We start from the raw sequence: 57671 nt of genomic DNA, 5'->3' as shown, positions 1-57671 counted from the left end.
TGAGTTCACGCACACACAAGCTTACGATTTTATGAGATTGGCGGAATGAAATCCCTTCAGAGCGTACTAAAGTATCTGCTAGCTCTGTTACGTTAGCAAAACTATTTTGTGCGCGCTTTAATAAGCTTTCTTTATTAACATCCATCGTCACGATTAAGCTTCCAAACAGCTTATAAATCCCGACTAAACGGTCAATGGCACGCCATAAATAAGGCTGCATATCGTCCTCTGTATCTACAATGTCCCCAAAAGGTGTATTGTGAACCATTTGTAGCACCGTGCCGGCATCGCCAACTACTGATGATAATAATGATCTTGTATGTTCAATCGATACAGGATTCCTTTTTTGGGGCATGATGGAACTAACTTGCACATATGGATTCGCGAGCTTGAATGCATTAAATTCCTGTGTTGCCCATAATAAAAAGTCTTGAGATGTACGTCCTAAGTTTAGCGCAGCAAGTTGGACGATGCTCGCAGTTTCTGCTATATAATCTGCACCAGCAACCGCATCCCATGCATTTTCAATAATGTCGTCGAATGCTAAAAGCTCTTGCATTCGTTCACGGTTAATTGGGAAGCCAGTTGTCGTTAAAGCAGCTGCACCCATACTACTTCGATTTATTGTCATATAAGCGGCTTGCATACGTTTGTAATCGCGAGTTAATTGATCAATGACGGCTTTCAAATAATGGGCAAAAGTTGTTGGTTGTGCTTGTTGTGTATGGGTATAGCCAATCATAATTGTTTCAACATGCTCTTCTGCAAATGCAATGAGTGAATTCCGTAAAGAAAGCAATTCTTGCATAAGGGTGAGCATTTTTTTACGTAAAGTCATACGATAAATCGCAATCCCCATATCATTTCTACTACGTCCAATATGTAAATTGCCTGAAATATCACCACCTATTTCAATTAACTTATTTTCAATACGGAAAAATAAATCTTCGAATTGAGGGTTATAATCACGCGTCTTATAATATTCTAAATCTAATTTATTGATGGCTACTCCAATTTGACGTGCTTCATTTGCAGTCACTAAATTTTGCTCCTCTAGCATTTTTAAATGAGCAATATGAATTTGGACCATTGCATCTAAAAAATGTTTACGTGCCTCATCATAGGCGGGCTGTAATACCATTTGACGATAGCTATTTGAAGGGAACTGAATGCCTTCTACCTCATTAACACGATTGCGAAAATCTTGAAAGTACATAGAAAATCTGCCTCCAGTCTATGCTAGTAAACGTTCATATTCTTTAATCTTACAATTGTTAGAAAATTATATCAATTCTAATAATAAATGCTTACTGAATAATTATTATGAGGAACAAAATAAAAAAGTAAATAAATTGCGTGGGACAAAGCATATTTTATAAGAAGGACTATTTAATACAAAGTAAATAAAAAGGAACAATTTTACAAATTGAACGTTGTAATTATAAATAACTTGAATGAAAGTGGGGCCGGCCATTGAACATTAGAGAACACTTCTTAAAAAGGGTTGATTGGACATTAATTTCTATTTTATTCATTTTCTTTTGTATTAGTTTGCTAGCCATTTCTTCTGCTCAAACGACTAGCTATACAGGTATTAATTTTATTCCCCGGCAAATAATTTATTACGGTCTTTTGGCATTCATTATTCTATGTGTCATGTATTTTGATATTGAGCAGTATAAAAAAATCACGTGGTTTCTATATGGTTTAGGTATTTTACTACTTGTTGTATTAATATTTATGCCAGAAGGAAAAGGGCAAATTGGAGAGGTCATTAATGGGGCGAAAAGTTGGTATCATACACCACTAGGCAATATTCAACCTTCCGAATTCATGAAAACTTTTTACATACTTGCTTGTGCAAGAGCAATTAGCCTGCATAATGAAAAATATTATATGCGTACTTTGAAAACCGACTTCTATTTATTAATCAAAATATTTGGTTTATTAATTGCACCATTCTATCTTATTTTTGATCAACCTGATTTAGGTTCTGCACTTGTATTTATTGCTATTACAATTGCACTTATACTCGTTTCGGGAATATCCTGGCTCATTATTACCCCATTATTTGCACTAGGGACAGCAGCTGGTGGACTTATTATTTGGATGGTATTTAACATGCAAGATTTTTTGAAAAATAAGTTTGGTATTGAGCCTTATAAATTGGGACGTATTTTTTCGTGGTTTGACCCTTACACATACGCATCAGATGAAGGCTTTCAATTAATTTCTTCAATGAATTCAATCGGTTCTGGAGAAATATTTGGCAAAGGCTATTTTAATCGTGAAGTATATGTAGTCGAAAATCACACAGATTTTATCTTTACAGTTATTGGTGAAGAATGGGGTTTCATTGGTGCGAGTTTTGTTATTTGTATGTATTTTATATTAATGTATCATTTAATCAATATTGCAATGAAGGTAAAGGATCCATATAGTGCATACGTTTGCACCGGTATTATCGCAATGATTACATTCCATGTGTTCGAAAACATTGGCATGACGATTCAGCTATTACCGATTACGGGCATTCCATTACCGTTTATTAGCTATGGCGGTAGTTCACTAATGGGCAATGCACTGGCACTCGGCTTTATTTTCAGTATGCATTTTCATCACCAGTACTATATGTTTGCTGACTATGATGAAGATTGAAATCATAAACAGAAGACCACCACTCCAAGATTTTATAGGGAGTGGTGGTCTTTTATTAATTAGATAATTTCAATTGATGTTTTATGAGCACATTTTTTATAAAAGCAGCACCTAAAGCTACCGTAGTTGTAACTAAAAGTATGCCGAATCCCATTACGGCAACTATTGGAGGGAACGCATTTGCAGCATCAAGCATAAATATCCCTATAACATATAAGCCAATAATGACAAATGCACAATATTTAATATGATTTAAGCCTTGAATGATGCGACATGAAAATATAGATTTATTTCGAGTGATGCGGATTATGCTTACTGTTTCATAGATAGCATACAAAAAAGGTATTGCTGTTGCATACATGCCTAGTAAAATTGGATATTTTAAATACGCAACTTCAGGGTGTATGAGCGCGGTTTCATCCGCCACCTTCGGTAAAACAAACACACACAATAACAAAATGATTATACCTATTAAAACAATGGCTAAGCTTAAAAGAGTAGCATTGACTTTTTGCATATTCGACCTCCCGGATTTTATCATTATCAATAAGACGGAAGTTAATTCCAAATGTTCCTAAAATACAAATGGAAAAGAGGATAAATGTTCATTTGTAACTTGTTGAACATTTAACCTCGGAGTAGTTTATTCTATTTAATCATAGCTTCCTCGTTGCGTTGCTTTACCGTATATTTTTTAGACGAAAAATAGGACGGCAAAATCATGCCGATTAAGACGAGAATGATGCCCCCAACCTGTAAAAGGGTCAAGCTTTCATGTAATACAATGACTGAAACAATAATGGCTACCGGTAATTCCATTGCACTTAAAATAGATACGAGTGCGCCCCCAACTTTTGGAGCAGCAATTGAAAACAAAAGGATAGGTAAAATAATGCCGAATAGTCCAAGCACTATACCAAACTTCCATAAGCCATTTGCAATTTGTCCATTCCATATAATTTCTGGCGATAAAAAGACCGAAATAACAACTAATGAAATGATAGATAAAATAAATGTTCGACCAATCGTTGTCACACCTTCTACTGGTCGAGAGTTTACTTGTAAAAAGGCAGCAAAACTAAAGGCAGCAGCTAAACCAAGTGCCCAGCCTTGCCATGCAATTTGTGATAAATCGACATCAAGTATACCCGCCGCAAAAATTGTACCAGCGATTAAAAAGGCTAAAGAAATTAACTCGATTCGGCTAGGGAATCGTTTTTTTATGCCACAATCTATGAATAGTCCGATCCAAGTGAATTGGAACAGCATTACAACTGCGAGTGATGCTGGTAAATAGTTAAGAGATTCTCCATAAACAATCCCAGTAATCGCCGTTAATATACCAGCAAGGACTAATGTAATTACGCCGGATTTTGTTAATTTTGGTAGTGTACGTTGTGTTGTAATAAATAAAATTAGGGCCAGCAAAAAGCCAAAAACATACTGGCTTGTAATCGCTTCTGAAGATGTAAAGCCATGCTGCATTGCAACCTTTACAATTGTTGATAAAATCCCATAGCTACTTGAAGCGATGACAATAAGTAAAGGGTATATCCAAGTATATTTCATAATATTTTTCTTCCTATTCTAATGAAGCAATTTCACCATATGATGAAACGGTTCTTCTATAATTGTCCAAGGTTCTGTCACAACATAGCCCATCCGTTCATATAAACGGCGTGCATCAACTTTTTCAAGCTCAACATTAAGCGAAATTTTGTCGTAGCCTAGCTCTTTTCCTTGCTGTTCTGCAAATTGGAGAAGCTTTGTCCCGATACCTCGTCCACGAGCCTTTTCTGATACACAAACTGTATCAATGTAATACTCATCATCATGTGCCTCTACGTCTAATGAGACATGGATCATTTTAGTTGCTAGCTGTGCCTCAAGCTGACGATCAAGTACTTTTCCTTGTTTCCCATCATATAAAACGACGATACCAAGAACGTATTCTTCTTGTACAGCTACATACGTATTTAAATAACTGTGTCGATTTGTTGTTTGCTTTATTAACTGCTCTAAAGAAGCCAAAATTTTTTGTAATTCGTGCTCTCCAGTCAAATTATTTGCAATGTCACCAATCGCATCATAAATTAGAGGAGCAATTGCACTTGCTTCAGTTATTTGAGCTTGTCTTATTAAAATGGACATTTCAAATCCTCTCCTTATCGAACAAAGTATAACAGAATAATGAACGAGAAGGAAAAATCAATCGATTCAGAATAGTATAAAGCTTTATAAATATATATTATTTGTGGTAAATTTAAATGATAATAAAGTCGGAGGTTAGACAACTCATGAGTCAGTCAGACAAAGAATTCATCTTAGTATACGGAGATGCATTCGTTGATTATATTGCTAATGACAAAACGAATACGACATTTACAAAATATTTAGGTGGTGCAACGATTAATGTCGCGGCAGGAATTAGTCGAATTGGCGCACCGTCAGCTTTAATTACGATTACTGGAGATGACGAAACATCGGAATTTTGTCGTCAAGAAATCGCAAAAGAAGGCGTTAATTTAGATTATGCCGTATATGATCCTTCAAAGCGTGTTAGCGGTGTGTATGTCCATTTAACAGAAAACTGTGAGCGCGTATTTAAAGACTATGTCGATGAGACACCAAATTTACAAGTGACACCGGAGCAATTGCAGGAAGAGGCTTTCAAGCGTGCATCGCTCTTAAATGTATGCTCAGGTACGATGTTTGAGCCAACTGCATTAGCTACAACACGTGCAGCTGTAGATATGGCAAAGGAAAAGGGTGCCATTATTGCGATTGATGCCAATATTCGACCGTTACGCTGGGACTCAGAAAAGCAATGTAGGGAAACAATTTCTGCATTTTTTGAAGATGCGGATATATTAAAGCTTACGGATGAAGAATTATTTTTCTTAACGGAGACAGAAACGATTGAAGAAGGCTTAGCAAAATTAGACGAGCTATTAGTGCCAATAATTTTAGTAACGGTTGGTGCAGATGGTGCATTTGCGGTATTAAATGGAGAAATAACGCATGTGCCAGTAGAGAAGGTTGTACCAGTTGATACAACTGGTGCTGGAGATGCTTTCATGGCTGGCATTTTACGCTATGTTCACTATAATGGTTTACCAACTGTGAAGGAAGATTTAGTAAAGTGTGTGTCGTTTAGTAATAAGCTTGGCGCAATGGCTGCAACAAAGCCAGGTGCCTTAACTGCCTTACCAAGCTATGAAGAAATTAAGCATTTAATAGAAGAATAATCGATGAAGACAAACTTGAGAGAACTTTGAGTTTGTCTTCTTTTTTATATATGCGTAACTTGTAGTTGACAAAAGTCGAGAATTGTAACGACGATTCGCTATAATGAGTGAGAATTTTTTCATATAATGAAATTATAGAGGTGAGTACAATGAATAGCTTTCAATTTGCCACAATCTTTACGACGAGACGTAAGGCATTAAATGTTACACAAGAGGAAATCGCACGCTATGTTGGGGTGTCAAGAGCAGCCGTTTCAAAATGGGAAAAGGGACTAAGTTATCCGGATATTTTACTGCTCCCAAAGCTCGCTGCCTATTTTAATGTATCGATTGATGAATTACTTGGTTATGAGCCACAAATGACCGAACAACGCATTTTAGAAACGTATGCAACACTTGCACAAGCATTTGCTACCAAACCTTTTGAAGAAGTAGATAAAGAAATTGATACGCTTTTAACAGAATATTATTCCTGCTTTCCACTTATTTTAAAAATGGCGCAACTGTATGTGAATTATTCTGACGTAGCAACGAATAAAGCGGTATTACTTGAGAAGGTGTTAGCATTATGTATCCGCGTGAAGCTTCATAGCGGGGATTACAAACTTGCAAATGAGGCACTTATGTTAGAAGCGCTTGTCTATATTATGAAAGGTGATGCAAAGCAAGTACTTGAGCTATTAGGTGAGGATGTATCAATAAAATTGGGTGTCGAAGAGCTTGTAGCAACAGCGCAAAAAATGCTCGGTAACACGGACAAAGCGAAGGAAATTTTGCAAGTCAATATGTATCAGCAACTATTATCGGTCGTATCGAATGCTTCTGAAACGATTTTGCTTGAAATTGATCATCCTGCTTATTTTGATGAAACAGTTCGCCGGATTAATGTATTGTTAGAAACATTTGAATTGAATAAGCTAAATGCAAATACAGCGCTTGTGTTTTACATTAAGGCAGCTAGTGGCTATGCGATGCAACAACGATTGGATGATGCGTTTGTTTGCATCGAAAACTATGTTAAAACATGTATGAGTATTACATTTCCTATTCGTCTTCAAGGAGATAACTTTTTTTACTTATTAGAAAATTGGATTGAGCGTGAAGTACTATTAAGCTCACAGGCACCACGCGATGATCAAACGATTAAAAAGGCATTGTATGAAAGTGTGGCGAAAAATCCATTGTTTGCAGCGCTACAAATGGATACGCGCTACCAATTGGTACTAAGGAATTTAAAACATTATTTACGATTACGGGAGGAATAACAAATGGAAGAAATCCTAAATATTCCGTGGGCATTGATTGCCCCATTACTTATTTTACAATTTGTTTTAGCGGCAGTTGCGATTATTGATATTGTGCGTGCCCATGAAACGCGCGGTCCAAAATGGGTGTGGATTGTTGTTTCATTAGTTGTTAATACAATTGGACCAATTCTTTACTTTTTAATCGGGCGTAAAAATACATGAGTTGCATTGAAGTAAAGCAACTGACGAAGCGATATGGAGAGAATGTGGTTGTCGATAATATTTCGTTTACTTTAGAAGCACGTACAGCTACGGCACTTATTGGTCCAAACGGTGCCGGAAAGACGACGACGTTATCGATGTTAGCAGGCTTACTTCCACAATCAGCAGGAGCTATTTACATGCCAGGGGTAACAGACGTGCGAACAGCAATTGGCTTTTTACCGCAATATCCTCAATATTATTCTTGGTTAACTGCAATAGAATATTTACAAATGGTAGCTAGTTTAAGTGGATTAGAGAAGCGAACAATTAAGAAGGAAAGTCAAAGAATGCTTGAGTTCGTAGGGCTTGGGGATGCAATGAAAAAAAAGACAGCAACTTTTTCTGGGGGAATGAAGCAACGTTTAGGCATTGCACAAGCATTAATTCATAAGCCGAAGCTACTTTTGTTAGATGAACCAGTGTCAGCGCTTGATCCAGTCGGGCGTAGGGAAATTATGAATTTATTAAAGGAAATTCAACAGCACACGACAATTTTATATTCCACACACATTTTAAATGACGCAGAAGAGATGACCGACCAATTGTTGTTTATGCGAAATGGTCAATTAGTGGAACAAGGCTCACTCGAGCAAGTAAAGGCAAAGTTTGAGCTACCACGCTATAAAGTACAGTTTAAGAACGAAGCACAGGCCCATCAATTTGCGAGCCAATCTCAGCTTCATGCAACAGCTGTGCAAAATATTGTTTATGTCGACATTTTAAATGATGCGCCAACGATGCAGCAATTGCTTCAACGACTAGTAGCCTCGCCTTACGAAGTCGAGAAAGTTGAACGTGAAGTAGCAAGTCTGGAGGAAATCTTTATGAAGGTGGCGGGAATAAATGCAACAATTTAGGACGTTACTATTAAAAGAATGGCGGGACAGTGTAAGAAGCTTTAAAATACTTTGGATACCGCTCGTGTTTATATTACTTGGTGTTAGTGATCCATTAGTAAATTATTTTATGGATGATATTATGAAGTCCGTTGGCAATATGCCAGAAGGTTTTTCGATGACTTTACCGGAATTCCAACCTGCAGATTTATTAGCTGCTTCAACTGGTCAATTTCAATCCATCGGGCTAATTGTATTAATTGCAGCTTATATTGGCATCTTTAGTCGGGAACGTCAAAATGGTACAGCGACGTTGTTATATGTAAGACCGATTTCATTTACGTCACTATTTTTTAGTAAATGGGTAGTGGCAAGTGCTATAGCTGTAATCAGTGCAATAGCCGGTTATATGGGCAGCATATATTATACAGTGCTCTTATACGGAACTGTCGATTGGATGAAATTTTTGGCAATGCTCACAACATACTGTGTTTGGCTCCTCTTTGTAATGGCAATAACCGTCGCAATGAGTGCTGCCTTTTCAACAGCAGTTGCTGCCACGATTACACTGTTACTCATTCCATTTGGACTTATAGTGGATGCATTAATCGGTAGCTTTTGGACGGTGACGCCTTGGAAGCTATCAAATTATGGCTTAGCACTGTTAACAGATAGTGTGTTAATGAAAAATTATTGGTGGACGTTTAGTGCGGTAGTAGTACTAATAATTATTACTATAATTAGTGGAATTATGATAAGTAAAAAACGGATGAATATGTTAAAAATATAAATAGAAAACACAAAGAATTTCTCGCTTAGGGAAGTCCTTTGTGTTTTTTTGTTAACTTTTTAGAAAATTGAGACTATAATAAGAGGCGTTATTGCTTTGCTATCTAAAATATAACCAATGCTCTGTTATTATGAAGGTGGACTAGCATTTTTAATACTAATATATAGTGAACCATTTTCTAAAACTTGGGCATAATAAACATCCTCAACGGAATGAATATTTTTTTTGGACAATTTTTTTAATAGCCATTCCTCCGTAAGCTCGAGTTCAGCTAAGTTTTCTAAAATAATTTTCCCATCAGAAATGAGCTCTGTTGGTAAATATTGAGGTGAAGGTGCTGAGACATTTACATTTTCCGCTGTAGCAGTACGCATAAGTGGTTTTTTCAAGACACTTAACTGACCATTTGTTTCAAAAACAGCATAAAGTACTTCGTCTAAAGAAAATATGCTTTGTTCCCGTAACATCATTGTTAATTCATCGGTATGAAGCCTTGATTTTTTTAAGTTGTCATTTAGTATGACACCATTTTGAATTACAATCATCGGTTTATCGTCAAAAAGGACACGGGCTTTTTTTGATTTAAGTGATAAAAAACTGACAAAAATCGTTAAAACAGTCCACCAAGTTAATGAGACAAGTCCATCTAAAAATGGTGTTTCTACCTGTGCCGAAATTTCAGCGGCAATCGAGCCAAATGTAATACCTGTTACATAGTGGAAAAAAGTGAGCTGACTGAGTTGTTTTTTGCCTATTATGCGCGCAAGCAGTAAAATAGCAAAAAATGCAACACTCGTCCGGATAAGCATTTCACCTAAATTTAGTTCCATTTTATCACTCCCTTAACGGATAGAGTGGTCGAATGATGGTGAAATTATACGAATTTAACGTAATCAGAAAGAATGTGAAAATATGTCAACTATTACACAACAACATCGATCGAATCCAATCTATCCAGTCATGGTTGCAATTGGTGTGTGTCATTTAATAAATGATACGATGCAGGCCGTAATTCCTGCGATGTTCCCATTGTTAGAGCGTGATTTAGGCTTAACTTTTACACAACTAGGGATGATTTCATTTGTATTAAATATATTTGCGAGTTTGTTGCAACCAGCTGTTGGATTTATGACTGATAAAAAGCCGTTTCCGTATGCATTACCATTAGGAATGACAAGTTCTTTTATCGGCTTAACATTACTAATTGTCGTTGATCAATATTGGATGATTTTATTGTCTGTCGTCTTTTTAGGGATAGGCTCGGCAATTTTCCATCCCGAAGGTTCCCGTGTATCATTTATGGCTGCAGGGAATAAGCGCGGATTGGCACAGTCCATTTATCAAGTAGGCGGAAATTCGGGACAAGCATTAGCGCCATTATTGAGTGCATTTTTAATTTTGCCCTTTGGTATGAATGGGGTAGCGCTTGTTTTAGTACTGACATCGATTGGTATTTTTTTATTAACTAAAATTGCGGCATGGTATAAGCGTCAGCTTGAAGAAGAGAAATTATCTAATGTTAAAAAAGTGCTCGTTTCTTCACTACCACCATTGACGAAAAGGCAAGTAGGGAAGGCGCTTGTGCTATTATTAGTCATTATTTTCGCTCGTTCATTTTATGTGACGAATATGACAAGTTTCTACGTGTTTTATTTGATCGAAGTGTACAAAATAAAAATTGAATTTGGACAATTACTAATTTTTATTTTCATGGGTTTAGGGGTTGTAGGAACATTTTTTGGTGGGCCGTTATCCGATCGAATTGGGAGAAAAAATGCAATTTTGATTTCTGTCATAGGGCCCATCCCACTTTGTTTAGCATTACCCTTTTTACCGTTACCACTCGTTATGATCTTTTTAAGCATTATCGGAATGCTTATTATGATTAGTTTTACTGTGACAGTAGTATACGCGCAAGAACTTGTCCCAACAAAAATTGGGACAATGGCAGGGTTAACGGTTGGAGTTGCATTTGGTATGGGTGCAATAGGTTCTGTAGTAATTGGGATGTTTATGGATCAATTTGGCATTGAGCCAACAATGATTGTTGTTTCTTGCTTAACCATACTTTTACTCGTTGCCTTTTTCCTACCGAAAGACAAAGTCGCAATTTAAAAAATATCGCGTGCACGAGGGCAGTCCACGTGTACGCGATTTTTGTGTAGAGATATTGGCTATATTAATATAATGTATTGTCCCTTTTTTCAATGTCTATCTGTGCTAGTATGGTTTTGCGATTTTCAGTTATAAGCTGCTTTAATTAAGCACGTTTAACGCGTTTTCAATTTGACGCTCCGCGATTTTACGTTGTACTTAAAATCACACATTTGCACTTTTGATGTAGCATATTGATTTGTTCTAATTCTATTATTAAGTTGCATGTTAGAGAAGTTATGTTCATATAATTTAAATGCAAAAACTGCACTTCAATTGTTCTGTTTTTAACAATTGAAGTGCAGTTAACGAACATATTATTTTAAAGAATTATCCTTGTGCAGTCCGTACTGCAGCAGGAATACGGTCTGGATCTGTAACGATGCCTTCAGTAATGTTTACTTCATACATTTTGTTGTCATACGTAAATTTGAAAATACCATTATCAAAATCTGTTCCAATCTCCTTGAAGAATATCCCCTCGATTGAAATGATTTTCGGGCATGTAAATGCAACCTTATAATGCTCGTTTTCTTCTACTAGGTAGGCACGTACACCTTTTTCAAAAATATCAATTAACTCATCGTCATTCGGACGTTTCACTGATACGATATGGAAATCGACGAATGGAATTTCTTTCAGTAAAACATTTAAGAAAGAGCCTTTCGTAATTTCTTCCCATCGACTTTGTGCACTTTGTCCTACAATGATTTGTGTAATATTATAATCCATTGCAATTTCTGTAATGACTTTATGAATTGGGCGACGTTCATTGTCTTTTACGATGAATTTTTCCACTTCTAATTCATTAGTAAGCTGTTCCCACTGTTCAATATAACCGGACTTTTCTGCATCAAATGCATCAAGTGGCTTAGAATCGACTGTTAGCACGTATAGTGGGCAGTCTAGTAAAGTAGCTAGTTTGTGTCCACGACGAATTAAGCGTTCGCCGTTTTGTCCGTAATACACACAAACTAAAATACTTTCATCCATTCGACCTTTTACATGTTTCATTTTAGTTCGCACCTCTTTTTCTTATCCTATGATAATGAATTAAAAACTTTGGCAGATGTCATAGTTTTGGAATGGAATCTTTGTGAAAGCACAAAGTCTAATCCAGACACAATTACGTCGAGACGTAATTGATATTGAGAAATTTAGCATAAATGAGAGAAAACTAATGCTATTACAGTGCATTAAGCACATTATTATTGTATACTTATACCTGTACTGTTTCTTTAATGTTTAGTAAATTTTCCATAATAATTTATTATTGGATATATTTTATCGGATAAATTTTTCGTATTGGAAGATAGATTCTCCATATGCCACATTATTATGAATTGAGTTAATTGGATAGTCAAGTGTGATTGTCTTTTTCATCCTTACTATACATCATATAAATCATATACATTGACTTTACTCTAGGAGGTTTTTGCTTTTGATTGTTGCATCTTCAATTTTACTTCCCTTTATCGCTGCGGCATTGATTCCGCTAATATACAGGCGATTCAAAAACATTCACTTAGGATGGTTTGTTTTAGTAGTACCCGTTGTTTTATTTTCGTTATTAGCTACATATATCCCTCGAATCGCAAGTGGCGAAACATTTGTTAAAACATTCGAGTGGATCCCCTCATTCGGTATTAATATAACAACTTACTTAGACGGCTTGAGTATGATTTTTGGTTTACTCATCACGGGCGTAGGTAGTTTAGTTATATTATATTCTATTTTTTATTTATCAACGAAAGAATCGCTACATCATTTCTATTGTTATTTATTACTTTTCATGGGCGCTATGCTAGGCGTTGTCTTTTCAGATAATTTAATGGTGTTATATGTGTTTTGGGAGTTGACAAGTGTTTCGTCATTCCTGTTAATCGCATTTTGGCATCATCGTAAAGCTTCACGTGCAGGTGCACGGAAGGCTATGCTCATCACTGTAAGTGGTGGCGTTGCCATGCTTGCTGGTTTTTTAATGTTATATGTAATGACGGGTACATTTAGTATTCGCGAAATTATAGCGAATTTAGATGTTGTTCAGTCAAGTGCAATGTTTGTTCCCGCAATGTTATTAGTGCTACTTGGTGCTTTTACTAAGTCCGCGCAATTCCCATTCCATATTTGGTTACCAGATGCGATGGAGGCACCAACACCGGTTTCTGCCTATTTACACTCCGCAACGATGGTAAAGGCCGGGATTTATTTAGTAGCCCGTACGACGCCGATTTTTGGAGGGCATGAAGTATGGTTCTGGATGGTAAGTGGTGTCGGTATTTTAACGTTATTCTGGGGCTCACTTAATGCGGTCCGTCAGTATGACTTAAAGGCATTACTAGCTTACTCTACAATTAGTCAGCTCGGATTAATTATGAGCTTATTTGGCCTCGGTTCTGCTGCATTACATTTAGGTTATTCAACAGGTTCTATTATTTATACGCAGGCGACGTTTGCTGCACTATTCCATTTGATCAATCACTCAACTTTTAAAGGCGCATTATTCATGATGGTTGGTATTGTCGACCATGAAGTTGGAACACGAGATATTCGTCGTTTAGGTGGTTTAATGTCACTCATGCCTTTTACCTTTACAATTGCCGTCATTGGTAGCTTCTCAATGGCAGGGTTACCACCATTTAACGGCTTCTTAAGTAAAGAAATGTTCTTTATGGCCACAGTAAAAATTACGCAGCTTGATATTTTCTCACTAAATAGTGTTGGATTATTATTTCCTATCGTTGCATGGATAGCGAGTGTATTTACGTTTATTTACTGTGTCATTATCGTGATGCGAACATTCTTCGGCAAAATTCAACCAGATCGTTTGGAGAAGCCACCGCATGAGGCCCCAATCGGCATGTTAATTTCACCGTATATTTTAATTGGGCTTGTTATTGGTATTTTTATTTTCCCGAACGTCCTCGGTCATTATATTTTAAGACCAGCGATGGCAAGTATTTATCCAATGTTCCCATCAACAGAAGATATGACGCCTCATATTTCAGCATGGCATGGTTATATCAGTACGGAATTAATAATGACATTTGGTGTTATTGTAGCTGGTATTTTCTTATACCGGACACTAAAGAAGTGGCGCCCAGTGTATCAGCTTATTCCACCAAACTATACGCTTAATGGCTTATATGAGCGTGTAATTGGATTTAGTGAAAACTATTCAGAGCGCGTAACAAAGCGTTATATGAATGGCAATTTAACTTATTACTTCACCTATATTTATGTATTCTTCGTGGCTATTTTGGCAGGCTATATGATTTATGCAGATGTATTTAGCTGGGATCCATCAAAGGATTCTGTTATCGAACCATATGAGTTAATTTTAGTGTTCGTGATGATATTTGCAGCAATGGCCATTTTATTTGCTAAGCAACGTATTACCGTCGTGTTATTAAATGGAGTTCTTGGATATTCAGTGGCGTTCTTCTTCGTTGTCTTCCGAGCACCAGATTTAGCTTTAACACAATTGGTTGTAGAATCAGTTACGACAGCGCTGTTTTTATTGTCCTTCAAGTTTTTACCTAAGCTTTCAAAGGAAAAGGTATCAAAGGGCTGGAGGGCAACAAAAGCAACGATTTCGATTGCTGTTGGTGCAACTGTTACATTGATTGGCTTAACAGTTATGAATTATGAAAAATTCGAACCAATTTCTGCTTATTTTGAGGACTCCTACAACTTGGCTGGTGGAAAAAATATCGTGAATACGATTTTAGGCGATTTCCGTGCATTCGATACAATGCTTGAAGTAGTCGTGCTATTTATTGCAGGGCTTGGCGTCTACACACTCATTAAGCTAAAGGCGAAAAAGGGGGATGCAGACGTTGAAAATTAATGATGTAATTTTGAAGACGGTCGTACGAGGCGTTGTCTTTATCGTCTTTACGCTCGGAATGTATTTATTTTTTGCAGGACATAATGCACCAGGAGGCGGCTTCATCGGGGGGCTTGTTCTTGGTTCAGGTATTGTGTTGCTGTATTTAACCTATGACATTGAAACAGTGCATAAAGGAATGCCTTTCGATTTTAAAAAGGTCGCAGCTATTGGGGTGTTGCTCGCTACAGGTACTGCGATTGGCTCGATATTTGTTGATGCTCCATTTTTAACGCAAACAGATGGCTATTTTGACATTCCGTTACTTGGAGAAAAGCATTTATCTACTGTGACATTGTTTGAGGCAGGTGTGGCGCTAACGGTTATCGGTACACTTGTTACAATTATTTTAAATATAAGTGAGGATGAATAGTATGGAGTCGTTAATGATCGTGCTTGTCGGCATACTCGTAGCAGTCGCTACTTATTTAATCCTCTCGCGTAGTGTATTACGTGTAATTGTCGGGACAGCTATTTTATCGCATGCTGTGCATTTACTAATTTTGACAGTAGGCGGTTTGAAAAAAGGAAGTGTGCCGTTGTTAGGTCAAGCGGCAGCACCATTTACAGATGCGCTTCCACAAGCATTAATTTTGACAGCAATCGTAATTAGTTTTGCGGTAACTGCCTTTTTACTTGTGCTAGCATATCGTATGTATTTAACGAATGGTTCGGATGATTTCCAACAGCTTGGAGGGTCATCAGATGAGTAACATTCTTGTATTACCGTTAATTGTGCCGATTATTACGGCGGCTTTATTAGTTTTTTTACATGATTATATTAAACTACAGCGAATTGTGAGTTTAGTGACAATGGTTTTTGTAGCAATCACTTCAGTAGTATTACTCCAATTGATACAAACGGAAGGGATTTTACGATTAGACTTCAGTGGCTGGGCACCACCGTTTGGAATATTATTTGTGGGGGATTCATTCTCAGTACTACTCGTATTAACAGCAAGCATTGTCACAGCAATTTGTTTAATATATGCCTTTTCTACAATTGGGGAGGAACGTGAGAAACATTATTTCTACCCGTTTGTGTTGTTTTTAATTGCTGGAGTTAATGGATCATTTTTGACAGGCGATATTTTTAACTTATTCGTCTGCTTCGAAGTGATGTTGCTTGCATCCTATGTATTAATTGCGCTTGGCGGAGAAAAGGTTCAATTACGCGAATCGTTAAAATATGTGCTCATTAATGTAGTGGCATCTTGGATGTTTTTAGTGGCGCTAGCGTACTTATATGGCACAGTCAAAACACTCAATATGGCACATATTGCGCAGCGTGTGGCTGAGGCAGGGCAAGATCCGGTTCTTACACTTGTGTCCATCATCTTTTTAATTGTCTTTGCACTAAAAGCCGGATTACTTTTATTTTTCTGGCTTCCAGGTTCATATAGTGTTCCACCTACTGCAGTACAAGCGCTTTTCGCCGCATTACTTACAAAGGTCGGAATTTATGCATTATTTCGTACGTTTACATTAATGTTCCCATTGCAACCAGACATAACTCATACGATTATTGGTGTCATGGCTGGTTTAACGATTATTGCAGGTTGTCTGGGTGCATTATCAGGACGAGATGTGCGAACAATTGCCACCTATAATGTCATTATTGGAGTCGGTTTTATTTTGTTAGCATTAGCGATTGGTACAGAGGAAGCGGTGGCTGGTGCGGTTTACTATTTAATTCACGATATGATCGCAAAAGCTATGTTGTTTTTACTCATTGGTACGATGGTTATGCTAACAGGTGAAATTGTCGTAAAAAAAATGAACGGTTTAATTCGTAATTACCCATTATTCGGTTGGTTATTCTTCTTAACGATGTGTGCACTTGTTGGTATACCTCCATTAAGTGGCTTTATTGGGAAGGTATTAATCGGGCAAGGGGCAATTGAAACTGGCTCGTATGTATTATTAGCATTGGGCTTTGGCTCAAGTATCATCGTTCTCTACTCTCTTCTACGTATTTTCCTTGCGTCATTCTTCGGTGAAACTACGATTAGTGAAGAGGACAAAATGCCAATTCCACGAGGTGCAATGGTATCGTTCGTATTGTTAGCGATTTGTATGATTGGCCTAGGTGTTGGTGCAGAAGGCATCGCGATTTATGTGGAAGATGCAGCCTATACATTAGTGAATCCGTCCGTTTATATTGATGCGATTTTAAATACGAATAAATAAAGGAGGGGTGAGCACATGTCAGGACAATTTATTGTTAACTTATTTATTGCGGCGTTATGGTTTCTATTGAAAGACGATCCCAATGCAGATTTCACAACATTTATGTCGGGCTTTTTGGGCGGGACGCTAATTTTATATGCAATGCACCGCTTTTTCGGGACGCAGTTTTATTTACGCCGTGTGTTAAAAATTATTAAGCTCATCCTGCTATTTATTCGAGAGCTACTTTTATCAAGTTTTGAAGTGTTAAAGCAAGTACTAGATCCGCAATTAAAGATTACACCAGGCATTTTCACATACGAAACGCGTCTAGAAGGAGATTGGCAAGTGACAACGCTGGCCTTACTTTTAACGTTAACACCAGGTTCAGTTGTAATGGAAGTTTCAGAAGACGGGAAAATGTTCTATATTCATGCGATGGATATAGAGGAATCAAAGGAAACAGTAATTCGTTCGATTGGGAAATTTGAGGCAGCTATTTTGGAGGTGACACAATGATCGATACGATTTTAAAAGCGTCCCTTGTCCTATTTATGGTGGCAATAGCACTCTCGCTTTTTCGTGTAATAAAAGGACCTTCCTTGCCAGATCGTGCAATTGCACTCGATACGATTGGTGTTAATTTAATATCAGCTATTGCGATTGTGTCGATTGTTTTAAAAACGAAGGCCTTTTTAGAAGCGATTTTAATATTAGGGATTTTAGCATTTATCGGGACAATTGCGTTCTCGAAATATATTGAAAGAGGTGTCATCGTTGAACGTAAATCAGCTGATTGAGTTAATGGCGGCACTACTCATTTTATTTGGTTCGATTGTAAGTGTCATAAGTGCATTCGGAATGATTCGCTTACCAGACGTATACACACGCTCGCATGCAGCAACAAAATCTGCAACGCTTTCCGTATTATGTGTGTTGTTTGGGGCGTTCGTATATTTTTGGATTCACGATGGCTACGTCAGCATTCGTTTAATTTTAGGAATTATTTTTGTCTTCATTACCGCACCAGTTGCAGGGCATTTAGTATGTCGCGCGGCTTATCGATCACGCGTTCCTTTAGCAGAAGGCTCAGGTAACGATGCATTAAAGTCAGTGCTGTTTGATGACGAAGAACTACGAGTAAAATCAGAGATCGAACAATTAAAATAGTAAAAATTAAAACATACATCCGGTAAGTAAATAGCTTACTGGATGTTTTTTGTTGGGAATAAAAATGGGGAAAAGTTATGTTGAAAAAGAAATACAACAAAAATTGTGGGTAACTTTTTAATAACCTGTTGAAAAAGCGTGTGTAAATTGTGAATAACTGAATGAAAAGTGGATAACTTTGTGGATAAGTATGAATTGTGGATAGTTTTTTCTGAATTTATTGACAAAAAGGTGTTTTTAAAATATAGTACATTACAACACTAATGTACTAATGAAGTCCGTCTGAAGGGAGGCTTTATTTTGGATTTACATACAAAAAATACAACGCCAATTTATTTACAAATTACAGAATGGCTGGAGAATGAAATACTTGCTGATCGATTACTTCCCGATGGTAAAGTTTATTCCCAATATCAGCTTGCTGAAATATTCAACATTAACCCTGCCACAGCGGGGAAAGGCTTAACTATCTTAGTTGAAAAAGAAATCTTATATAAAAAGAGGGGACTTGGTATGTTTGTTGTTACGGATGCAAAGCAAAAGATTTTAGCAACACGACGCAATGAAACATTAACGAAAATGGCGCAGGAAATTGTGCTAGAAGCAAAACGGTTAGCTGTATCAGATGAAGATTTACTTGAATTGATTAAACACATTCAAAAGGAGGTGTAGGTAATGATTCTATGTAAGGGCTTAGAAAAAAAATATGGTAAAAAGGCGATTTTAACGGATATTTCCTTTGAAATAGGTGAGCCAAAAATTGTGGGGTTAATTGGACGGAATGGTGTGGGGAAATCGACATTGCTACGTTTATTAGCAGGGTATATGAAGCTTTCTAGTGGGCAGTTAGAAGTCATTAATCAAAACCCTTACCAAAATTTAACTGTTGCAGCGAATACGATTTTTATTGAAGAAACGATGACTTTTCCGAATGTATTAACAATAGGAGAGCTAATCAATGCCGCACCGAAATTTTATCTAAACTTTGAAAAAGAATTAGCACTGAAGCTTCTCCGTTATGTTGGTATTTCTGAAAGAGGCTACCATTATCAGCTTTCTAAAGGACAGAAGGCAGCCTTTAACTTAATTTATGGATTAGCATCACGCAGTGCGATAACGTTGTTAGATGAACCAATGAACGGGTTAGATGAAGCCATTCGAGATGATATGTACCGTGTCATTTTAAAGGAATATATCGAATATCCGCGATTGATTATTTTATCTAGTCATTATTTGAATGAGCTAGAGCATTTAATCGAAGATATTTTACTCCTTCACAATGGAAGCGTAGCCTTATTTGCACCCGTGGAGGAAGTAGAACAACTTGCAGTAAAGCTTATTGGGCAAAAGGACGTAATGGTACCGCTTGTAGATCAGCTAGGTGTACTCGCAATCAATGATAATCCCCCGTTTTATGAAGTAGTTGTTCAACAAGCACCAAAAGAGCTTCCTCACGGGATTCAACAGCAAGCTTTATCAGCTAGTGAGGTATGCAAATATATAACGAATGAACGGGAGGGAACAGTCGATGACATCTATCGTTAAAATAAGTACAAAGGAACACGTTATTGAACAAGTAAAATGGAAGTGCAAAGTGTATAACTCAATGTTTAGTACGGTCATTATTGTACACTTTATATTTGGCTTGTTAACTTTTTATAACGGATCAGCTAATCGTTGGGGAGGGAGTAGTTCTTTAGAGATCCAAGAAAGCATTTATGGTCTAGAATTTGTTTTTATAGTAAGTATTTTTATGCTGTTCTTATTAGGTTGGTCATTAGCTGCAAAGCCATTTCTCAACCAAAGCTACTCAATCCCAAATACAAATGTACAAGAAACGGTTTCTAGCTTTATCCTTTTAATACTGCTAGCATTATATACGATTGTTTCTGCACTATGTACGACTGTTATTTTATTTTTTATAAAGATTCTATTAGATGATAAAGGAATTAAGCTATTTCAATTAGGCATAGATCCATCCATACTGTTTCTATTTTTTATCGTTATCTTATTAGCAAGTACAGTTGGTTATTTCTTAAAATCCCTTTATGATGTTTCGAAAGTCGGTTTTATTGCAGTACTTGGCGTATTTGCTTTACTAGCCATACAGGTAGAGGACTTCTTTGTTTTTTTATTTACTACAGATGTTGGTACGATTAACATGCGAAGCTTATTCTATTTAATAATTCTTTGGGGGTTAACGATTATTTGTAGAAAGCAAAACGAGGTGATTCGCCGATGAGTATAATTTCGTTATTACCGGTGTTAGTAGTGGTAATTTTCATTGTCTTAGTATTGATGGGGATTGGATTGCTTTTAAAGAAAGTGACGATTTGGAGACCGAAACATACGCTCTTCATAAGCATCGCTTATTTTTCAATCGCTTTAATTTCCGTTATAGGAATTGTTGTACTACAAGATAAGGCAGTAAAATTTCCATCCGAACAAGTGTTACAAAAGCAAATTGAATTTAATAACAAGTTGAGTAACGAAATAGAACTTCGTAATTATGAAAACTTAGAACGTTCGTTGCTAAAGTTTTCTAAAACCATTGAAGTGAACACACCTGACCTTGAAGTGGTACGAGGCGACAATAGTTTTGATACACGTATAGTGATTGAGTGGAATGATTCGAAGTCAAATGAGATTGTCGCTTCTTATTATGAAACACCCTTATATTACGATGGAATAAATTTATCGGATAAAGTACAGCAACCTATAGTTGAATTACGAGATGAAAAGTTATATATAGAAAACCCAACAACCTTTGTAAAAGTGCAGTCCCTACGTATGACCATGTATCAATTTCAAAATCAAGGTCCTCATCAGGATTTCATCGGACTTCGCATTTTACACTTGAATGTTCCGAGACACTTCAATATCATTGATAATAGTGGGTGGAGTTACTAGCTCGCGAGTTAATGATGAATTGAGCGACTATGGTGAAAAAGTTAAGAAGGTTACTCGTTTTTATAGTGATAGTTTATGGGTTTTTATATATTAATAATCATTGGCTCGTTACGACAGAGCTTATGCATGAGTCATCAAACGTACCAGCCAGCTTTGATGGGTATCGCATTACGCAAGTGACAGATTTGCATGATGCGACGTTTGGGGAAAACCAATCTCGCTTAGTAAAAAAAGTACGTGCTACAAACCCGGATGTTATTTTTGTAACAGGGGATTTAATTGATAGTAGACGCTATGATTTAGAAAATAGTTTACAAGCTGTGAAGCAGTTTGTTGCTATTGCGGATGTTTATTACGTGATTGGAAATCATGAGGTTGCGCTAAACAAGGTAGATGAAATTTATGCAGCGCTGATTGATTTAGGTGTTCACGTGTTACCGAATGATGCAGTAGTATTAGAGCGTGACGGGGAACGTATCGCTATTGCCGGTATCGAGGATCCGTTAATGGGGCAATCTGTGGATGTTTCGATTGATGAAGCAATGCAACATGTAGAGAGCAATCTTTTTACAATGCTTTTATCTCATCGACCAGAGCAGTTTGATATGTATGTACAAAAAGAGCTAGATGTTATTTTTACAGGACATGCTCATGGTGGACAAATAAGACTGCCATTTATTGGAGGGTTGGTTGCGCCATCTCAAGGGGCTCTACCAAAATATACGGCAGGTACGTTTGAAGAAAATGATACGAAAATGGTCATTAGTCGTGGTCTTGGAAATAGCGTTTTTCCGTTTAGAATTTTTAATTTACCAGAAATTGTTGTTATGGAATTAAAGAGTAAATCTTATTAAAACGTCACAAAAGTGGCGTTTTTTTTGAGGCAAGCTATTTTCAATACTTCAAAATAGCTTGCCCGCCATTCGTATCGTAAAATAGAGAAAATGCATACAAGGAGCTATTCGACATGGAAGGAATTATTACGCTCATTGCGATTCTATTAATCATTGTAATGACGTACCGTTTTATGCCGACGAAAGGTGTAAAGTATATTACGACAAAGGAATTACAACCGTTACTCAATGATGAACGCTATGTTTTCGTTGATGTACGAACGGTAAAGGAATATAAAGAAGCACATATTCCAAATTTTATTAATCGTCCACGCGGTGCATATTTAGGGGATTTGCCCAAGGACAGGCCAATTGTGGTTATTTGCCAGAGCGGTGTTCGAAGCAACCAAGCATGTAAAGAGCTTGTAAAACTAGGCTATACAGATGTTACGAATGTGCGACGAGGCATGAACGCGTTACGAGCGGGGTAAAAAAAGTAGGAGAAGAGCAAATCTTCCCCTATTTTTTTATGAAGAGATTACCTTTTCCATGGACCTTAAAAGTTGCTCGGCTGAAACGACCTTTTCTCCGCCCCCTTGAACAAGTGCATCATTGCCCCCGCCTTTCCCATTGATAAGTGGAAGGACAGCTGTAGAAATAGCTTTCATTGACTGGGTTTGTTCACTGCCACGTGCTGCCACGAACTGTAGTTTCTCGCCATTGTCGGCAACTAAAAGAGCAATAGCTGCTGGATTTTCTTGCGTAATAAAACGTGCTAGTTTTTGAAGTTGCTGGATTGAACGATTTGTAAAATAGGCAATAGGAATGGACTGTTTTGCTAATTCTTTTGCCTCAAAAATTAGTAATTCATCTTGTAATTCAGCTAAGCTTTTTTCGGTTGCTTTTGCAGTTTGTGCAAATTTACGTAACGCCTCTGCCGCATTTTCCTCTGGGACACTTAATTGGCGTGCAACATCTGTCAGTACTTGTTTTCGCATGGCAAGTTGCTTCCGTACACGATTTCCACATATAAAGTGAATTCGGATTTGCTGCTTTATTTTTTCAGTAGCTAAAATTTTTAAAAGACCAACTTGTCCTGTTGATGTTGGATGCGTACCTCCACAGCCATTGTAATCAAAATCTGGAATAATGACTAAGCGAATATCTTCTTCCACTTTGACATCTTTACGTAAGTTAAACTGAGCCAACTCGTCCTTTGTTACCCACTTTGTTTCAATTGTGCGATTTTCTAAAATAATATCATTGGCACGGTTCTCTACAGCTTGCAATTGTTCTTCTGTTACATCTGCTACATCTAAATCAATGGTTACAAGGTCAGTACCTAAATGGAAGCTAACAGTAGGTATGTTTAATAATTCGACAAAAGCCGCCGTTAAAATATGCTGACCAGCATGTTGTTGCATATGATCAAAACGACGCGTCCAATTTAGTTTTCCTGTAATTTCCCCGGAAATATTCTCCACGTCTTCGTGCGAATAATGCCGAATTTCATCCTCTACCTTTTCGACATCGATAATTTCGATAGTATTAATCCAGCCAGTATCATGAGGTTGTCCACCACCTGTTGGATAAAACGCTGTGTTATCGAGTACGATATAGGAACGGTCTGCTTCTTTTCCTGTTTTTACAACATTTGCTGTAAACTCTTTTTGCATCGCATCGACATAATAAAGTAATTTTTTCAACTTCGATCACTCCTTATGTTTAGTTTGGCATAGTGAGAGATTTCTGTCACGGGAATTCGCTATTGGTTGACGACTGCGTTTTTTTGATTATGATTAAATAGAAGATGTCCTGGAGGGAGCAAGAAAATGAATATTACACAATTTTCAATTGAAGAAATTTTAGATCCGACCAATATTATTGAAGGTAAACGCTATGAGTTTTTAATAGATGTGGAAGTAGACGAAGAGGATGAACTATATTCTGCTGCGGGTATTGAAATTCGTGCAATTGTTGGTGTTATTGAAGAAAATGTCCGTATTATGAACTATTACATTATGGATAAGGCGAATAATGAATATTTTGATTTTGCTTTAGAAGAAGAGGAAGAGGCAATGATTTTAGCCTTTTGTAAAGAGCAATTAGTAGCGGATGCAGAAGAACAAGCTGAAGTAGAATAATGATTATGTTAAAGGGCAACCATAGGAGGTTGCCCTTTTGACATTTACCAAGCTGCAATTGAACCATCTGTTCGAGGCTCTGTGCCTCCATAAAGTACGCCTGTTTTTTGATCACGCCAAATTATTTGTCCACGACCGAAACTACCTCCATCTACCGTTACATGGATGTTATGACCTTTGCGTTCAAGCGCCTGTATTAAATAATTTGGAAAATGTGGTTCGACATCAATTCGTTTTTCGCCCATCCACTGCCATCTTGGCATATCAAGTGCCGCTTGTGGATTTAAATGGAAATCAATCGTATTTGTAACGACTTGGAAATGCCCCTGTGGTTGCATATAACCGCCCATCACACCAAATGGACCGACCGCCTTGTCATCCTTTGTTAAGAAGCCTGGAATAATTGTATGATAAGTACGCTTGCTTGGCTGTAGGAAGTTTGGATGCTGTTCATCAAGTGAAAAATCATAGCCTCGATTTTGTAGGGCCACACCCGTCTCAGGAATGACAATACCAGATCCAAAGCCCATATAGTTACTTTGTATAAAGGATACCATGTTTCCTTCTGCGTCAGCTGTTGCTAAATAAACAGTTCCACCTTTTGGAATGTCAAATGGCTTCGGTTCTAGTGCTGTATCAGTAATTTCTGAAAAACGGGACTCACCGTAAGCAGGAGAAAGTAATGTTTCCACCTTTACAGGCATTTGATTCCGCTCTGTTACGAAGGCCTTTCCATCCGTGTAAGCAATTTTCATAGCCTCGATTTGCTGATGTAGTGTGTCTGCGTCCTGCCATTTTGGATCTGCTTGCTTGTAAATGTTTAAAGCCATTTGTGCAACGATTCCTTGTCCGTTCGGAGGAATTTCCCACACATCATAACCTTTGTAGTGCACTTTTATAGGTTCTACCCACTCTGGCTTATAGCTTGCTAAATCCTCTTTTGAAATAAAGCCGTTATGTTGTTTCATGAAATCCTCAATTTTGTCTGCGATCTCACCTTTATAAAACGCTTCCCCGTTTGTTTCTGCAATTTTGCGTAGTGTATCGGCATGCCCAGGTGATCGCCAAACTTCGCCAATTTCTGGCATACGCCCATTGATGGAAAACGTATCGAACCATGCATCAAATTCCTTTGACGTTAATGTAGTTTTATATTTTTTGTACCCATTTTGCCAGTTTTGACCGAGTGTAACGGAAATTGGATACCCTTCTTCTGCATAGGAGATAGCAGGTGCTAGCACTTCTGTTAATGGCAATTTACCGAAGCGCTTTGAAAGAGCAACCCATGCGGAAGGGGCTCCTGGAACAGTTACAGGGATGACACCATGCATCGGTATTTTATCGAAGCCACGCTCAGCTAAAGCTTCCTTTGAAATACTTTTCGCAGATGGACCTGAAGCATTTAACCCGAATAGTTCTTCTTTCATCCAAACGAGCGCAAAAGCATCACCACCGATACCATTTGATGTTGGTTCAACGACTGTAAGTGCCGCAGCGGTTGCAATGGCCGCGTCGACTGCGTTGCCACCTTTTTTCAATATATCAAGCCCTGCTTGAGCCGCAAGTGGTTGTGATGTAGCGACCATGCCACGGTTTGCAATGACTGTATTTCGTTTACTTGCAAACGGATAGTTTAAAAAATCCATATAAAAATCCCCCTTAAAAGCTATTTAACTATTAGAATATTACGGCTATATTGGTTTTACGCATAAATTATGATTTAAGAAATGAATTTGTCTTTAACTCCTTAAAAGTGTCTCTTTATCTTTTAATCTAGAGTTTAGTGCAATTTACTTTAATAGCTCATCCACCCAACGTTGAACTTTTAATCCTTCTTCAAATGTTACGACGAACGCTTCTTCATCTAAAAGTAGGTTACGACAAGCTTCAAGCATTGTTTGCGGTGCGCCCTCTGGTATAATTTCTATTTCTGCTTCATACGCATTGCTCGTCCAGACTTGAGACCAGTTTCGTAATGTAACAACTTTCTTTGTTCCAAAAATTTTGTAATCGATACGCTCTTCCTGACCAATTGTTGAGAGCCCATTAATTACAATCGGAATTCCACCTACTGTTTTTGCTAGAGCCGTAACGCCGGTTTCGCATAATTCTACATTTTCTGGATATGTCGTTTCGTGCGCTAAAATAGTAATCTCACCAAATAGATGATGTGTTAACTGTAAGTAATGTGGGAAAATCTCACGAATGAATCCACCCTGCTCACGTGATGCAATCCAAGGATTTTGCTGCCATTTACGTGGCCATTCAGGGAAATATGTATGGAGCTCGATGCGCGTAATATCGCCCATTTCTTCGGCAAGCTCTTTTTTTAGTTGATGTACAGCCGCACCATACATGAGTGGGAAGTGCATTGCCGATTTGATCTTCGCATCTGCTGCCACCTTCACCATTGTTTCTCCGTCTGTAGCATCATGTGCCAGTGGTTTTTCAGATAAAATATGTAAGCCATGCTTAGCAATTTCTTCTGCAAGTGGGGCATGACTAACAGGAGGGGTACCAATGTATACCCAATCAGGCTTTAGTGACAGCAATTGTTGTAAGCTTTCTACTTTACGTACGCTATACTTTTCTGCAAGCAGTGTTAAGCGTTCTTTATTTTCATCGAAAATAGCTGCAATTTCATAGTTTTCATTTTGTAATGCTTGGTTAATGATGCGTTCACCAACAACACCTGTACCAATAATACCTATTGTTGTTTTTGTCATATTTGCTATAGCTCCTTTAAATGTGGGATTATTCTGATAGTTAGTGTAGCATATTTTATGAAATAGGAAACATTGTAAAATTTGTAGTCGTCCAATAAAAAGTTGGAATTTCAATTATAAAAAATGAAAAATAGTTCATAAATAGGGAATGTTTTAATAAGGAGTGATTAAAATGAAAGTTATTATTATTGGAGGAGACGCAGCAGGTATGAGTGCTGCGATGGAAATTGTACGTAATAATAATGCTGCTCAGGTGCTCGTATTAGAAAAGGGCGAGATTTATTCATACGGACAATGTGGATTACCGTATGTCATTAATGGAAAAGTACGTGATACAACTACGCTTATTGCTCGAGATGTAGAGGAATTCCGTTCGAAGTATGGAATTGATGCTCGTATTTTTCATGAGGTAACAGCAATCGATACGAAACTACAAACGGTGTACGGATTGGATGTTAATAGTCGAGAGCCGTTTGAATTTATGTATGATTGTTTACTAATTGCAACTGGAGCAGCACCAACGATGCCCTTTAAAAAATATAAACAGTTGAAAGGGGTTCATCATGTAAAGACGATTCCTGAAATGGACACTTTAATGGCGGAGCTTCCTTCCGCCAAGCATGTAACGATTATTGGTGGAGGCTATATTGGTTTAGAAGTTGCAGAGACAATGCGCGAGCGTGGACTTGAAGTGAGGATTATTCAGCAAGGGAACCAGCTAATGAAGGCGCTTGATTATGAGCTTGCGCAGCTTGTTTATGATGAGGCAATTAAGAATGGGATTGAAGTATTATTGAATGAATCGGTTGTAGGCTTTGATGGCACAGATTTTGTCGAAAGTGTTCAAACAAAAACAGGAACCTATATGACAGATGTCGTGATCGTAGCCGCAGGAGTGCGTCCAAATACGCAATTTGCAGAAGGCTTTGCAAAACTAGAAAACGGTGCATTAATCGTTAATGAAAGAATGGAAACATCTATTACGAATGTTTATGCAGCAGGGGATTGTGCATCTCATTATCATCGTATAAAGAAGCAGGTTGATTATTTACCCCTTGGAACTACTGCCAATAAACAAGGGCGTATAGCTGGGTTAAATATTGTCGGCTTTGATCAAAAATTTAAGGGGATTGTTGGTACATCGATCTTAAAATTTTTTGATTTACAAATTGGCATGACCGGCTTGAATAATATCGATGCCGATAAGTTAAATGCAGTTGTCGAGGCAATTGTATATGAGGCTAATGATATTGCGAGCTATTATCCAAATGCACGACCAATGAAAATTCGTATGCTTGTTGAGCAACAAAGTCGTAAGTTACTTGGAGTACAAATTGTTGGCCAAAACGGTGTTGATAAGCGAATCGATGTTTTTGCCACAGCGCTATATAATGAAATGACCTTTGAGGAGCTATTAAATTTAGACTTAGCATATGCACCTCCATTTAGTGGGGTATGGGATGTACTTATGCAAGCACCGAAACGTTTTGGGAGAAAAGAATAAAATAAGTGAAACTTAAATTAAAAACAAAGAAGCCAGGCGTAAAATATGAACTGAACCCTATTTTGTAGACAGTTTAATAAAAAACAAGATAGCCATTTAATTAGGCTGCGATTAGATGACTTCGGTAACTCGCCGGAGTCATCTTTTTTAATGTCCATTGCTTTCTTGTGTGGTTGTAATGCGTGATATAGTCAATGACTTGTGTATGTAGCTCCGTGAAACTTTCAGCTTCATGATAATCGACTTCATCTTTAAAATGACCAAAGAACGATTCCATTGGCGCATTATCTAGACAGTTTCCTCGACGTGACATAGATTGTTTTAACCCCATGTCTTTCACAAGCTTCTGAAATCCTGGATGCGTATAATGAAACCCCTGATCCGAATGAATCATTGCTTCCGGATGAAGATTCCCATCCAAATGATGTTTTAATTGTTCAAGTGTTTCATAAACAATCGACAATTTAAGAGTAGTAGCTAGTTTATACGCAACGATTTCTCTTGTTGCGACATCTTTTACACATGATAAATAAGCCGTACGGCCACCCTTATATTGGAGATAGGTAATGTCTGTTAAGAAGACTTTTCCTGGCTCGTCTTGTTTGAATGCCCGATTTAAGTAATTTGGAATTTGACGATGTGCTTCATTCGCTTTTTCTATAAGTCGATAAGGATTGGCACGACGAACCTTCGCATACAAATTAAATTTACGCATCAATCGAAGAATTTTTTTATGGTTCATCGGTTTCCCTAATTGGTCCACCAGTTCCATATAAAACCCTCGATAACCAATTTTGCCTTTTGCTTCATCATAGATTACTTTTAGTAAAAGATAATCTTGATAATCAGCTTCTTCACGTAATGAATGTTTCTCCATATTTTGTCGCCATTTATAGTAACCACTCGAGCTGACATTTGCTACTTCACAAAGATACCGTGTCATATTTTTGAGTTGAAATAATCGAATCGTTTCACTGATTGCTTGATATTTTTCTTTGGGTGTTAAAAACGATTCTTCTTCGCCTGCCTTTCCATTTCGTCGAGCTTTTTTAAGAGCGCTAGCTCTGCTTCCAATAGATGAATACGAGCTTCTGCTTTCTCTAACTTTTTATCAGCTGATAATTTTTCGGCACGTGGGCGACCTGTACTGCCTTTTCCACGACGCTCTTGTGTAAAACCATCCTCACCGTATGTTTGATAAATTTTCTTCCACCTATGAACAGCACTTTGAACTTTTTTAATCCCGATGATTTCTAAATCAAAGCCTGCAGCTTTGAAGATTTCGGTAGGCCCTTTGCCTTTTAGATTTTCTTGAACAGCTTTTAATTTGAAAGCTACTGTATATTGAATAGATCGATCGGTTATCAAAACGACATTTGGATTCTGTTCAATTTGTCGACGTTGATGTTCGTTAAAAATTATTTTACTCATGATGTTCTCCCGTTCTTAAATCGTATGGTCAGTATAACGGGGATTTCTAGGAATGAAAATAGAAAAAACCCCGAATAGGTCACTTTTTTCTAAAGTGTCTACTATTCGGGGTTCAGTTCAATATTATGCCAGGCTTCTTTGTTTAATTTATGAAAGAGGTGTTAGTCAAATGGTTCAAATAAAGTTGAACAATTTTTGTTTACACATTCTAACAGCTCGGACTTTCTGTTAGGTGGAATAATGTGCGAACGTCAATTACTCTTTTGAACTTGTATTTACTATACCGCAAAAATATAACAAAAATACGTTTTTAACAAAACTGTAAATGATATGTAAAGTATAAGAAACTCTCCGAAACCTTCTATTTAAAGGTTTTAGAGGAGATTTGTTCACTTCATGTCTGTCATCATATGTAGATTGCATAACAAAAAGATGACATGTATAACAATGCAATACGAAGCATCAGCTGAAATACAATTAAATAATCAATTATTACTAATGTGAGGATTGAGCCTTTTAATACAACTATGAATCTTTAAAATATAAACGAGGAAATTGTAAAATATAAACATAAATTTATAAAAAGTTCATTTTCAGCAATAGGGTGCCTATGTTTATACATTCTATTGCGAATTTATACATGTAATTTACAGGGGTGGGAAGGGGGTGTGATTGTATTCAATTTTACTAATAATTATACATCTTATATATTATTTTAATATAATTATTTCGTGTTAATGTAAGCAATTGATAGTCAATCAACTGGAAATTCAAATATAAATACTTATAATAATATGGTAAGATACGGTATTAACAATCAAATTGTTTTATTTTAGGTAGATCTTACTTGATTGACATGTTGCTAAAATTGGTAAAAAAGTTGAGCATTCATCTTATTAAAGGGGCATACAATAGCATTGTTCATATGTGCTAATAGTGTTTCAAAATTAGAGACAAATGTTTGGTAACTATTTTTAGCTGTATAGCAGGTTGTTGTTGTTTTGATACGACAGATTCTGCCAATTCCTCTCCAGTAAACTTCTTGATAAGAAGATAATTTATAAGTTTTGTTAACCTGCTTTACTATTTGCTCTATCCCTACAGTGTTAGCGTTCCCAAAAACTCTCCTTCAATAGTTCATTATCAAATAGTGCAAATGTTTTGACTTTGTTAGAAATCCTATCGTAATCCATATGTAGAAAATTGTATAATAAAGGTAGAAATTGTTTTGAATATTTTATTTTTATAGATTTTGTCTATTCGGAAGTATTGATTAAAAATTTGATCAAGAAATGAGGGCTTAAGATGTTAAAAGAACAATCTCCGATACTCCAACCAAGTACAGAGGTACAGGAACATACTGTACTTATAGAAGAACCGCCAATACAGGCAGTGGAAACTTTATTTGTCAATGAGTTTACAGATGGTGTATTAAATCCACAGAACGCAATGCTTGGTCCCCTTAAAGACGGAGGGACAATTATTGCGAACACAGCACCAGGTTGTTGGGGACCGATGATTACACCTGCTATTCGTGGTGGACATGAAGTGACAAAGCCTGTCTATGTTGAGGGCGCAGAAGTGGGAGATGCACTAATTATCCAAATTAAATCGATACAAGTGACGTCGATTGCAACTTCTTCTGGAACGGATGAAGCGCAAGGAGATCGTTTTATTGGAGATCCTTTCGTAAAGGTAAAATGTCCTGGCTGTGGTAAGCTTCACCCACAAACGGTCGTACAGGGTATTGGACAGGAATCTGTACGCTGTGCAACTTGTGGAACAGACACATCACCATTTAAATTAGCGAACGGTTATACAATGACTTTTCATCCAAAGGGTGATATAGGTTTAACGGTAGGAAAAGAGACAGCTCGACGTATTGCTCAAAACGCAAAAAACTTTATGCGTACACCAGAAAATTCAGTGCAAAATCCGATAACGGCATTCGCACCAAGTGATTTAATCGGGGTTATAGCAAGAATGCGTCCATTCGTAGGTCAGCTTGGTACAACCCCTTCTAAAGCAATGCCTGATTCACATAATGCAGGTGATTTTGGAACATTTTTAATCGGTGCACCTCATGAATATACAATGACTGAGGATGAATTACACATTCACCGAACAGACGGTCACATGGATATAAGTCGCGTACGTGAAGGCGCAGTGTTAATTTGTCCAGTAAAAGTGGCTGGTGGAGGTGTGTATGTTGGGGATATGCACGCAATGCAAGGTGATGGTGAAATTGCAGGCCATACAACAGATGTTGCAGGCATCGTGCAGCTACAAGTAAGCGTTTTGAAAAAAGTGAATCTTGAGGGACCAATTTTATTACCGAACTTGGAGGATTTACCCTATACAGCAAAGCCTTTTACGAAGGAAGAAAAACGCATTGCTAGAGATTTGGCGGAAGAATATGGTGTGAAGCAAATAGAAGATAGCTATCCATTATCGATCGTCGGAAGTGGTGCGACATTAAATGAGGCAACGGATAATGCACTGGAACGTGCGGCTAAACTATTTGAGTTATCCATTGATGAAGTGAAAAACCGAGCGACAATAACAGGCTCCATTGAAATTGGTCGCCACCCTGGTGTTGTAACAGCGACAATGCAAATGCCTAAAACAATCCTGAAAAAGGCGAGAATATTAAAACCTATTAAACGTCAATATGATTGCTAATTGGTTTTTATAAAATAACTACTTTTCGGGATTAATTTTAAGAGAAGTAGAGGGGATGATGCTATGCAACTATTTATGAAAAAAATAGAATCACTGGTCAACTCAATTAGCGTACAATCTGGTGTAGGCATGATTGAAACGGTCAGTGAGCGGGATGATAGTAAGAACGTTGTACTAAAAATTACGGCAAACACACCAATTGTGACAAAGGACGGTCAACTAATAGGTGTTTCTGCAATTCCTGTAAAGGGAAAAATTATAGCATATGTGGATTCACGTAACCCTTTACCAATGATTCATCCACTACAAATAACTCCCCTTTTAGTCATTTTTGATCAATATAATAAAAAGGGAGAGGTTTCGGTTGGCGCATTTGATGAAAGACTTTATAGTGAACAGCTTAAATTAAAGCTACATGTAAATGAAGCGACTGAAATTGTGGATTTACAAGGAAAGCGTGTCGATGTGAAAAACCTCGCTGGAAGATTATTATTCGTTTTTCATGGAGCAACAACTAGAAGCATTCCAGCTCAAGCAAACCCCACAAAAATTATTGCAACAAACGTTGTAGAAATGGCATAAATCTAAGCATACCGCATCCTTTTGAGGGACCATTTTAAGCGTAAATTCAAGAGGATGAAGTTATGCTTTTTTGATTGTGAGCAAAATATATACTATCGTTTAGTTTATAGTTAAGTGAAAAGGACTTTTCATAAACTTCAAAACTTTGCTATATTTGAAAACAGAGATGGGAAAAGATTGAAGGGGGAATTCAATTGTTGCTTTTCTTTGATGAGCAGCTCTTTCAACGGACAAATGGACAAACAGGTGAGATATTAGAAAAAGCATTGAGTGTAAAAAATCAACAGCCCCCTCGTGAAATGCTATGGGGAGAAACGCTCAATAGTTCGGAGTTTTTAGTCGATCAGGAACGAGCGGAACGCTTTTGTTTTCAATTGCTTAAAAATTATTGGGGCAACGTAAATTTATTTTTTTATGATTCTTTTCATGAAGCAAATTTTAATATTGAAACAGCAAATGAAAAAATGAAAAATTTTTTTGAATATCCACAAAATAGGCAGCAACTATTTGCTTTTTTGCTTCTACACGGGGAAGTACAATTTGAACAAATTGTTGAATTTATTTTTGCAAAGCCGATTAGTGCACCAGTTATACCAACAGGTCTTGATAAAATTAGCGTCTTTAAAGTAAATGAACGGTACTTAATTCAACCAATTTATTCGGAGCACTCGGCGTTTTGGGAAACAATTTATACAAAAAAGTTATATTCCTTATTTTTGCAATTTTCCCTTCAAAAAATGGAGCGACCAGTGGATCTTATGACGATCTTCAAGACCCAATTGCAGCAGCAACTTACTATGAATCGTGTGGCAACAATTATACATAAATTAATCCAACAACTTGATTATGAAAATCCTAAATCCTTTGCACTTAAGCAGCTTCATTTATTCAATGTTCGGTCGCACTTTACAAGTGGACGACGCCATTTTTTAAAGTTAAGAAAATGTATTTCAACATTGCAACAAAATTGGGCAACGGGCCCTTTTGCACTAAATGATAAGGAAAATACATTATTAGCTTATATGTTATTTCAAGAAGCAGTGTTTAAAAGAAATTGCCAAAATATTATTATGCAAGGCCAGTATTTAATTGAAAATGAACGTTTAACAGACCATGCCATCGAGCTAGTAGTTGAATATGGGGATGTATTGAGCAGTATGAATCCTCAGCCGGGAGCATTAGTAAAGGACTATAAGGGGAATTATTTAGAGCATGTTTTTTATGTACTGATCGATACCCTTGTCAAAGAGGGGCAATTTAACCGCGCATTCAAGCTCATTAAAAATTATGAATTAGCTTCATGTACAGTCATTTATGAGCTAGTAAATAAAGAGAATGAGCAACAGGAGCTGCATAAAATTGAAGCAATGGTGCAACAAAATATCGCCATACTTGTCGATGGTACCCCACAACGAATCCGTGAATCGATAATGACATGGCAAACAGAATACTTAATTAAACAAGGCCCTTACTATGTGATCGCAGAAATGTCATCGCAACATATTTGTAACTTATTAAAAATATTATTTCATGCAGAGCAGGATAGTATTGTTGAAAAATTATTAAGCGTTTATAAAAAATATTTACTCATCCCGTCACATTTACAAAATTTCCGACAATTTATTGAACAACATATGACATTAAAGGTATAAAATAAATTCCATTTCATGAGGTTTTGATGTGAAGAATGTAATAATGGCATAGTGTCTCGTCGTGTAGTGTGCCATTTTTGATTGATCTCAAATATCAAAAAGTTATTACTTTTATTGTGAAATTTTTCACAGCTAACGGAAAGCTCCTTCTATTAAACTTTGTATTAGAAGGAGTGAGAACGATGATAAAAGGATTTCTATTAAGCTGCGCAGGTATCGTGCTTTCGGTAAGTTTAGGCGTTGGAATTTACTACAGCTTCGTATCAGTAGGGTGAAGCACAAAAAAGGTGTATCGAAACAAGCTCATTAGTGCTGTTTTGATACACTTTTTTATTATTACTTGGAAGGTCTAAGGATAGTAGTCCTTATTAAATGTCCAATAAGCCGAATTGTCCTCTAAGTGCAATAGATTGTCTAATAAGTTGAGTTGATTGTCCAATAATTTCCCCTTGTCCATTAACTCTTCAGAAAAGGCCTATAATCAAGGGGATTTATCCATTATTACGCGTCAATACCCAGCCCAACTATTCCGAATGCCCGAAAGCTATTTATATTCAAAAGAAAATTCTTCCTCAAGTCCTTTCCCCTATATTGTTACTTTAATACTCCTTGTACCCGCAGTGCTTCAATTTCCTCTTTTGAATAGCCATATTGCAATAAAATTTCCTCGGAGTGAGCACCCATTTTTGCACCAACATATTGATAAGTTGGTTCGACACCATCAATTTTTAGTGCGGTTCCAATTTGTTGTTGCGTTGACCCATCTTCTTTTGGCACATTTACAAGCATGTTGCGAGCTTGAATTTGTGGATGTTCACATGCTTCATCAAAGGTTAAGACTGGCTCTACACAGCCATGGAAATCTTCGTTGAAAATTTCGAGCCATTGCGCAAATGTTTTTGAACAAAAAGCATCTTGAACCGCCTCTTTAAAACGCTGTTGTGTATAAGAAGAATCATTAAAGGTACTATCAATTAGTTCTGGAATTTCGAGTGCCTCACAAAGTAATTTACGAAATTGAGGTTCTAAGCTTCCAACCGAGAAATAGCGTCCATCCTTTGTTCGATAATAGTCGTAAAACGTACCACCATTTAAAATTTCTTCCTCCGGCTGTGGCGGACGACCGCTACCAAAGTATTGCGCCCCATATAAGGCGTTCATAGCAAACATTGCATCAGTCATTGAAACATCAATAAATTTACCTTCCCCAGTTTTTTCTCGGTGTAATGCGGCAGCGAGCACCCCTACTGCTGCATGCATTGTACCACCGGCGATATCGGCAATTTGGATGCCCATTGCAACAGGTTTTTTATCCTTTAAACGTGAATGATCGAGCACGCCGCCAACAGATAAGTAGTTATTGTCATGACCTGGGCGATTGGCGTATGGACCTGTTTGTCCATAGCCTGTAATGGCGCAATAAATAAGGCGCGGATTAATTTTTCTAAGCGTTTCATAATCGATGCCAAGACGCTTCATTACTCCAGGTCGGAATCCTTCAATGACAATGTCGTAATCTGCAATAAGCTTTTTTACAATCTCAATGCCACCGGGTGTTTTTAAATCGAGTTGCAGTGATTTTTTTGAACGATTTAAATGCTGATGAATGTAAGATTCACGATCTGCATCGTATGGTGGCATAATGCGCATCAAATCAACACGACGTTCTGATTCGATATGGATTACATCGGCCCCTAAATCAGCAAACATCATTGTGGCAAAAGGTCCCGGTAAAAGTGAACAAAAATCAAGTACTTTTAAACCGTTTAAAATTGTCATAATCCCATCCCCCTTTTTGAAGTAGATAAAAACAATCTGTAATATTACAGAATTAATAAGTATACAACAGTATTATAACAGTTGTATTTTTAATTTCATATAAGAATATTGCAAAAAATGAAATGAATGGATATTCACTTTATACTATTATAGTTAAAATTATCTGATAATTATAGTAGTAAAATGAAGGAAATTTTTACGAGTTCTAGAAATTAACTGAAACGTTTACACAAATAAAGCGACTAATGTGTAAAAGGGGCGAAAAAAAATGAAAAAATGGGTTTTATTTGCGACGTTATCATTAATTCTAACGGGTTGCTTGAACGAAACGCATACAGAAATCGACTGGGTTGATTTTGTTCGCTTTAACGACACAACCTATTATGGTAGTTACTCGAAGGAAATTACCTCCGAAACCGATTTAGGTGAAGTAGCATCCATTGTGGAATTTAAAGTAGCGGAAAATGTCACGAATTCCTCATACAAAATTAAAAATGGGGATGCAGCCTTTCATGAAAAGGGTACTAAAATTTATGAAGTGAAAGGTACGGAAGGGATATTTGCTGTAAAAAGCGACCATAAAATAAATGGCTACCAAATTTATTCAGAAAAAGAGCGGAACCGTTTTGATGAAATGGATCAAACAACCGTAATAAAAATAGAGCTATATCAGCAATTAGATGATGGAATGCTTCTGCACATGAATACAATTGACAACAAAGAAACAATTCAAACACTGTTATCAATCTTAAATGCAGGACAGGAAGATCGTGAGTTTGAGCCAAATTGGACGGAGCATAATCTAGATTATTATCATCTTCTTTTTTATCATGGGGGACCGATTGTAGATAGCTATAGCCTCCATTATGACGGAGAAACGTATTACTGGTACCCATTTGAAGCAACTATTTTAGATGAAAAAATTAGTGAGTTTATTATAACGCCATAAAAAAGCTTCAGGACTGAATCGTCCCGAAGCTTGTATTTTATAAAGAGTAAAAATTCATCGTGAAGTATGGCTGATTTTTATCGTTGAAATTAACCCCTACAAAAATATGTGTAAATTCTTTTCGCAAAATATTTTCCCGATGACCAAGGGAGTTCATAAGTGCTTCATGAGCATAGATTGCGCTATATTGACCGTACGCTAAGTTTTCGCCCCACCAATTGTAATTCATGCCAGCGTTTTTCATACGGTCGCCAGCTCGTAAACCATTTAGATCGACGTGACCGAAATAATTATTTTCAGCCATGCTTGTACTATGCTTACGTGCTACTAGGTTATTGTCTGGTGTATATATTAAAGGGTTCAATCCTTGTGCTACTCGGGCTTGGTTAATTAATTCTACCATTAAGTTTTCGAAGCTATCGCGTAAACCGGTAGTTTGTGTCGCGAAAAAGCCTGGCTTCGACATTTCAGTTTGGGCCTTCACCCAAGTTACTGACCGTATTTTATAGTTTTGATGTGCATCATAGAAAAAGGTAACGTAGTGTTGATCGATTAAATATGTTCCACTCGTTTCATTTTCATATTTATCAATATAGTTTTGTGTATATCTCACATTATTTTTTTGGATACTTTTCAAGGGTGTACCGTATTTTGCTTTTACTGAATCCCGTGAGTCACCTACTGTAATACCAAATATAGATTGACCAGTTCGAGTTTCGTAGCCACCAACGGTATTGTCATTTTTTGTTCCAACTAAGCGAAATTGCTTGTAATCGGACGTAGGCATTTTCCAAAGCATATCGTATTCAGAAGAAAATGTTTTAACCGCGTTAGTTGTTTCAACTTTTGTTACTGTTTGTTTCATCGTAGTAAATGGAATCGTAATTTCTTGGTTCATTGCTTTTCCCTTTGTCGATTTTAAATTGTTAGTCACGATAATTTTATATTGGCTATTATAGTTTAAATCGGAAGTTGGTTTCACCTTTAAAACGTTGCCTGAAGCAGAAGCTGTGATCTCTAACTTTGTATTATTTTGATCTACTAGGTAGACGTTGTATGCAATTGATTCCTCTGCAATTGCATGGTTGAATGTTATCTTCCATTCTTTATTGATTGGTATATTTGAATAGGGTTCCCATGTTTTGGACCAAGATGCATTTGTAACGAGTAAACTTGCACTAAATATTAGAGGAATGATGGTAGCCACCACTAACCCAGCTTTTTTCATTGTTCATTTCCCTTCGTCTCTCTATTTAATTAACGAAGAGTATTTTATAATGATAGGCTACAAATTTCATGTAACTCGTTTGAGCAAAAAGCTTGCGTTTGTTCTGTAAGTTTATAAATAAGGAATATAGAACTAGTTAACGACAGATAAAATGAATGTATATACATTTTATTGTTCTTATGTATTATATTGTGTGGTTAAGATATTTTTGATTAAAGTACTTATTTAATAACGTTAAATAGAAAAAAGTATAATAAAATTAAGTTTTCCACTATATCGAATCAAAAATTCACATTTTCGACATTTTAAACTAGGTAATTTAACTCATTTTATAAGGATAATTCGACTTTAATTTTACAAAAGGGCATAATTTATTGGGATATAAATGAAATGGGGTGAAAATACTCAATATTTTCAGCGGAAATGTAGAAAGCTAGGAAGAAAATTGCAAACTCATAAAAAAGAGAATTTCATTACATAAAAAGTAAAACAATTTGTTTTTTCTATACAGTTTCAAGTAGTTTTAGCCGATATAAAAAGCGTAAAACTTTCAGAAAAACCGTTTCAAATCCACAAATTTAAAAAGGAGGTATTGTCTAAATGGACTCGAAAAAAACACATAAGCTATCAAAAGCTACAGTAGCAACAGTTTTAGCAGCGAGTGGTGTCATTGTAGCATTGCCGCAGCCAACGAATGCTTACTCATTTAGCGATTTAAATCCAAATTCCGATTATTTTGAGCCGATCATGGATTTGGTTAACCGTAAAATTTTATCCGGTTATCCAGACGGCACATTTAAACCAAATAAAGCAATTACGCGTGAAGAGGCAGCGAAAATGCTAGCACAAACGCTTAATGTCAATATATCCAATCCATCAAACCCTCGTTTTAAAGACGTGCCAATGAGCAATTCGAATTATCGTTACATTGCGGCATTAGTAGAAGCAGGGGTAATTAATGGATTCCCAGACAATACATTTAAGCCAAAAGAGCCGATTACCCGTGCACAAATGGCGAAGATTATAACATTAGGCTTTAAGCTCGGCGTTTCTACGAAGTTAAATCATGGCTTTAAGGACGTTTCGAGCGATCATCCGAATGCGTATTTTATTCAAACAATGTTAGATTTAAATATTACAAAGGGGACTTCGATCGTTACGTTTGAGCCATTTAAAACGGTAACTCGTGGGCAAATGGCAACATTTATTTGGCGTGCTGAAAATGCCGATCGTGGAAATCCAACATATACAGTAGGGGACGTAACTGGTGACAAAATTTACATTAATGGAGTTGCACATACAATTGCGCCGCATTTACGTAGTATTTTAAATGCATCCAATAAAAATATTTTAAAGGGTGCGTTCATTGAAGGTACATATTCAGGTACAACATTAACAAACATTTCGAAATTAACGATTAATGCGAGCGGGACATCATCTAGATTATTAGCGCTAGATGGGAGTTATACATCATTTGCAGGGGAATTAATTATTAATGGTAGCTATTTACGCTTCAAAAATATTAATTTCACGGGTCGTGTTGAAGTAGCAACAGCGCCTCGTCGCACGTTGGCAGCACTTGAGAATGTGCGTGTAGCAAGTATTGGTACAATGGCCAGTTTTATCGATTGGAATAAGCCAACTGAACCAAATAATGAAGATTTCTTAAATCCAAGCGATGATGAAACGTTACAGGACAAGCCAGATCCAAACAAGCCACCACATTTACAACCATACAAAGAGAGAATGGCGAATATTAAGCAATACATTGATTTTGATAGCTCAGATATTCGTAATTTATATATTTCAGGTGATCGTGCATTTGTTAAATCAAATTATGATATTGACCGTTTAACAGTGAATGGTGATGTTACGAATATGGAGCTTTATGCAGATGTCAATGCGATGTATGTTGACACGGATTATAATGTGACGTTCTTCGGCGAAAACGACATTAAATACGTATACAAAAATACGTTAAAAAATGTGTTCTTTAACACAAATAGTGTGTATGAATACTACTACGTAACAAATAGCAATGGCTATACGAATATTGGTGATCATGTAATAATCGACAATGCGATTATTCCACCAGGAAAAACGGTTAATGATATTTTTGATGATTATAAAACAGATGATCCAAATATTGGATGGATTGAAGATTCGGATGGTAAACCAGTGGACCGTGATCCAATTGATAACACGGTGATTCCAGATGTGACATCTCCGGAAATTCTTCAATTAGATGTTAAGGCGGGCGGGACAGTTGCGGATGTGACGTTAACTGCAAATGAAAACGGTACGTACTATTATATTGTGCAAAAAGCGGACTTAAAGCCACCATCAATTAATGAAATTAAAACAGGCGGGAAAAAGCATAGTGGTAGTGGTAAAGTCATCATGGACGAGCCAGTTACGTTCCAAGTAACGGATTTAGAGTCATTAACAGAATATACGATTTATGCCATTGTCATTGACGGTGCAGATAACGTATCAAATAAAAAGGATAAAGACTTTAAGACGGTAGATAGTAAGCCGCCGACATTGAAGTTAGAGCCTGGCGACAAAATGTTTGGTGGAAAACGTGTGCAATTTAAAATTACGCCAAGCGAAGCCGGAACTTACTATTACTATATTCGTCCAGATACTTCTGCAGCAAAACCAACAGTAGATGATGTTATTCAAAATCATACGGGTAATGGTAAAGCGACAGACCCAGGGATTATTACAATTACAGAATATAAACACGGTGTTAAACCAGCCCTAGAAGAAATTCGACCAAACCAAAAATATCAAATCTTTGCAGTTATGGTTGATGATTCGGGAAATAAAGGTCGACTTGTGGAAGAAATATTGATTACTTCCGAGGGGCCAGATGAAATTAATCCATTCGTTTCGGATAAAGCACTTACTTATGATAATACCAATACTGATAAAAATTATTTTTATTTATCAGTAAGTGAGGAATTAGATAAAAAAACAGCTGAAGATATTAATAACTATGTTTTATCAGGGACAGGTATTATTAACGTAACGGGTCAAAAGGAAATTAAACCTTCAGAAGTAGTTTATATTGGTGGCCCCACTCCAAAAGTACGTCTAACAATTCCATCGATAACAGGTTTTGTTAAGGGTGATACATTGCGAGTAACAGTATTACCAGGTGTAAAAGATTTGGCAGAGAATCCTTTTGAAAATGTTGACACAATACCGAATAATGCAGTACCACGTAATGAAGCAATATATATTCACGAAGACCCTTTAAAGCCTATAATAAATATTACAAAACTTACACCGGGTACAGATAAGTATTTAGTAGAAGTTGAAACGAATAAGGCTGGTACGTATCACTATATGATTTTACCGAAGGATTACGATTTTACGGCTAAGGGGATTACAAATCGTGATTTTGTAGATGAGTTTGATCCAAGCTTAGCTTCCCAATCTGGAAAGTTCTTAGATAACTTTAATAATAAAGAGTATGTAATTTCTGCAGGAAGTTTAAGTAACCAAAAAGGACCAGCCGAGTTAGGAAAAAGTGAATTGCCTCCGATTGCAAAACCGGCCAATTTAAATCCATTTATTAGTTACTCAATTTATATGGTTTTAAAGGATCGATCTGGCCAACTTTCAGAAATTAAATCAATACCATTGGTAGCGGATACAAAACCACCGTTAGTAGAAGAGTATAAGGTAACTTCAGTTAATGGGTTTGATGATAGAGTTAATGTAAACTTAAAGGTTGATGAGGCAGGGTTTTTACATGTTATTCCTATTCGAAAGTATAATAAAAATCCAGATGGAACGGTGACTTTTAATAAAACTTACTTCAATCCAGATGGTACATTAAAGCCTCTTCCTTCAAGTGTATCTGATTTAAATACATTTAAAACATTTGGGGGATCAAATTATAAAGGAGATATTAGTTTTGAGAAAGGAACACCTTCTCCAGAAGTAAGTGGTCTAGTAGCTCATGAAGAATATGGTATGTATATTGCTGTATCTGATGCGTTCGGAAACTTTACTCTTGTTGATCGTGCTGATACGACTTCTACGCCAATCCCATCTACTGAACCAAATGGTGAAAAAATGATGGCAACATTCTATACAGATGGAACGAAACCAAAAATTGTTACGGATAAGTCTAGAAAAGGTGCGCCAACAACAGTATCTGATGAGGCAATTATTTACCGCGACGGTGAAATCGATAATGCAGATTCAACATTTACGATTACATTTAGTGAAATAATTATGCGTCAAGAAGGAAAAACAGATGCGGATGTATCGATTTATAATAAATCTTCAATCCCAGCAACAGGTACATTTGATTTAAGTAGTATTTTAAAAATAGAAGATGGTGCAGGAAGTAATGTTACTAGTGATTATAAATTTGTAAGTTATACGGTTGGGACGACAACAAATTCAGAATCTAAACTAGTAATTAAAGCGAAGGATTTAATTACTGCAAATCAGACAATTAAGGTGACAATGTTAGATACAAAAGATCCGAATGATAAATACATTGCTTACGATTATGCAGGACGTAACGGATTTGATACAAATAATATTGGTAAATATGCTTGGCCTGGCCTTGTTCAAAGCACGATTAAAGATGCTGTTCTTACTGGAAAAAATATTGGTACCGTGAGTTACCCTGCATCGAATACAATGCGAGCAATTGTATACTTAGATATAGATTTAACATTAAATCAATCTTACTATTATGCAGTAACAGATTCATCAAAAACATCAGTTAATCCGCAATTAGTGCTGGACTTAGTCAAAAATCCGAATACACCAAATAATGATATTCTTGCGTACGGATCAGGGATACCACAAGTGAATACCCCTGCAGATAAACAGGCTACGCTTAATTTAACAGCACCGCCACCAACAGGAAACTTCACCCCTGTATTTACAAAAGGTAACAATATTTTCATATTTACTATAGATAAGTATGGTAATATTATTTGGGCAAATAATGAAGGAACACAAATTAAATATAGATCAATTAGTAATGATTTAAATATTACCTTTTAGTATTGAACTTCGAATTTAACCTTATAATTAAGTGGGTTCTACATTGCTCCGGCTGTGTAGAGCCTTGTTTACTTTCTTTTACAATTTTAATAGCCACTACTCTTACAAACTAACTTCAACCACCTACCAAATTTTCTGCTACAATAAATTAACAGTATATTCTAAAAATTAGGAGGGGTAGTATGGAGAAAATATCGGACATGGCACCCGCATTAAATGACGAAAGCTTGGCAGCAATTGATGAAGCGGTTGAAACGATTTTAGGAGGAGATAAGGCAACACTTACGATTCGTGATCGGGCAACAGGTACTATTTTATATACATACCGTGGAGATCATTTAATGCGCCCGGCATCCAATATGAAAATTCTTTCGGGTGCAGCTACACTCGCAAAACTTGGGGAGAAATACCGATTTAAAACACAACTCTTTATGGATGGTACTTTAAATCATGGCGTATTAAATGGCAATGTTTATGTGTTAGGTCAAGGAGATCCTACGATAAGTGAAGCGGATTTGACGCATTTTGCGAAAGTGTTAAAAGAGCGCGGCATTGAAAAAATTGATGGTCAACTTGTTGGGGATGATTCGTATTTTCCAGGGGATACGTTGCCCCCTGGAGTTGATGAAGAGGGGGAGACCCATTATTACGGGGCACGTGTTTCGGCGATTACAATGTCACCGAATTCAGACTTTGATGCGAGCACAATTATTGTGACTGCAATCCCTAAAAACGTAGGAGAAAAGCCTACTTATAACGTTATTCCAGACTTGTGCGGCATGCACATTACAAATGAAGCAATTACCGTTGCATCCGGCGAAGAAAATACATTAGAAGTTCGACGAAGAAATGGTACAAATCAAATTGTTATTTTAGGCAATTTACCACAGGAGGAGAACGCAAAAGTATGGGTATCGATGCAAAATCCAACAAAAAACACCCTCCAACTTTGGAAGGGAATTTGTGAAAGGGAGGGTATTGAGTTTTTACAAGACGAGGTTGTAGCAGCGGGGATTGTACCACAAAAGGCGCAACTTATTTATACTCATAACTCATGCACAGTGGGTGAAATTTTTTCAATCTTTATGAAGCTAAGTAATAATAGTATTGCAGATATATTCACGAAAACAATGGGGAAACTTCAGTATGGTGTTGGGGATTATGAAACTGGGATTCGTGTTATAAAAGCCTATTTAGATGAACAACAAATTGAGATTGAAGATTGGCGATTTGTGGATGGATCAGGACTTTCGCATGGCATCCGTCTTTCCTCTAACGGAATTTCAAAGCTACTGTTTGAGCTACAAAAGGAAGCCTACTTTAATATTTTTTTCGATTCCTTACCGGTAGCTGGTAATACGGATCGATTAATTGGGGGCACACTAAAGGATCGATTTTTAGAGTCGGAGTATGAAAATCGTATTTTTGCAAAGACCGGCTACATCCACGAGGTCAACACGCTGTCAGGTTATTTGATAGGAAATAGTGGGAAGCAGTACATCTTTTCTGTGATGCTTGAGGGACGAGAAGAAGGCATCCCATTTTTAGATAGCGGGCTGAAAAAAATTATCGCAACATTATAAACAAGACGTTGAATCGCAACTTGCATCTTATTAAATATGAAAATACGAAACTTTAATATGCCTCCTTCCGTATAATAGGGAGGAGGTGGAAAATGAAGAAAAGAATTGAAGGGTTAGATGCGTTAAGGGGTTTTGCGCTGTTTGGCATTTTAGTGGCGAATATGTTGCATTTTCAATATGGGAATATAACTTTTGATAGTATTCAACCCGATACATGGTGGGATAAATTCGCATTTTATTTCACAAAAATTGCAGTAGAAGGTTCGTTTTATCCGATTTTTGGTTTCATGTTTGGTTACGGTATTATTCAATTTGTTCGGTCATTAGAAAATCGTGAGCTAAAAACAAGAGGACCTTTATGGCGGAGAGCTATCGGGCTGATGGTATTAGGTGGCTTACATATCGCACTTATATGGGATGGCGATATTTTATTAACATATGGCTCAGGTTTACTCATTTTTATGCTTTTTATAAAACGAAAGGTACGTACGTTACTTATTTGGGCAAGTATTTTAATTCTTATTTTTATACCACTTGGTGCATTAAAAACGGGTATGCTCAGTCAGTTATTACCAAGTACGACAGAATTGACTGAAATTTATTCAAGTGGGACGTATTGGGAAGTTGTGCAGTATCGTATTGGTAATTTTGAAGAATTTACGGGCTTCATGCTGTTACTTCTAGCAATCTTTATCCCAATTATACTTGGCTTTATTTCAATCTTTTCATTTGTTATTGTAGGTCCATTTGTATTGTTAGGCATGGCATCTGGAAAAGTAAATCTTTTTGCTGCCATTGAGGGTAACACAAACCGTTTCAAACAGTTATCGTTGCTTGTTCCTTTAGGGTTAGTACTCAAATCAATGCTATACTGGGATCATTTCATTGGGCAGGCGCTCTATACAGCTGGTACCTACGTGCTAGCAATTGGCTATATCGCTTTATTTATGTGGGTATTTAATTTAATGAAGGAACGTCGAGTGACAAAATCTTTCGCTAACCTTGGACGTATGTCCCTCACAAATTACTTAATGCAATCAGTTATTTGTACGATGATTTTTTATGGCTACGGTCTAGGTATGTTTGGACAATTAGGAGTAGCACTTGGTGTTGCTCTAGCTACTGTTATTTTCATATTGCAGCTAATGCTGGCTAACTGGTATGCAAAACGCTTTGCAATTGGCCCGGTAGAATGGGTGTTAAGGAAATTTGTTTATTTGTAAGGAATTATTGAAATTAATGATTGGTAGACATTTTAAACGCAGGCTTCAAAACAAAGGATCTTTATCGGCAAGAAAAAAAGTAGTGAAATGGACCGTATAGGGGGAATAGCGTGACACCTGAGACAACAGGCTCAGGCGTCACGCCCCCGCAACGGAAACCAATTACAAAAAAACATCATTTTTCTCACTCGAGAAAAATGATGTTTTGGTTTTGTCCGAGCCTCATTAAAAATTGAATCGCCGTAAAAGCACTTGCTCGATAATATCGACTACTTTATACATGAAGGTTGCGAGCAGTACAATCATGAGTAGCGCAAGAAAAACTAGGTTAAAATTAAATACTTGGAAGCCTGAGATAATTAAATAGCCGAGCCCTTTGGAAGACACTAAAAACTCTCCGACAATGACACCGACCCAGCTTAACCCAACATTTACTTTCAGTGTTGAAATAATTGTCGGTGTCGAAGCAGGGAGAACGACATGCCAAAAGGTTTGCTGTTTAGTAGCATGAAACAGTCGCATTACTTTTATATAGTTTTCATTTACCTGCTGGAAGGCAGAAAAAATGACAATTGTTGATATGATAACAGAAATTAATATCCCCATGACGAGCACTGCCATGATATTCGGTCCAAAAATAACGAGAATAATTGGTCCAATCGCCACTTTTGGCATCGCATTCAAGACGACTAAATAAGGATCCATTACTTTGGCTACCATTGTGGATGACCAAAGGAAAATCGCAAGTAGTGTACCGAGAATTGTACCTAGAAGAAAGCCGACAACCGTTTCTAATAAGGTAACGACGACATGAGGGAATAGGGATCCATCTGATATTTTTGCGATAAATAGCTGAATGACAGCAGTAGGGCTACTAAATATTAACGGGTCGAGCAGTCGATAGCGTGTCGACAGCTCCCAAAAGACAAAGAGTGCAACAAGTAGAAGCAATTGAAGCAAACGGATTTTACGGCTTTCTAGCTTTCGCTTTCGTTTGTATTCATCCTGTAATAGTTGAAGATCCATTCGCATCGAGCTCCTTCCAAATGGATTGGAATAATGGCTTAAATTGTTCAGCGTTACGCGCATCAAAAGGGAGTAGCTTTCGAATTTCATTAGGGACGATGAATGTTTTAATAATTGTGCCTGGGCGGTTACTAAATAAGTAAATTTTATCACTCATCGCAATCGCCTCTTCAATATCATGGGTTACTAAAATCGCTGTTTTGGAGAAACGTTTTAACGTTTCTGACACGAAGTTTTCTAGGGCTAATTTGGAACGGAAATCGAGTGCAGAAAATGGTTCGTCAAGGAGTAGTAATGTTGGGTTAACTGCAAGTGTACGGGCAAGTGCAATACGTTGACGCATCCCACCTGACAGTTGCGGTGGATAAAGCTTCGCTGTATGAGCAAGTTCAAATTGTTGAAGTAATGAATGGACAATTTCCGGATCCTCTTTTTGATTGATTGTCAGCCCAAGTGCTACGTTCTCCTCAATCGTTTTCCAAGGAAATAAAAAATCCTGTTGTAGCATATAGCCAATTTCCGTTGATGGCGTTGTAAATGTTAATTGACCGGCAGTTGGTTCAATTAGGCCAGCAATAATCGAAAGTAATGTGGATTTACCACAGCCACTCGGACCGATAAAGGAAATAAATTCACCTTCCTCGGCGGCGAATGAAACATCCTCAAGCGCGGTCGTTACACCTTGATCATTAAAAAAGTGATGTGCAATATGGTGCCCCTCAACGAAAGTCATTTACTTCACAACCGCATCAGCAATGGACCGATTTACGAGCTGTCCGTAAGTTACCTCATAATCAAGTACACCAGCTTCGGTCATTACATCAAGTAAATTTTGGAATTCCTCTTCGTCAATAATAGGATCCTTTGCATAGGATTCTTGATCTCGGTAACGTGTCACGACCTTTTCAATTAGTGCAAGATCCGTATCCTCAAAATAAGGGGCAATCGATTTTGCCACTTCTGCAGCAGATGACTCATATACCCATATTTGGGCTTTGTATAGTGCTTTTGTGAAGTTTTTAACCATCTCTTCATCTTCTAAAGTACTTTCTTTTGTCATAAATCCAGTATAAGGGATTTCGCCGAGTTCCTCACCGAACGATGCCACGATTTTCCCTACACCTTGTTGTTCAAAAACGCTAGCAGTGGGTTCGAAAAGCTGTACATAATCCCCTGTTCCAGATGCAAAGGCATTCGCAATATTAGCAAAATCAATATTTTGAATCAGTGTTAAATCTTTATGCGGGTCAATTCCATGTTTCTTTAACACAAACTCCCCTGCCATTTGCGGCATTCCACCAACACGTTGCCCTAAAAATGTACTACCATTCAGCATAGTCCAATCAAAATTCTCTACTTCTTCTCGGGCAACTAAAAACGTCCCATCTGTTTGAGTAAGCTGTGCGAAGTTGACAACGACATCATTTGGATTTTGCCCAGCTACATAAACCGAAGTTTCTGCGCCAATTAATGCGATGTCGATTCCATCAGAAAGTAGGGCAGTCATCGTTTTATCCCCACCAGGGATGGTCGTCAAACCGATATTTAAGCCTTCTTCCTCAAAAAAACCTTCTTCGATTGCAACATAAAGAGGTGCATAGAAGATCGAACGTGTTACTTCACCCACCTTCACTTCTTGCAATTCCTTATCTCCACAGCCAACTAAAAGCAATAGAAGCCCAAAAAATAAGGCGTATCGAATCCATTTCATTTAGCCATCCTTCTCTCCTTGTAATAATCACTAGCATATGCGGCGAGTAGGCGAGGGGTGTTTAGGAAAGGATTGGAAGATGCAAGGGGAAATGAATCATAATCGTAATTTGTCCAAATATCATGTAAGATGGAAAAGAGTATAGCCTAAAGGAGCAACAACCCGTGGAGAAAAAAATGCACATAAAACGCCCTAGATATCAAATTATTGCTGAAGATATAGCTGCAAAAATTGTAGAAAAAAAATACATCGTTGGTGAAAAGATCTATGCAAGATCTTCGCTTGCCTCTCAATACGGTGTTTCATCTGAGACTGCTCGTCGCGCTATTGCAGTACTACAAGACTTAAATATTGTAGAGGCGACAAAGGGTAGTGGTGTAGTCATCGTTTCTTATGAAAATGCGGCGCAATTTGTGCATCGTTTAGATGATGTAAAATCGGTTCGTGAGTTACAACAGGAGTTAAATAGTAGTATTGAAAAGCAAATTACAGAATTACATCAATTACAGGGTACATTGGCGGAAATGGTCAATCGTACAAATCGCTTTCAATCCATTAACCCATTTGTTCCATTTCAAATAGAGATTTCGGAGACTTGTCTTTTTATTTCAAAAAATATTGGTGAAATCAACTTTTGGCAACAAACAGGCGCAACGATTGTTGGAATTAAAAAAGGTGATGAGTTAGTGCTTTCGCCAGGTCCGTATGCGACTCTTTCCATTGGAGATACACTTTATTTTGTAGGAAATGATGCAACGTACTCTAATGTAAAGCAGTTTTTAAACAGCTAATTTAGTTGTACTGAAAAAAGTGGTTGGAACTAGACCAGAAAAATGAGTGTTAATGGGATATCAACGGTCCATAAAAGGCCGATTGGTGAAGACAATCAATGATTTGATAATACCCATTGATTGAAATATTAGTATAAGAAGTAACAACTTTGTAATAGAAATGAATATACTTTTCTTAGATTAAATGAGTATTCAACACAAAAATTATTAAAGATGGATTATTTATTCTCTTTCAATCCTTTTAAAGCCCTCTGTTATGAGGGTTTTTTTATTTTGTAAAAAAATATCGTATAGACAAAAGTGTTATGTAGCGCACGTTTACAGGATAGAAATGATTGTCGCTTATTTGACAAAGTAACAACCTTTATGTAACATTGAGGTTGTCAGTAATAACAACTTTAAAATAAAAGTAAGTTGTTACTTTTTGAAAATAACATTTTGTAGGGTGTGAATTATGGAGAAGATTAAAATAAGCAATGTCACCAAAATTTTCGGCAAAAACAGTGCAGGTGCATTGAAGTTAGTCGAACAACATCAATCAAAAGAAGAAATCCTGAAAAAGACAGGTGCTACGGTTGGTGTATACGAAGCTAATTTAATGATAAAAGAAGGCGAAATTTTCGTTATTATGGGGCTTTCAGGAAGTGGTAAGTCAACACTTATTCGTTTATTGAATCGATTAATTGAACCGACAAGCGGTGATATTTTTATAGATGGAAAAAATATTATGAAAATGAATAAAAAAAGTTTGCAAGTTGTACGCCGTGAGAAAATGAGCATGGTCTTTCAAAATTTTGCGTTGTTCCCTCAAAGAACAATTTTAGAAAATGCCCAATACGGTTTAGAGATTCGTGGTGTACCAAAGGAAGAAAGAAGATTGAAAGCAGAAAAGGCTTTACAGAACGCGGGTTTACTTGCATACAAAGATCAATATCCAAGCCAACTTTCAGGTGGTATGCAACAACGTGTTGGATTAGCACGAGCACTTGCAAATGATACGGAAATTATCTTAATGGATGAAGCTTTTTCTGCGCTCGATCCTCTCATTCGAAAAGAGATGCAAGACGAGCTACTGGAACTCCAAGCAAATTTACAAAAAACAATAGTATTTATTACACATGATTTAAACGAGGCGCTTCGAATAGGTGATCGGATAGCTATTATGAAGGACGGCAAAATCATGCAAATTGGTACGGGGGAAGAGATTTTGACAAATCCTTCTAATGACTATGTCCGAACGTTTATAGAAGATGTAGATCGCTCAAAAGTGTTAACAGCAGAAAACGCGATGGTACGTGCGATGACTGTCAATATCGAGCATGACGGACCAAAAGTGGCGTTACAACGCATGCGTGAAGAGGAAGTAAGTGTGTTGCTTGCTGTGGATAAATATCGTCAATATCAAGGGTACATTACTGCAGATGATGCATTGCAGCTGTTGAACAAAGGTGAAAAGACACTGAAATCAATCATCAAAAATGATATGCCAATCGTTAAATCGGATACGGTGCTTCAAGAAATATTATCTATTATCTCAGATTCACCAACTCCTATTGCGGTCGTCGATGAAGGAAAATTACGTGGTGTACTCATTCGAGGAGTAGTTTTAGAAGCACTTGCTTCAACTACACAGGGGGGTGACTCGAATGAATAAATGGCTCGATAACATTCCTGAAATACCTGTTGCGGAAAATGTAGAACGTTTCATGGATGGTGTAACAGATACATTTGCAGGTGCCTTTAAATTAATACAAAACAGTGGTACTAGTTTAATGGGAACTGTAACTGATTTACTAGTAGCCATTCCACCCATACTATTTATTGCTATCGTTGTGATCATCTCATTTATTGCTACGAGAAAAATTTTTGGCCTCGCATTATTCTCTCTAATTGGTTTGTTGTTTATCTACAACCAAGGTTTATGGGAAGAGTTAATGAATACTTTTACACTCGTATTATTCTCAAGTTTTATTGCGATATTACTAGGTGTACCAATTGGGATTTTAATGGCGAAAAGTAAAGTCACAGAAGAGATTATTAAGCCGATTTTAGACTTTATGCAAACGATGCCAGGGTTCGTTTATTTAATTCCTGCTGTAGCCTTCTTTGGAATTGGCGTTGTACCGGGTGTATTTGCTTCGGTAATATTCGCACTTCCACCAACTGTTCGTTTTACGAACTTAGGTATTCGACAAGTTCCAAAAGAATTAATTGAAGCATCGGACTCTTATGGTAGTACAACGAGTCAAAAGTTATTTAAAGTCGAGTTGCCACTTGCCAAATCCACGATTATGGCGGGGATTAATCAAACAGTTCTATTATCCCTTTCGATGGTAGTAATCGCCTCTATGATTGGGGCGCCTGGATTAGGTCGAGAAGTATTGTCTGCCTTGCAGCGTGCGCAAGTAGGTAACGGATTTGTAGCGGGAATTAGTTTAGTTATTTTCGCGATTATTGTAGACCGTTTAACACAAAGTTTTAACAAGAAAAACGTAAACTAGGGGGAAATTATTAATGAAGAAAGCAAAGTATTTATTAGGTGTAGCCACTTTAGGTGCGATGACATTTTTAGCTGCCTGTGGAAATGAAGGCTCAGATTCTAGTGCTTCTGATAAAGATTTAGGGGATATTAATTTAGCATATGTGGAGTGGGATACTGAAATCGCATCGACGCATGTTGTGGCACAGGTATTAGAAGATATCGGCTATGATGTATCGGTCACACCATTAGATAATGCCATCATGTGGGAGGCTGTATCGAAGGGAGAAGCTGATGCGATGGTCGCTGGCTGGTTACCGGGTACGCATGCAGCACAATTTGAAAAATATGGGGATAGCTTAGTTGATCTAGGTCCGAACCTAGAAGGTGCGAAAATAGGTTTAGTCGTACCAGCTTATATGGATGTCAATTCAATTGAAGACTTAAATTCAGAAGCTGGTGCGGTGATTACAGGTATTGAACCAGGAGCAGGTATTATGAGTGCGACTGAAACGGCATTAGATACGTATCCAAACTTAGCTGAGTGGTCTCTATTACCATCTTCGTCAGGTGCGATGACGGTGGCGCTAGACCAAGCGATTAAAAATGAAGAAGAAATAATCGTGACAGGGTGGAGTCCACACTGGAAGTTCGCATCGTATGATCTGAAATATTTAGAAGATCCAAAAGGTGTTTATGGTGGAGATGAGAATATCCACACATTTGTGCGAGAAAAATTAGAAACAGAAGCACCTGAAGCGTATAAAGTATTAGATGCATTCCATTGGACGCCAGAAGATATTGAAGAAATCATGCTTGAAATTAATGCTGGTGCAAGTCCAAAAGAGGCAGCTGCTAACTGGATTAAAGGAAATGAAGAGCTAGTTAATGAGTGGAAATCAGCAATAGAATAATAACCATTGGGGAATGGGTGAACATATAGCAACCGGGAAGCATCTTCTATCTTGTGTATTTAGCAAGATGGGGGATGTTTTTTTATGTTCGTTAAAGTGTTTTGAAATATACACGAAAGTGAAGTGTTCATGGTACGATAAAAGAAATGATTGTAATAAGGTGGAGAAAGTGATGCTGTTAGATCAACTAAAAGGACAATTAAATAAGCCACAGCCTTTATTTTTAGGGGAAGAAACGGCATTTCGTTCCGCTGTGCTCATTCCTTTAGTCGAAAAAGATGGCGAGTGGCATGTGCTTTTTGAGGTGCGCGCATTGACGATGCGTAAACAACCAGGGGATATAAGTTTTCCGGGTGGTAAAATTGATGAAACGGATGATTCGCCACTTGCTGCAGCTTTGAGGGAAACTTATGAAGAGCTTGGAGTAAACCCCGAGTCAATTCAAATACTAGGCCATTTAAGCCCGCTTGTAACATCTCCCTCGTTTGTTGTCTACCCGTTTGTCGGGGTTATCGAGCAGTCGGAGCTTCATATGTATAATAAGGATGAAGTAGAAGAAGTAATTACTGTTCCGCTCAATTGGCTTCTTACGCATGAGCCGTACGTGCATTTTGTACCGATTGAACCGAAACCTCCTGCAGACTTTCCGTACAGTAAAATTGCGAATGGTGAAAATTATCAGTGGCGAACAAGCCGCATGGAAGAATGGTTTTATGAGTATGGCAACTATACGATTTGGGGCTTAACTGCGAGACTTTTAAAGTATTTTGTAGAAAAGATGAAATAAGGATGATAAAGAAGGAATGGTTAATATTACGTGCATTCCTTCTTTTTATTTAGATTGAAGTAGTGCAGGTGTAAGGGTGAATTTATGGATAGTGTCAGATAGGAAGTGAAATAGATTTTTTCGTGTAGTTATCGATGACCTCACAAGATCTAGGTTTGTCTAAATAAGCTTCTACGACTGTTAGCTCATCAAGCGAGAGGTTTAATACGTTATGAATGGGTAATGCACTCGTTCCGCACTTGTAAAGGCTTTTAATAAAATGTGCACTGCTCGTGCGATAATGTAGTCTACGATTTTCATGTGTCGTAACGATAACCGTATATTTCCCCATAAAATCCCTCCTTTTTCCTTCTCATTATAAATTGTATTGAAATGAATGTAAATTAATCAGTTGGAAAATTCTGAAAATAAAGAAATTCCTTAGTAAATAAAAAAAGCGGACATGATCTTTATATCCATAAGGACATTTGTCCGCTTTTTAATTATTCAATTAACGTGTTTTAAATACGCTGACTTCTGATAATAATTCATCCACGATTCCTTCAAGTGCTTCAGCGGTTGCTGAAATTTCTTCAACAACTTGAATATCACGGACAACAAAGTCACTATCATTTGCAATTTGTTACGCACAATCCTGAATTTCAACAAGCTGCTCTGTTAAGTTTCCGATAAATGTTTTTACTTGTAAGAAGTTTGTTTCGGTTTGAGCAAACATTTCTAACCCTTTTGAAACCTCTCCTAAGCTATCGTTCATTGATTCAACCGATTTTGATAATTCACGTTGAATCGCTGTAATAATTTCTTTTACTTGGATGGATGAGTTATTCGTTTGCTCCGCAAGTTTTCGAACTTCTTCTGCTACAACTACGAAACCTTTTCCATGTTCACCTGCAAGTAAGTAGAATAAATTTAGGGTTTTTAATCAGGAGTGCTAGGTTTTCGATAAAAAATAGCATATGATTAAGAGAGCATAAATAGTTGGAGGATTTATATGAAGGGCAAAAAAGGGCTATATTTAGCAGTTGGGGCAGCCATCATAGTGGCGGCTGTGTTAGATATCGCATTTAAAGGATTAGGCTATCAATTATTACAAAAGCTATTTTAAGTAAAACGTCTGACAATTATATAGGTGTCAGGCGTTTTATGTTTAAGTGGGCAATTTAAACAAGAGGGAAGGGTTTTTACCATTAAGACAGAAGTGGAAATTTCTCTATGTACGGTAAAGTACAGTATTAAAAATTGGATACTTAAAAAATTGGTTGTAGTGGAGGGGCGACTCCTGGGGGAATAGCGTGACGCCTGAGTTACAGGCTCAGTCCACGCCCCGGAAAGCGTCCCCGCAACGAAAACCAATTACAAAAACATCATTTTTCTCACTCGAGAAAAATGATGTTTTTGTTTTGTCCCAGTCTCTTGGAAATATTATAATTGGTAGAGTTTTGTATATTTTTGGTGTAAATAATCAGCTAAATACTTTGCTGATAATGGTTCACCAGTCCCTTCTAAAATGAGCTCATTAGGCTTTTTCAACGCACCATATTGATGCACCTTCTCTGTTAGCCACTGTAAAATTGGTGCAAGTTCGCCACGTGCACATAGCTCGTCAAAGTTTGGGATATCTTTGTCCATCGCATGTTTCCACTGTGCTGCATACATGAAGCCTAGTGCATAGCTAGGGAAGTATCCGAAGCTACCATCACTCCAGTGCATATCTTGTAATACACCTTGTGCATCGTTTTCTGGACGAATGCCTAAATATTCTTCGTATTTATCATTCCAAACGCGTGGTAAATCTTCTGCTTGTAAGTCTCCATTAAAGATTTCTCGCTCAATTTCATAACGAATCATAATATGCAGTGGATAAGTTAACTCGTCTGCTTCAATCCGAATGAATGATGGCTCTGAAAAATTAATGGCCTTTAAAAAATCCTCAATTTCAACTTGCCCAAATTGAGCTGGAGAATGCTTTTGTAAAATAGAGAAATTATGTTTCCAAAAATTCTCGTTACGGCCTACAAAGTTTTCATAAAATAATGACTGGGACTCATGAATTCCCATTGAAGTACCTGTTGATAATGGGAGACCATTTAATTGTGGGTCAATATTTTGTTCATATAGGGCATGTCCACACTCATGAATAGTGCCAAAAATGGCTGAACGGAAATCAGATTCACTATATTTTGTCGTAACACGAATATCTCCACTATTTAAACCAATCATAAATGGGTGTACCGTTTCATCAAGACGGCCTGCTTCGAAATCATAACCGAGTTGCTCGAGCAATTCTAGCGATGCAGCATGTTGGCCAGCTTTTGGGAAATGTTCAAATAACATTGATGTATCTGGCTTATTCGGTGAAGCTTGAATCGCCTTTACGAGTGGTACAATCGTTGTTTTTAGTTCACCAAACAATTGATCCAGCATGTTTGTTGTCATATCTGGCTCATATTTATCTAGTAACGTATTATAGGCAGAGCCGTTTTTAATACCCCAATACTGTACAAATTTCTTTTGATAGTTTATTACTTCTTTTAAGTATGGGAGGAAAATTTGATAATCAGATTTTTCCTTAGCTTCCTCCCAAGCAGCTTCTGACTTTGCTTTTAAAATCGTATACGCTTTAAATTCATTAGCCGGAATCTTTTTTGATTCATTATAGTGTTTCTTTACTTCTTCAAACAGACGATGTGTTACAAAATTTAGCTCTTCATTTTCAAGTTGATCGAGAATCTTACCAAGCTCCTCACTCGTTTGAAGTGCAAATAATTCCGCAGATAATGTGCCAATCACTTCTGCACGCTGTGGTAAACCCTTACGCGGAGCACCCGTGCGCATATCCCAGTAAATAACTGAAAGCGCCTCGGAGTAGTTCTGCATTTTTTTCACGTAATCAATAAATGTCTCCTTCATAAAAACACTCCCTTCACTTAAATTATATCGTCAACTAACATATTATGACTATTCAATATACTAATTGAATTAAATGTCTTCATCTGTTTAGTAAAAGAGTAGCTAAAGTCTATTAGATGAAAGGGAAATAATAACAGAGGATTATAACTAATATATTTTAAAAAATGTAATTTTTTATTCTCTTTATATGGTTTTTTCAGCAAATTTCATGAAAAAACGACGACTGATTGATTAACTTTAAGTTGATATATAAATAGGTAGGAACTTAAATTATTTTGCTGAAATAATAAACAGAATTTTTTTTCTTTAATAAAAGTGTTGCATAAAGAATAGAGAAGGGTGTATATTAATAAACGTTGAAG

Annotated in this window: 51 protein-coding genes and 1 pseudogene (1 of these 52 running past the window's edge); 34 read left to right on the top strand and 18 right to left on the bottom strand. The window is 37.1% G+C overall.

Annotated elements, in window-relative coordinates; all coding sequences use genetic code 11:
• Positions 1–1216 carry the 5' portion of an argininosuccinate lyase gene (gene argH / locus MKZ17_RS19075; protein ID WP_340725286.1) on the bottom strand. Its footprint begins 308 nt before the window's first position, so only the first 1216 of its 1524 coding nucleotides appear in the window; the start codon lies at positions 1214–1216; the stop codon falls past the left edge of the window.
• A gap of 257 nt (positions 1217–1473) precedes the next feature.
• Between argH and MKZ17_RS19070 the strand changes: the two genes are divergently transcribed.
• Positions 1474–2658 carry an FtsW/RodA/SpoVE family cell cycle protein gene (locus tag MKZ17_RS19070; RefSeq protein WP_340725285.1) on the top strand — a complete coding sequence of 395 codons (1185 nt, stop codon included), beginning with the start codon at positions 1474–1476 and terminating at the stop codon, positions 2656–2658.
• 55 nt (positions 2659–2713) lie between these two features.
• On the opposite strand, the gene MKZ17_RS19065 is transcribed toward MKZ17_RS19070, so the two are convergent.
• From MKZ17_RS19065 to MKZ17_RS19055, 3 genes are all read right to left on the bottom strand, one after another.
• Positions 2714–3175: a DUF2975 domain-containing protein gene (locus MKZ17_RS19065; protein WP_340725284.1), complete on the bottom strand. Its 462-nt coding sequence runs from the start codon at positions 3173–3175 to the stop codon at positions 2714–2716.
• A 131-nt stretch (positions 3176–3306) separates the two neighbouring features.
• On the bottom strand, positions 3307–4227 hold the full coding sequence (locus MKZ17_RS19060; protein ID WP_340725283.1) for a DMT family transporter: 921 nt from the start codon (positions 4225–4227) through the stop codon (positions 3307–3309).
• 18 nt (positions 4228–4245) lie between these two features.
• Positions 4246–4809, bottom strand: coding sequence for a GNAT family N-acetyltransferase (locus MKZ17_RS19055; RefSeq protein WP_340725282.1), 564 nt, complete (start codon positions 4807–4809; stop codon positions 4246–4248).
• 146 nt (positions 4810–4955) lie between these two features.
• On the opposite strand from MKZ17_RS19055, the gene MKZ17_RS19050 reads away from it, so the two are divergent.
• From MKZ17_RS19050 to MKZ17_RS19030, 5 genes are all read left to right on the top strand, one after another.
• The gene (locus MKZ17_RS19050) at positions 4956–5906 is read left to right on the top strand and encodes a carbohydrate kinase family protein (protein ID WP_340725281.1); all 951 of its coding nucleotides are present in this window, start codon (positions 4956–4958) and stop codon (positions 5904–5906) included.
• A gap of 149 nt (positions 5907–6055) precedes the next feature.
• Entirely contained in the window at positions 6056–7171 is a 1116-nt protein-coding gene (locus MKZ17_RS19045) for a helix-turn-helix domain-containing protein (protein ID WP_340725280.1), read from the top strand.
• Between the two features lie 3 nt (positions 7172–7174).
• On the top strand, positions 7175–7375 hold the full coding sequence (locus MKZ17_RS19040) for a PLD nuclease N-terminal domain-containing protein (RefSeq protein ID WP_340725279.1): 201 nt from the start codon (positions 7175–7177) through the stop codon (positions 7373–7375).
• Complete coding sequence (locus MKZ17_RS19035; RefSeq protein WP_340725278.1) at positions 7372–8274, top strand: ABC transporter ATP-binding protein; 903 nt, start codon at positions 7372–7374, stop codon at positions 8272–8274. The genes MKZ17_RS19040 and MKZ17_RS19035 overlap by 4 nt, the downstream gene beginning before the upstream one ends.
• Positions 8261–9043, top strand: a complete 783-nt coding sequence (locus tag MKZ17_RS19030) for an ABC transporter permease subunit (protein ID WP_340725277.1) — start codon at positions 8261–8263, stop codon at positions 9041–9043. The genes MKZ17_RS19035 and MKZ17_RS19030 overlap by 14 nt, the downstream gene beginning before the upstream one ends.
• A 128-nt stretch (positions 9044–9171) precedes the next feature.
• Here MKZ17_RS19030 and MKZ17_RS19025 read toward each other — a convergent pair whose 3' ends face one another.
• Positions 9172–9873, bottom strand: a complete 702-nt coding sequence (locus MKZ17_RS19025; RefSeq protein WP_445326931.1) for a DUF421 domain-containing protein — start codon at positions 9871–9873, stop codon at positions 9172–9174.
• An 82-nt stretch (positions 9874–9955) separates the two neighbouring features.
• On the opposite strand from MKZ17_RS19025, the gene MKZ17_RS19020 reads away from it, so the two are divergent.
• Entirely contained in the window at positions 9956–11158 is a 1203-nt protein-coding gene (locus MKZ17_RS19020; RefSeq protein WP_340725276.1) for an MFS transporter, read from the top strand.
• Between the two features lie 369 nt (positions 11159–11527).
• Here MKZ17_RS19020 and MKZ17_RS19015 read toward each other — a convergent pair whose 3' ends face one another.
• Entirely contained in the window at positions 11528–12211 is a 684-nt protein-coding gene (locus MKZ17_RS19015) for a universal stress protein (protein WP_340725275.1), read from the bottom strand.
• Between the two features lie 427 nt (positions 12212–12638).
• On the opposite strand from MKZ17_RS19015, the gene MKZ17_RS19010 reads away from it, so the two are divergent.
• The 13 genes from MKZ17_RS19010 (at position 12639) to MKZ17_RS18950 (ending at position 22659) form a co-directional block, all read left to right on the top strand.
• Positions 12639–15047: a Na+/H+ antiporter subunit A gene (locus MKZ17_RS19010; protein ID WP_340725274.1), complete on the top strand. Its 2409-nt coding sequence runs from the start codon at positions 12639–12641 to the stop codon at positions 15045–15047.
• Positions 15037–15459: a Na(+)/H(+) antiporter subunit B gene (locus tag MKZ17_RS19005; protein WP_340725273.1), complete on the top strand. Its 423-nt coding sequence runs from the start codon at positions 15037–15039 to the stop codon at positions 15457–15459. Before MKZ17_RS19010 ends, MKZ17_RS19005 begins: the two co-directional genes overlap by 11 nt.
• Position 15460: 1 nt before the next feature.
• Positions 15461–15799 (top strand): Na(+)/H(+) antiporter subunit C, encoded by a 339-nt coding sequence (locus MKZ17_RS19000; RefSeq protein ID WP_340725272.1) that lies wholly within the window; start codon positions 15461–15463, stop codon positions 15797–15799.
• Positions 15792–17276, top strand: a complete 1485-nt coding sequence (locus MKZ17_RS18995) for a Na+/H+ antiporter subunit D (protein ID WP_340725271.1) — start codon at positions 15792–15794, stop codon at positions 17274–17276. The genes MKZ17_RS19000 and MKZ17_RS18995 overlap by 8 nt, the downstream gene beginning before the upstream one ends.
• Positions 17277–17291: 15 nt before the next feature.
• Positions 17292–17774, top strand: a complete 483-nt coding sequence (locus MKZ17_RS18990; protein WP_340725270.1) for a Na+/H+ antiporter subunit E — start codon at positions 17292–17294, stop codon at positions 17772–17774.
• A complete protein-coding gene (locus tag MKZ17_RS18985; protein WP_340725269.1) occupies positions 17771–18055 on the top strand; it encodes a Na(+)/H(+) antiporter subunit F1 in 285 nt (94 codons plus the stop codon). Before MKZ17_RS18990 ends, MKZ17_RS18985 begins: the two co-directional genes overlap by 4 nt.
• Positions 18033–18425: a Na+/H+ antiporter subunit G gene (locus MKZ17_RS18980; RefSeq protein WP_340725268.1), complete on the top strand. Its 393-nt coding sequence runs from the start codon at positions 18033–18035 to the stop codon at positions 18423–18425. The genes MKZ17_RS18985 and MKZ17_RS18980 overlap by 23 nt, the downstream gene beginning before the upstream one ends.
• A 300-nt stretch (positions 18426–18725) precedes the next feature.
• Positions 18726–19097, top strand: coding sequence for a GntR family transcriptional regulator (locus tag MKZ17_RS18975; RefSeq protein WP_340725267.1), 372 nt, complete (start codon positions 18726–18728; stop codon positions 19095–19097).
• 3 nt (positions 19098–19100) lie between these two features.
• Complete coding sequence (locus tag MKZ17_RS18970; RefSeq protein ID WP_340725266.1) at positions 19101–19970, top strand: ABC transporter ATP-binding protein; 870 nt, start codon at positions 19101–19103, stop codon at positions 19968–19970.
• Positions 19954–20667, top strand: coding sequence for a hypothetical protein (locus MKZ17_RS18965; protein WP_340725265.1), 714 nt, complete (start codon positions 19954–19956; stop codon positions 20665–20667). The genes MKZ17_RS18970 and MKZ17_RS18965 overlap by 17 nt, the downstream gene beginning before the upstream one ends.
• A complete protein-coding gene (locus MKZ17_RS18960; protein WP_340725264.1) occupies positions 20664–21335 on the top strand; it encodes a hypothetical protein in 672 nt (223 codons plus the stop codon). The genes MKZ17_RS18965 and MKZ17_RS18960 overlap by 4 nt, the downstream gene beginning before the upstream one ends.
• Before the next feature lie 32 nt (positions 21336–21367).
• The gene (locus tag MKZ17_RS18955; RefSeq protein WP_340725263.1) at positions 21368–22189 is read left to right on the top strand and encodes a metallophosphoesterase; all 822 of its coding nucleotides are present in this window, start codon (positions 21368–21370) and stop codon (positions 22187–22189) included.
• 113 nt (positions 22190–22302) lie between these two features.
• Positions 22303–22659 carry a rhodanese-like domain-containing protein gene (locus MKZ17_RS18950; RefSeq protein WP_340725262.1) on the top strand — a complete coding sequence of 119 codons (357 nt, stop codon included), beginning with the start codon at positions 22303–22305 and terminating at the stop codon, positions 22657–22659.
• A gap of 36 nt (positions 22660–22695) precedes the next feature.
• Here MKZ17_RS18950 and MKZ17_RS18945 read toward each other — a convergent pair whose 3' ends face one another.
• Positions 22696–23874: an alanyl-tRNA editing protein gene (locus MKZ17_RS18945; RefSeq protein WP_340725261.1), complete on the bottom strand. Its 1179-nt coding sequence runs from the start codon at positions 23872–23874 to the stop codon at positions 22696–22698.
• 126 nt (positions 23875–24000) lie between these two features.
• Between MKZ17_RS18945 and MKZ17_RS18940 the strand changes: the two genes are divergently transcribed.
• Positions 24001–24312 (top strand): DUF6509 family protein, encoded by a 312-nt coding sequence (locus tag MKZ17_RS18940; protein WP_340725260.1) that lies wholly within the window; start codon positions 24001–24003, stop codon positions 24310–24312.
• Between the two features lie 44 nt (positions 24313–24356).
• Here MKZ17_RS18940 and MKZ17_RS18935 read toward each other — a convergent pair whose 3' ends face one another.
• Together MKZ17_RS18935 and MKZ17_RS18930 are read right to left on the bottom strand one after the other, a co-directional pair.
• Positions 24357–25958, bottom strand: coding sequence for a gamma-glutamyltransferase family protein (locus MKZ17_RS18935; RefSeq protein ID WP_340725259.1), 1602 nt, complete (start codon positions 25956–25958; stop codon positions 24357–24359).
• A 144-nt stretch (positions 25959–26102) separates the two neighbouring features.
• On the bottom strand, positions 26103–27038 hold the full coding sequence (locus tag MKZ17_RS18930; protein WP_340725258.1) for a Gfo/Idh/MocA family protein: 936 nt from the start codon (positions 27036–27038) through the stop codon (positions 26103–26105).
• Between the two features lie 172 nt (positions 27039–27210).
• On the opposite strand from MKZ17_RS18930, the gene MKZ17_RS18925 reads away from it, so the two are divergent.
• A complete protein-coding gene (locus MKZ17_RS18925) occupies positions 27211–28542 on the top strand; it encodes an FAD-dependent oxidoreductase (RefSeq protein ID WP_340725257.1) in 1332 nt (443 codons plus the stop codon).
• A 100-nt stretch (positions 28543–28642) separates the two neighbouring features.
• Here MKZ17_RS18925 and MKZ17_RS18920 read toward each other — a convergent pair.
• Positions 28643–29973, bottom strand: a protein-coding gene (locus MKZ17_RS18920; protein ID WP_340722512.1) for an IS3 family transposase whose coding sequence is annotated in 2 segments (ribosomal slippage) — positions 28643–29598 and positions 29598–29973 — 1332 coding nt in all. Because the reading frame shifts where the segments join, the coding sequence is not laid out codon by codon here.
• Positions 29974–31356: 1383 nt separating this feature from the next.
• Here MKZ17_RS18920 and MKZ17_RS18915 point away from each other — a divergent pair.
• The 3 genes from MKZ17_RS18915 to MKZ17_RS18905 all read left to right on the top strand — a co-directional run bounded on the left by MKZ17_RS18915 (position 31357) and on the right by MKZ17_RS18905 (position 34889).
• On the top strand, positions 31357–32655 hold the full coding sequence (locus MKZ17_RS18915) for an acetamidase/formamidase family protein (RefSeq protein ID WP_340725584.1): 1299 nt from the start codon (positions 31357–31359) through the stop codon (positions 32653–32655).
• A 63-nt stretch (positions 32656–32718) separates the two neighbouring features.
• Positions 32719–33237: a hypothetical protein gene (locus MKZ17_RS18910; protein ID WP_340725256.1), complete on the top strand. Its 519-nt coding sequence runs from the start codon at positions 32719–32721 to the stop codon at positions 33235–33237.
• A gap of 194 nt (positions 33238–33431) precedes the next feature.
• A complete protein-coding gene (locus tag MKZ17_RS18905) occupies positions 33432–34889 on the top strand; it encodes a Fe-S-cluster redox enzyme (RefSeq protein ID WP_340725255.1) in 1458 nt (485 codons plus the stop codon).
• 594 nt (positions 34890–35483) lie between these two features.
• On the opposite strand, the gene MKZ17_RS18900 is transcribed toward MKZ17_RS18905, so the two are convergent.
• Positions 35484–36668 carry a CaiB/BaiF CoA transferase family protein gene (locus MKZ17_RS18900; RefSeq protein ID WP_340725254.1) on the bottom strand — a complete coding sequence of 395 codons (1185 nt, stop codon included), beginning with the start codon at positions 36666–36668 and terminating at the stop codon, positions 35484–35486.
• Between the two features lie 268 nt (positions 36669–36936).
• Between MKZ17_RS18900 and MKZ17_RS18895 the strand changes: the two genes are divergently transcribed.
• Entirely contained in the window at positions 36937–37617 is a 681-nt protein-coding gene (locus tag MKZ17_RS18895; RefSeq protein ID WP_340725253.1) for a hypothetical protein, read from the top strand.
• 37 nt (positions 37618–37654) lie between these two features.
• Here MKZ17_RS18895 and MKZ17_RS18890 read toward each other — a convergent pair whose 3' ends face one another.
• Positions 37655–38845 (bottom strand): CAP-associated domain-containing protein, encoded by a 1191-nt coding sequence (locus MKZ17_RS18890; RefSeq protein ID WP_340725252.1) that lies wholly within the window; start codon positions 38843–38845, stop codon positions 37655–37657.
• Between the two features lie 600 nt (positions 38846–39445).
• Here MKZ17_RS18890 and MKZ17_RS18885 point away from each other — a divergent pair.
• The 3 genes from MKZ17_RS18885 to MKZ17_RS18875 all read left to right on the top strand — a co-directional run bounded on the left by MKZ17_RS18885 (position 39446) and on the right by MKZ17_RS18875 (position 46691).
• On the top strand, positions 39446–43885 hold the full coding sequence (locus MKZ17_RS18885) for an S-layer homology domain-containing protein (protein WP_340725251.1): 4440 nt from the start codon (positions 39446–39448) through the stop codon (positions 43883–43885).
• Between the two features lie 182 nt (positions 43886–44067).
• Entirely contained in the window at positions 44068–45468 is a 1401-nt protein-coding gene (gene dacB, locus MKZ17_RS18880; RefSeq protein WP_340725250.1) for a D-alanyl-D-alanine carboxypeptidase/D-alanyl-D-alanine endopeptidase, read from the top strand.
• Between the two features lie 92 nt (positions 45469–45560).
• Positions 45561–46691: a DUF418 domain-containing protein gene (locus tag MKZ17_RS18875; RefSeq protein ID WP_340725249.1), complete on the top strand. Its 1131-nt coding sequence runs from the start codon at positions 45561–45563 to the stop codon at positions 46689–46691.
• 225 nt (positions 46692–46916) lie between these two features.
• Here MKZ17_RS18875 and MKZ17_RS18870 read toward each other — a convergent pair whose 3' ends face one another.
• From MKZ17_RS18870 to MKZ17_RS18860, 3 genes are read right to left on the bottom strand one after another with little or no spacing between them, the layout of a single operon-like run.
• A complete protein-coding gene (locus MKZ17_RS18870; protein WP_340725248.1) occupies positions 46917–47717 on the bottom strand; it encodes an ABC transporter permease in 801 nt (266 codons plus the stop codon).
• Entirely contained in the window at positions 47692–48450 is a 759-nt protein-coding gene (locus tag MKZ17_RS18865; RefSeq protein ID WP_340725247.1) for an ABC transporter ATP-binding protein, read from the bottom strand. The genes MKZ17_RS18870 and MKZ17_RS18865 overlap by 26 nt, the downstream gene beginning before the upstream one ends.
• A complete protein-coding gene (locus tag MKZ17_RS18860; RefSeq protein WP_340725246.1) occupies positions 48451–49428 on the bottom strand; it encodes an ABC transporter substrate-binding protein in 978 nt (325 codons plus the stop codon).
• A 164-nt stretch (positions 49429–49592) separates the two neighbouring features.
• Here MKZ17_RS18860 and MKZ17_RS18855 point away from each other — a divergent pair, with 164 nt between their 5' ends.
• The 5 genes from MKZ17_RS18855 (at position 49593) to MKZ17_RS18835 (ending at position 54399) form a co-directional block, all read left to right on the top strand.
• Positions 49593–50219, top strand: coding sequence for a TrkA C-terminal domain-containing protein (locus tag MKZ17_RS18855; protein ID WP_340725245.1), 627 nt, complete (start codon positions 49593–49595; stop codon positions 50217–50219).
• A 454-nt stretch (positions 50220–50673) separates the two neighbouring features.
• Entirely contained in the window at positions 50674–51873 is a 1200-nt protein-coding gene (locus MKZ17_RS18850) for a quaternary amine ABC transporter ATP-binding protein (protein WP_340725244.1), read from the top strand.
• Complete coding sequence (locus MKZ17_RS18845) at positions 51866–52720, top strand: ABC transporter permease (protein ID WP_340725243.1); 855 nt, start codon at positions 51866–51868, stop codon at positions 52718–52720. Before MKZ17_RS18850 ends, MKZ17_RS18845 begins: the two co-directional genes overlap by 8 nt.
• A 13-nt stretch (positions 52721–52733) precedes the next feature.
• A complete protein-coding gene (locus MKZ17_RS18840; RefSeq protein WP_340725242.1) occupies positions 52734–53612 on the top strand; it encodes a glycine betaine ABC transporter substrate-binding protein in 879 nt (292 codons plus the stop codon).
• Positions 53613–53784: 172 nt separating this feature from the next.
• Positions 53785–54399, top strand: a complete 615-nt coding sequence (locus tag MKZ17_RS18835) for an NUDIX hydrolase (protein ID WP_340725241.1) — start codon at positions 53785–53787, stop codon at positions 54397–54399.
• A gap of 94 nt (positions 54400–54493) precedes the next feature.
• On the opposite strand, the gene MKZ17_RS18830 is transcribed toward MKZ17_RS18835, so the two are convergent.
• From MKZ17_RS18830 to MKZ17_RS18820, 3 genes and pseudogenes are all read right to left on the bottom strand, one after another.
• The gene (locus MKZ17_RS18830) at positions 54494–54730 is read right to left on the bottom strand and encodes a hypothetical protein (protein ID WP_340725240.1); all 237 of its coding nucleotides are present in this window, start codon (positions 54728–54730) and stop codon (positions 54494–54496) included.
• A gap of 291 nt (positions 54731–55021) precedes the next feature.
• A pseudogene (locus tag MKZ17_RS18825) lies at positions 55022–55231 on the bottom strand (hypothetical protein); the annotation flags it as partial.
• Positions 55232–55821: 590 nt separating this feature from the next.
• Positions 55822–57309 carry a carboxypeptidase M32 gene (locus MKZ17_RS18820; protein ID WP_340725239.1) on the bottom strand — a complete coding sequence of 496 codons (1488 nt, stop codon included), beginning with the start codon at positions 57307–57309 and terminating at the stop codon, positions 55822–55824.
• Positions 57310–57671 lie beyond the last annotated feature (362 nt).

Origin of the sequence: Solibacillus sp. FSL R7-0682 (assembly GCF_038005985.1) — a bacterium.
Lineage (GTDB): Bacteria > Bacillota > Bacilli > Bacillales_A > Planococcaceae > Solibacillus.
Note: the sequence above shows the minus strand (reverse complement) of the source record. Positions and strands in the feature narration are given on the sequence as shown.

What these genes read in the sequence shown, in the direction of transcription:
- MKZ17_RS18995 (WP_340725271.1), top strand. Translation starts at nt 15,792, where the DNA reads ATGAGTAACATTCTTGTATTACCGTTAATTGTGCCGATTATTACGGCG.
- MKZ17_RS18900 (WP_340725254.1), bottom strand. Translation starts at nt 36,668, where the DNA reads ATGACAATTTTAAACGGTTTAAAAGTACTTGATTTTTGTTCACTTTTA.
- MKZ17_RS19030 (WP_340725277.1), top strand. Translation starts at nt 8,261, where the DNA reads ATGCAACAATTTAGGACGTTACTATTAAAAGAATGGCGGGACAGTGTA.
- MKZ17_RS18850 (WP_340725244.1), top strand. Translation starts at nt 50,674, where the DNA reads ATGGAGAAGATTAAAATAAGCAATGTCACCAAAATTTTCGGCAAAAAC.
- MKZ17_RS18890 (WP_340725252.1), bottom strand. Translation starts at nt 38,845, where the DNA reads ATGAAAAAAGCTGGGTTAGTGGTGGCTACCATCATTCCTCTAATATTT.
- MKZ17_RS19025 (WP_445326931.1), bottom strand. Translation starts at nt 9,873, where the DNA reads ATGGAACTAAATTTAGGTGAAATGCTTATCCGGACGAGTGTTGCATTT.
- MKZ17_RS19045 (WP_340725280.1), top strand. Translation starts at nt 6,056, where the DNA reads ATGAATAGCTTTCAATTTGCCACAATCTTTACGACGAGACGTAAGGCA.
- MKZ17_RS18990 (WP_340725270.1), top strand. Translation starts at nt 17,292, where the DNA reads ATGTCAGGACAATTTATTGTTAACTTATTTATTGCGGCGTTATGGTTT.
- MKZ17_RS19035 (WP_340725278.1), top strand. Translation starts at nt 7,372, where the DNA reads ATGAGTTGCATTGAAGTAAAGCAACTGACGAAGCGATATGGAGAGAAT.
- MKZ17_RS18860 (WP_340725246.1), bottom strand. Translation starts at nt 49,428, where the DNA reads ATGAAATGGATTCGATACGCCTTATTTTTTGGGCTTCTATTGCTTTTA.
- MKZ17_RS19020 (WP_340725276.1), top strand. Translation starts at nt 9,956, where the DNA reads ATGTCAACTATTACACAACAACATCGATCGAATCCAATCTATCCAGTC.
- MKZ17_RS18935 (WP_340725259.1), bottom strand. Translation starts at nt 25,958, where the DNA reads ATGGATTTTTTAAACTATCCGTTTGCAAGTAAACGAAATACAGTCATT.
- MKZ17_RS19015 (WP_340725275.1), bottom strand. Translation starts at nt 12,211, where the DNA reads ATGAAACATGTAAAAGGTCGAATGGATGAAAGTATTTTAGTTTGTGTG.
- MKZ17_RS18830 (WP_340725240.1), bottom strand. Translation starts at nt 54,730, where the DNA reads ATGGGGAAATATACGGTTATCGTTACGACACATGAAAATCGTAGACTA.
- MKZ17_RS19040 (WP_340725279.1), top strand. Translation starts at nt 7,175, where the DNA reads ATGGAAGAAATCCTAAATATTCCGTGGGCATTGATTGCCCCATTACTT.
- MKZ17_RS18960 (WP_340725264.1), top strand. Translation starts at nt 20,664, where the DNA reads ATGAGTATAATTTCGTTATTACCGGTGTTAGTAGTGGTAATTTTCATT.
- MKZ17_RS19060 (WP_340725283.1), bottom strand. Translation starts at nt 4,227, where the DNA reads ATGAAATATACTTGGATATACCCTTTACTTATTGTCATCGCTTCAAGT.
- MKZ17_RS18930 (WP_340725258.1), bottom strand. Translation starts at nt 27,038, where the DNA reads ATGACAAAAACAACAATAGGTATTATTGGTACAGGTGTTGTTGGTGAA.
- MKZ17_RS18925 (WP_340725257.1), top strand. Translation starts at nt 27,211, where the DNA reads ATGAAAGTTATTATTATTGGAGGAGACGCAGCAGGTATGAGTGCTGCG.
- MKZ17_RS18820 (WP_340725239.1), bottom strand. Translation starts at nt 57,309, where the DNA reads ATGAAGGAGACATTTATTGATTACGTGAAAAAAATGCAGAACTACTCC.
- MKZ17_RS18865 (WP_340725247.1), bottom strand. Translation starts at nt 48,450, where the DNA reads ATGACTTTCGTTGAGGGGCACCATATTGCACATCACTTTTTTAATGAT.
- dacB (WP_340725250.1), top strand. Translation starts at nt 44,068, where the DNA reads ATGGAGAAAATATCGGACATGGCACCCGCATTAAATGACGAAAGCTTG.
- MKZ17_RS18845 (WP_340725243.1), top strand. Translation starts at nt 51,866, where the DNA reads ATGAATAAATGGCTCGATAACATTCCTGAAATACCTGTTGCGGAAAAT.
- MKZ17_RS18940 (WP_340725260.1), top strand. Translation starts at nt 24,001, where the DNA reads ATGAATATTACACAATTTTCAATTGAAGAAATTTTAGATCCGACCAAT.
- MKZ17_RS18885 (WP_340725251.1), top strand. Translation starts at nt 39,446, where the DNA reads ATGGACTCGAAAAAAACACATAAGCTATCAAAAGCTACAGTAGCAACA.
- MKZ17_RS18950 (WP_340725262.1), top strand. Translation starts at nt 22,303, where the DNA reads ATGGAAGGAATTATTACGCTCATTGCGATTCTATTAATCATTGTAATG.
- MKZ17_RS18895 (WP_340725253.1), top strand. Translation starts at nt 36,937, where the DNA reads ATGAAAAAATGGGTTTTATTTGCGACGTTATCATTAATTCTAACGGGT.
- MKZ17_RS19055 (WP_340725282.1), bottom strand. Translation starts at nt 4,809, where the DNA reads ATGTCCATTTTAATAAGACAAGCTCAAATAACTGAAGCAAGTGCAATT.
- MKZ17_RS19065 (WP_340725284.1), bottom strand. Translation starts at nt 3,175, where the DNA reads ATGCAAAAAGTCAATGCTACTCTTTTAAGCTTAGCCATTGTTTTAATA.
- MKZ17_RS18985 (WP_340725269.1), top strand. Translation starts at nt 17,771, where the DNA reads ATGATCGATACGATTTTAAAAGCGTCCCTTGTCCTATTTATGGTGGCA.
- MKZ17_RS18840 (WP_340725242.1), top strand. Translation starts at nt 52,734, where the DNA reads ATGAAGAAAGCAAAGTATTTATTAGGTGTAGCCACTTTAGGTGCGATG.
- MKZ17_RS18835 (WP_340725241.1), top strand. Translation starts at nt 53,785, where the DNA reads ATGCTGTTAGATCAACTAAAAGGACAATTAAATAAGCCACAGCCTTTA.
- MKZ17_RS18970 (WP_340725266.1), top strand. Translation starts at nt 19,101, where the DNA reads ATGATTCTATGTAAGGGCTTAGAAAAAAAATATGGTAAAAAGGCGATT.
- MKZ17_RS19000 (WP_340725272.1), top strand. Translation starts at nt 15,461, where the DNA reads ATGGAGTCGTTAATGATCGTGCTTGTCGGCATACTCGTAGCAGTCGCT.
- MKZ17_RS18965 (WP_340725265.1), top strand. Translation starts at nt 19,954, where the DNA reads ATGACATCTATCGTTAAAATAAGTACAAAGGAACACGTTATTGAACAA.
- MKZ17_RS18910 (WP_340725256.1), top strand. Translation starts at nt 32,719, where the DNA reads ATGCAACTATTTATGAAAAAAATAGAATCACTGGTCAACTCAATTAGC.
- MKZ17_RS18870 (WP_340725248.1), bottom strand. Translation starts at nt 47,717, where the DNA reads ATGGATCTTCAACTATTACAGGATGAATACAAACGAAAGCGAAAGCTA.
- MKZ17_RS19050 (WP_340725281.1), top strand. Translation starts at nt 4,956, where the DNA reads ATGAGTCAGTCAGACAAAGAATTCATCTTAGTATACGGAGATGCATTC.
- MKZ17_RS18875 (WP_340725249.1), top strand. Translation starts at nt 45,561, where the DNA reads ATGAAGAAAAGAATTGAAGGGTTAGATGCGTTAAGGGGTTTTGCGCTG.